This window comes from cyanobacterium endosymbiont of Rhopalodia gibberula (genome assembly GCF_003574135.1).
Lineage (GTDB): Bacteria > Cyanobacteriota > Cyanobacteriia > Cyanobacteriales > Microcystaceae > Rippkaea.
Window position 1 is genome coordinate 2,306,860 of record NZ_AP018341.1, and the last position, 57,671, is coordinate 2,364,530.

The following is a 57,671-nucleotide window of genomic DNA, read 5'->3' on the forward strand; positions in this document are numbered from 1 at the left end:
TACCTGTTTTCCATTGATATAGTAAGCACTTTTTTGTTGGGACGATAATAGAAAATTACCTTCAGCGTAGGCATGATCAACGAATAATTTTAAAAGATATTGACGCAATACAGATAAATCAGCTTTTTTGACACAAAAGGTATTGATAGAATTAGATTGCATAGCAAAAGCCTAAGGAAAAATTATCAACAATGATGTCTCTAGATTCCGAATGTTGCGACTTGAAAGATAAACACTTTAGTCTATAGCTTGAACTTTCGCTAAAATTAAGCAATGCTCTAGTCAAGATCTCTGACAATTGAAGTATGGGTTGATATTTTATCGAACCATACTTTTGATGAAGTCAAAGTCTTTGGACCGACCTTAAGTTTAATTTAGGGATTATCAAACAACCTCACAACAAGTCTAGAGTATAAAACAATTACGGGATGTTTCTTCTATTAACTGAATCTTATCAGGCGTTAAAGAATATAATCGAGAATTAACAATTACAAAACCTTTGAAACTGTGTACTGGGATACTTCGAGGTGGAAAATTTCAGACTCAGGAACTTCAGCGCTGAATCCAGCCAATACTGTCAATAATTCGGTACAATATACCTTTTCCTATCTGTTCTATGAATCAACTATACTTTATGCTCAAATTAACATCATAATGCAACTAATCCCGATCACTTCTCAGAAACCTAGAAGGGTTTAAGTCCAGGGTGCAGGAGTTGAACCTGCCTTGGGCAAATTATGAGTTTGCTGCCTCAACCGCTCGGCCAACCCTGGCAGTCCCTAATCCATAAGAAGTCGACTGCTTTGGTTGACTTGCTTATCGTTAGAGTATACTCTTATTATAGCTAATATAGCTCGCACAAGAGTCCTTAGTCAGCCTTGTTTGAAGTTTTTCTTTCGCCTTTTTGATATATTGACTTGATTATTAATTATGACAATCTCAATTGGTTCTACCATTAAATGGACTATACCACTTTTGTTGGTTATGTCTGGAGTTAGTACAGCCAGCGCTTATATTGCCTATAAAGCTGGATATAAAGCCTTACAAGGGGTTGATCAACCGACTGCTAATCCAGCTAAAAAGTTAACAAAAGTAAAAAAATCATCCACTCGACCCACTGAATTTGAACCGGTTGACGAGAAAATGATCTTGATTAAGGTCTATGACCATATTCATGCTCAAGAAAAGAAATCTGGTTCTAAGTTATCATCAAAAAAAACTAAGAAAAAAAAATCCGAGAAAACATCACAAAATAAACTAGATTCCTCTCAGTCTAAAAATGTATTAATAGGCAATTTCCTTACTGAGATTCAGGATGGCGGGGTGAGTTTAGAAATTACTGATTCTAATAATCAAAATGCAATATCTTATTAAGAGTTAAAAAGTTTATTCGATGAATAACCTTCCAATAATGCAGGCTTTAAAAATTTCTAGTTCTCTAATGAATGATATGAAAGGTTTATTGATTAATATGACAGATTGTGATGACAAGAAAATAAACCTAAAACTGGCTAAAATCCCTGTTGTTAGATAACACCTTCTAATCTTTCTTAGAGATAATTTGTGAAGTAAGTTTTAAAAGTAATGAAAGTCTTGTTTAAATTGAGGTTTAGTTTTTTTGAAAAAATAGAAATTTTTGACATCCTACTCATCTTTATAAATTTTACCAAATCCATGATATGGCATTGTTAAAAATCAAAAATAGGAGCAAAAAAACCGATAAAATTAACATTTACTTAAATCTAGAATTCTTAGTCTTAAAATTGAATCATAAGCAGTTCTATGAATGATACATGGCCAATAATAACATTGCAATGGAACGCTGTTCAACAGGGGAAATAATTATCATGTCCCCTGTTGGTAACAAGAGTAGAGCAAAAGAAAGCGAATTATGTTGCCGACTTAAATATCTAGAATCGTCAAATACAACTAGGTGAAGTCTTTAAGTTCTTCAAACGTTTTAAAGTTACCGAGTGGAAACTATCACTCTCCTAATGCAGCCTGGGTAAAGCTAGATAATCACAAAGTCAAGACACAGAATAAAAAATTTTCTCCTGTGTCTTGACTTTGTGATTTGACGCCATTCTAAAAACAATAATTTGAAGTTTCTATAAATAGATATATAAGAATACCTTTCCAGTATTCTTAAGATAGAATTGCTGATCAATTCTTACGGTCAAAAGACTGAGATCTCCTAAACAAATCGGGACCTAGATATTATGGGTCTCTTTGCTTTTCTTTCAGATAAAAATCTACTACTAGGACAAAACTTGACAGTCGAATAACATAAGTTAAGTAAAAATGATTGGTTTTTAGAATTCTCTAAGAGTGTCAAAGTTGTTGTTTCCTTCGATACCAAGCTCTGACTAACTTAATCTCACTGTAGCTGTAATCATCTCCTAAATATTCTTTGATAGGAGTTAGGGTGCTGTCCCCAATTTTCTTGATGGCTTGAACAATAATATTTTGTCTAACTGGAAGAACCAATTTATCGATATCTACTGGTTGTCTTACTTCAATCAATTCCGAGAGGTGAGAGTAAATGGTACTTTCTTTCAACCCTCGCCTCTTAGCGATTTCCGCCGTATCCAATCCCTGTTGGTATAGCTGTAAAGTAACCATATTACTTTGGGTCGGTAGAGAATTTATAGAAGTTTGTCCTCGAAAAAACAACCTAATTTCTAACAAAAATTTCTCTCCATATTGATTGACTTTAAAGTCAGTTACTCCAGAAATTTTGGAGAATTCTTGTATATTTTTAGGTTTTAATTGTGCCATTAGCTTTAAACTTAAATCGGAAAAAATAACATAGGGAGCTATATTATTACTGTCTGCTAACTGCTTCCTTAAAAGTCTTAATCGATCAAAGAGTAATTCAATCTCAGTTGCCACGTATTCATTATCTGTTAAGACTTTTAAGGCTGATTTTTGATTAACTGAAATCTTTACTTTTCTCTGTTTTCTTAAAATTTCCCAACTTTGTTTATTGAGTTTTAATACTGAAAATCCATCGCTAGTTTCATCTAATAGGTCCTGATGAATTAGAGACCGCCCAAGCATTTTCCATTCAGCTAAACTTTTATCTTTTCCAATACTATAAGTTGACAAAAGATGATGTCCATATTGTTCAATTTTACGCTTTTTTGATCCTCGTAAGACATCAATAATATGAGTCATGCCAAATTTTTCATTACAACGGACAACACAAGAGAGAAATTTTTGTGCTTCAATTGTCCAGTCTTCTGTCGGTTTTGGGTTAAGACAATTATCACAGTTACCACACTTTCCTAAAAATCTTTCCCCAAAATACCGTAATACAATGGTGCGACGACAGTCAACACCTTCAGCATAGTCTACTACTTGACGTAACTGCTGACGGGATACTTTCCTTTCTTGAGAGGAGGTTTTTTGATTAATTATATATTCAATTCTTTTGAGGTCAGATAAACTAAAAAACAAAGTACACTTTGCTGGTTCTCCATCCCTTCCTGCCCGTCCTGACTCTTGATAATAACCTTCTAAATTACGGGGTAAATCATAATGAATAACGAAGCGAACATCAGGTTTATCAATGCCCATTCCGAAGGCAATAGTTGCTACTATCACTTGCACATCATCTCGGATAAAACGGTTTTGATTTAATCGTCTTGTCTGATCATTCATTCCTGCATGATAGGGCAAAGCCTCAATTCCATCTTTTTGTAAATAAAGGGCAATTTTATCTACTGAACGACGACTCAGACAATAGATAATTCCTGTCCCTTTCTGTCCACGAATATAGGTCAGTAATGTATTATAACTGTGGCGTTCTTTAGGTTTTACATCGTAGTAAAGGTTAGGACGATTAAAACTAGCAATATGAATTCTTGGCTGTCTCAATCCTAACTGTTTGATGATATCTTCTTGCACCCGCTTGGTAGCTGTTGCAGTTAAAGCAAACATAGGAACTTGAGGATAGCATTGACGAAGTTGCTTTAATTGTCGGTATTCAGGGCGGAAATCATGCCCCCATTCAGACACACAATGAGCTTCATCAATTGCGAAAGCAGAAATACCTATTTTTTGAAAAATAAAACCTAAAAAAGGGGCAAATTTTTCATTTAATAATCTTTCCGGGGCAATATATAGCAATTTTATTTTGCCATGAACAATTGCTTGTTCACGAGACCGTATTTCTTGAGAACTGAGACTACTATTAAGAAAAGTTGCCCCAATGCCATTATCTAACAGAGTGTCTACTTGATCTTGCATGAGGGCGATTAAGGGAGAGATTACTACACTTAAACCAGGTTTTAGCAAGGCAGGCAGTTGAAAACAAAGGGATTTCCCCCCCCCCGTCGGCATGATTACTAATAAGTCACGATTTTGTAAGGCTTCTTCGACGATTTTTGCTTGTCCAGGACGAAAACTATCATAACCAAAAAAATGTTTTAAGAACTGTTCGAGAGAATTAGATTGAGACATTATCATAGAAAGAGTCAGAAGGAGTTACTATTGTTTCTCCCAACACCCCAAGTCAACAAGTTAATTTATTTAAAATGAGCTTTTTTAGCTCTATGTTCTATCCATTATCTTTAATTTTACCATCGTTAACTAACAAAGCTAATCTGATATATCAGATTAGCTTTGTTAGTTAACGGTTTACCTTGAAAAATAATCTAGTAGCGGTAAGAATAGCACCAAACAAAAGAACAATTAACGCCCAAACTTGATTTTTTAAGTTTTTTATACTTTTTCTAGTCACTTATCTATTCCCTCGACGAAAAAAGTTGAGGTTATTACTCCCAGCTTTGAATCTATCATAATTTTTTTAGAAAAATTTCAACTTATGATTAACTTACCTTGAGTTTCTATTTAACTTAATCTCAAATACACTCAAGAATTTCTTTGCTTGAATAGACAACAGTAGTTAGTTTATCCATGATTTACACTTCTAATTAAATTCTTTTTTATACAAATCTATACAATAAAAATAAGATAGTGAGTTTTATGAAAAAGGAGTTGATAGATAAACTGATAAAATTTAGTAGTAGCTATTTTATTTTACAAATTAAATTCTTGATCACATCATTTAAATAAAACTGCTAAATTTAAATAAAAACCAACAATTAAATAATAATTGATATCTAGAAGGCTAATTAACTCTAATTTTGTTATTATCAAATAATAAAATACAATGGTTTATGATATCACTATAATAATTTTTTTACTCAATAGACTTGTGAAGTTAGTGATGTTATGTTACCTATTCTCTTTCTAGAGAGGTAACTAATTTAAAATTAGTAATTTTCATAGTAAAAGACTAAAATAAACAGGATTAATAATCAAACTTTAGTAGGAATAGATTATGTTCCTGCAAATGCTTTAAATAAACAGAACAACAATCCTAAGTAAATAAAAATTTACCGTACTGTAAAAATATATAAAATGGTAAAATTAAGGAAATTACTTTAACCGTGCAAGGGTAAAAAGTAAGTAATTTTAATAGTCAAACTAATATCTACTATTGCTAATAATTATTTTCAAAAATAGTTGTTAACTTTAATACAATAATTTCCATTATAATGACGATAATATAGTCTCCTTTTAAGGAAAACTACTTTAGGTAGAAGTAAAGGTAATAGCCGATAACACAAAAATATTTAAAATCGTGCTGACAATAAATAATATGGGTACGATAAGGATTTCAAAGATTCTAAAATCGATAAAAATAGTCTCGCAAAAAAATTTGGATAATTGAGGTAAATAGACAGCATAGATGACCTAAATTTTTAACAAATAGACTAGACCAAAAACATAGCAATTTTTATAAAAAAGCTAATCATGACTTATTGATTATAAAAAACTCAAAATAACCTCTTATCAAAACCTTGAAGGATTTTTAGTAAAAAATACTACTGAGTAATAATCTTTTAAGAATTTTTTGTCTCCGTTAAAAAAATCGACCTAAAATTAAAACAAGCACAAAGTTTAATTGATTATTTTAAATTTTACTTTGTATTTATATTCTTTAATAAGATCGTTATATTTCGATTGTTATTTAACAGTACTGCCACGATTGTTGATAAGACAATTATTGTCTGATTAATAAATCATATCACTAGGTTTTTATATAAAAAATTACTAGTAATTAGTAGTTAAAAAAGAAATTATAAGTTAAACTCAGCTAGCTTGACTTATAATTTAGACGTAATTATTATCCTAATTACTAGTTTAGTCACTATCAGCTTAACTTTGGTAAAATAGATGAGTATTGGCTCAGGTAATTTAGACAAAAAATTAACTTAACTCTAGGAGTACTTATTCTATCTTTAACTGTTAATAAGTTTAATTAAAATTGTTTTTAGTGTATTTTTTATTTTTTTTAAATTTAGAATAGCTCTTTAAATAAAATTTAAAAGCTTAATTATTTTGACTGTTATGTTAAAAATTATTCTGTTGAAAATAAATTATATAAAAACTTATAGACATAAAACTAAATATTGACTTTAACGAAATCTTTTGTAATCTAGGTCACTACTATCAAAAATAAAAACAGCACTATTATCTTGTTTATCAACTGACAGTATTTTTTAAAGAAAAAAGTGCCATTTTTTTAAAAATAGATAAAACGATAAGCAATGTAACTGCTTGTAATTGGTCAGAATATCAAAATTTTAAAGATTAATACTTTACGATTTTTTCTAATTTAAATAAATATTTATTGATAAAGTTATATATTTTTTTATAAAAATTATCTCTGATACATGGATACCAATACTCTAGTTTTTACTGACTTATAAATAATAAATAATAGGAATTGATTTTATAAAACTTACTCTGATAAAAATCAGTCATCATTATTGTAATTAAATATACTGAGTTTTTAAAAACTTAATTGCATTAGTTCAATAGTTAGTATGAAATCATGTGAAATAGCATCATAAATTTAAACTACATTGGATTATAAACGACTGCGGTAAGTTATTGGCTTTAAAGTTAACTCCAGGTAACATAGATGGACATAAATGTATTCCTGAGTTAACGTAGTGTTTAATTTAAAAATTATTTAGAAATCGAAAATATATTGTTCAAGAAGTCTTTGAAAAACCTCTATTGATTAAAAACTTTAATTAATTATTTGTTGCAAATAAAAACTAAAATGAGAGTTAACAAAATTTATTAATAAATATTATTTTTATGGAATTTATATAAGCTTAAGTTTTTTAGTTTTAAACGGCTAATTTGTGTAAATTGACAAGATTATTTAATCTATACTAATTTTTAAAAAAATCCTAGTAGCGTTAGCTATTAAAATCTGATTTTTAAAAAATTTTCCTTACTATGATGACAATAGATATTAGTTACGCTAATATCTAACGTTGAACTTTATTTATCAACTGTAATTGATTCACCCCGAATTTTTAGAAACCTTGCAATAACTAAAAAAAAACTGGTATAAGCAAGGAGAAAAAAAGAGTAAAGTTAGGTCAATAAACAAAATTAACCATTGAAAGGATGTTTGAGGAGATCTCTTATGAAATTATCGATTGTTATTCCTGTTTACAATGAAATTCATACTATAGAAAGTTCTTTAACCAAAGTAGTTCAATCCCTTCCAGGGATTTCTAAAGAAATTGTTCTAGTTGATGATGGATCGACTGATGGAACCAGAGAATGGTTATTACAAACCTTTGGACAAGCAAATAGCCAGAGGATGAAAATTGAACTTGATAGTAATCAGCGATTAATAGTTATCGAATGCGAAACTCATCATCCTCAATCAGAAGTAGCGCCTTCTGGCTCCTTATCTGTCGGTGTTCAAGTGATCTTCCATAAACGTAATCAAGGTAAAGGGGCTGCCTTACAAACAGGGTTTAAAGCCTCTATAGGAGAAGTTATCCTGATTCAAGATGCCGACTTAGAATATGATCCCCAAGACTGGAAACGGATGTGGCGATTAATTGAGGAAGGGTGGGCTGATGTGGTTTATGGATCTCGTTTTTATGGTGAACCCCATCGGGTTTTATATTTTCATCACCTCTTAGGTAATAAAGTTATTTCTAACTTTATTAATTTACTTTGCAACACAACTTTAACAGATATTGAAGTGTGTACAAAAATGTTCCGAAGGGAAGTGTTAGATGATATAGAATTGACTTGTAATGACTTCGGTTTTGAAGTGGAGTTCACCGTTAAGGTAGCTAAGTCTCGTCGTCGTTGGCGTTTATATGAAGCAGGAATTTCCTATTATGGGCGATCTTATGCTGAGGGTAAAAAAATTAATTGGACGGATGGGGTGAAAGCCCTTTGGTATGCTATCAGATTTTGGGCAACAAATTAAAGGAAATATAAATTTAGAAATGAGTCAATTGACACAGCTAAAATAGTGCATATGGTGCATAAAAATCTAGGTTGGTAACAAGCTTTTGGTTTGGGTCTACTAACAGAGCCAAGACCTTGCTACCAACTAAATACTTTGTGTATGTTAAACTAGCAAGAGAGTTAGAAAGATTATATCAATGGGACAGAAACTAAGATGATTAAAGTCATGGTAGTTGGTTTATATCAAAAAAATCTTACTAGAGCAATTTATTGATTTTAATTATTCGTTTAATTACGTAAGAAGATACCATAAATAAAAGTTGTATGTTTTTTAAAATAGAAATCGTTCGTTAAAATAACAGACTTTATAAAGAATAGGGATAGTTGCGTCATTGTCTACCCAGTACTATTAAATCTATCCAAAAGGGAGATGGCTTACAATTAAAGAAAGAAAACGAATCTATACTTAAGAAAGTTATTAAGTGAAAATAATTAGAATCTTCTGAATCATTTGCCCAACGAATAGTTAAAAATTTATTCAATGAAGATTGATATCCTATTAGTTAAGTTTGATGAGAATCTAATTTGAATATGTTCTTAATAAAACTTGACAGGATCGGAAATTAGGACCGTCCTCTTCCCTACCGCTCATCATACTACCGATTAAAATAAGAGTACTAGGATAAGTTGAAACCGTATTGTCGTCAACTTTTGCCTTACCCGCAGGGAATTAAGCCAATAATGCAGCCAACTGATTCAAGTAAGTTTACAGAACAAGCCTGGGACGCAATCGTCAAATCACAAGACGTAGCCCGGCGTTTTAGACATCAAACCTTAGAAGTGGAACACGTTGTTTTAGCCCTGTTAGAACAGGAAAAAGGTTTAGCTATTCGCATTTTAGAAAAAGCTAACCTAGATGTCCTTCGATTACAACAACAGTTAGAAGTTTTTAGCAACCGTCAATCTAAAGTAATTACCGTCGATCAACTTTACTTAGGACAAGGCTTAGACTTGATGTTAGATCGTGCGGAAGCTTCTCGTGAAAGTTGGCAAGATAAATATATTTCCGTTGAACATCTGTTGATGGGATTTGCTGAAGATGAAAGGATTGGACGACGTTGCTTGAAGAGTTTTCAATTTGATCCACAAGATTTAGAAAAAGAGATAAGGGCGCTTAGAGGGTCACAAAAAGTCACCGAACCTAACCAAGAAAAGAATTATGAAGCCCTTGTGAAATATGGGCGAGATCTTACTGAACAAGCAAAAAAAGGAAAACTTGACCCTGTAATTGGCCGAGATGAAGAAATTCGTCGTGTGATTCAGGTTCTTTCCCGTCGATCAAAAAATAATCCCGTCTTAATTGGAGAACCAGGAGTCGGAAAAACTGCAATCGCCGAAGGGTTGGCTCAACGTATCATTAACGGGGACGTTCCTGAGTCTCTCAAAAATCGTAAATTAATTTCCCTAGATATGGGGAGTCTCATCGCGGGAGCAAAATATCGAGGGGAATTTGAGGAACGTCTACGAACTGTAATGCGAGAAGTTACCCAATCTGGGGGAGAAATTATTCTCTTTATAGATGAACTTCATACCGTTGTTGGGGCAGGTTCTCGTGAAGGAGGAGGCATGGATGCAGGCAACCTCTTAAAACCAATGTTAGCCCGCGGAGAATTGCGCTGCATCGGTGCAACAACTCTTGATGAGTACCGGAAGCATATTGAACAGGATCCTGCGCTGGAACGGCGTTTTCAGCAAGTGTATGTCAAACAACCGAGTGTGGAAGATACAATTTCTATTCTACGGGGACTCAAAGAACGCTATGAAGTCCATCATGGGGTCAAAATTACTGACTCAGCATTAGTGGCTGCAGCAACTCTTTCCCATCGTTACATTACTGATCGCTTTTTACCCGACAAAGCTATTGACCTTGTAGATGAAGCTGCAGCTAAGTTAAAAATGGAGATCACCTCTAAACCCGTTGAATTAGAAGATGTTGATCGTCGTTTAATGCAGTTACAAATGGAAAAACTTTCCTTAGAGGGAGAAGAACAAAGAGGAATGTTAATCATCGATCGCGCTTCCAAAGAACGCTTAGAAGGAATTCAAAAAGAAATAAAAAATTTAGAATCTACTCACGAACAACTCGCGTCCCAATGGCAGTCAGAAAAGCAGATACTTAATGATATTAATACTCTCAAAGAAGAGGAAGAACAGTTACGTCTACAAGTTGAACAAGCAGAAAGGGCTTACGAACTGAACAAAGCTGCCCAATTGAAATACGGTAAACTAGAGGTGGTTCAACGGCAACGCGAAGCAAAAGAAACCCAACTTCTTGATATTCAAGCGCAGGGCAAAACCTTACTCCGAGAACAAGTCTCTGACTCTGATATTGCTGAAATTGTAGCTGGATGGACAGGTATTCCTACCAATCGTTTGTTAGCGACCGAACGTCAAAAACTTCTTAAACTTGAAGGACATTTACACGAAAAGGTTATTGGACAACAAGAAGCTGTAGCCGCTGTTGCTGCTGCTATTCGCCGTGCTAGGGCTGGAATGAAAGATCCCTCCCGTCCTATTGGTTCATTCTTGTTTATGGGTCCTACGGGGGTGGGAAAAACTGAGTTAGCTAGAGCATTAGCCGCTTTTCTCTTCGACTCAGAAGAGGCAATGGTTCGCATCGATATGTCTGAGTATATGGAAAAACAGGCTGTCTCTCGATTGGTAGGTGCGCCCCCTGGATACGTGGGGTATGAGAAAGGGGGACAATTATCTGAAGCAGTCCGTCGCCGTCCCTATTGTGTCGTGTTGTTCGATGAAGTGGAAAAAGCCCATTTAGATGTCTTTAATGTTCTTTTGCAAGTCCTCGATGATGGACGTATTACTGATTCTCAAGGACGAGTGATAGATTTCCGTAACGCTATTATTGTAATGACTAGTAACATAGGAAGTAGCCACATCCTCAACCTTACACAAGATGACACAGATTATGAGGAAATGCGTAAAAAAGTTTTGCAATCATTACGTAAACATTTCCGTCCCGAATTTCTAAACCGTATCGATGATCTGATTATTTTTCATACCCTTAAAAAAACAGAGTTACGGCAAATTGTGCGTCTGCAAATCAAACGAATTGAAAAATTACTTAAAGAACAAAAAATTAGGATAAAGTTAACAGACTCAGCCCTAGACTACATTGTTAATTCTGGCTATGATCCGGTCTATGGAGCTCGTCCTTTAAAACGGGCTATTCAACGAGAATTGGAAAATCCTATGGCGACAAAAATACTAGAAAATAGATTTGTTTGTGGTGATCAAGTCATTGTTGACTGTCATAATAATAACTTAGAATTTTGTAAAAAACAATCAGAAGAAGATATTGTTACAGTGAAACCTGAAGTAATTTTTCCCTAAGGTTCTTAAACACTTCTGTAGAAGTAGTTTTTTTATAAAAAAGTGGGGACATAACTTATCAAATTCTTAAGCTACACTAAGTAATATAGCAACTTAGCGGTTGCTTAATATATTCTGAACCATTGTTTCAAGGCAATAGTAGACAGAAAAATATCCTAACTGTTTTGGCGATTACTCTGATGATAGGAAAAATTTAGATAACTTCGATTTTACTTTAGCAAAAAAAACTAGGTTTAGGGTTGGTACGGATAGTCAGTAAGTAGACTAGTTAGTCTAATTTTTTAGCTCACAATTTATTATCTTTTTTTTGAAAATCATTAAAAAACTATTCCTCTTTTTTATAATTTTTTATTTATGTCAAAATCTTTATTAAATTAAACGTCTTAAAAAAAGATAATAAATTGTCTAAACTCTTTAATTATGTTGGATCATAAGAGCAGAGGCATAATTACTGAAGTCCCGATTATGAAAACATGAGGGACTTCAGTCCTAAAAGGCTTGCTATAAACTTTAAATTAATTTAATAACAAACTTTGCTTAAAGTTCTTTGACTTACCTTCAAGGGAAGAGTTATTCTCACTTATAACTCACAAATGGTCACGTATTTGTCACAGAAATTTTTCCCTCCAATCAACTAATTGTCGAACTTAAAGAACAAGCACCATAACGCTATGAACACTCAAGTCTATGTCACTTTCGATAAAAATAAAGCGATTGCTAGAGTTACTTATCACGTTAATGAAGTGATTTCTATTTATCCCATTACATCTTCGTCACCTAGAGGAAAATGGGCGGATGCTTGGGCTTCTTAATTATAACCAAACCTCCGGGTGAGTGTACCTTTTTTCGTCGGAACGCAAAGCGAGGAATGGGTAATAGAAGTTATTAATGAAGCATTGTAAACGAGAGTATCAACAACCGATTTACCGCTTACCAGACCTTATATATTGATAATTTATAATCTCTACAAAATAGCAGAAAAAACCACGTCAATTGGTACTCTATGTCGCAGCGCGATCTCTGGCTGCCTAAGCATTGTCTATTTTCGGCGATCATAGTGATATGATAGCTATTCGTAGGACCGGGTTTGTGTTGTTAAGTTCTGCATCTGTGCAAGATTTAGCTGTAATAGCAACAGCAGTTAGTTTTGAAGCACAGGTTTTTATAAAATTTTTGATGGGTTTGGAACTTTCTATTAAGTGCAGAAAGTGGAGTCATTAGAGGGTAGTGTCTTGCGATCACTGACTAAAGATAAATAGATGATTGCCCACTGTGAACAAGCGTCAACTCTTGATTATCTGATTAGTCGAGAAACTGCTACAAAAAGCAATAGATAAGTTTGCTTAACTAACGAGACGAAAATATCATTTGTTTGAAGATTATAGTAATCCTGAAGCAAAAAAAGTTATTATTTTGATAGGTTTTGGTTGTAAACTCCCTCACGGAGGGGTGGATTATTTATTAAACTAAGGAAAAAAGTTGGAGTCATCAAAATTATATTAGATTATCTATTTGAAGTAACAAAATTTATTAAAGTTTTACTAAAAATAGTAAAATAAATAGCGATATTAGACCGAATTAAAGAACCTAAATCGGTTGTAAGTCTTTTGTGTCTAGATGTTGTCTCTGCTGGTTTAAAAAATGATTTGGAGCAGATACTAATCTCAAATTTGAAATCCAAAATATGAAAATAGTTGTTGGGAAACACTATTGATTTTCTTCTAAAACACTTTTTAAGTATTAAACAAATTTGTAATAGTTTGGTGTCAAATAATTTTTAAAAATTACTTTGTTTTTATAATTAAAGATAGTTTCTATTTTACCGTCTAAATTATAATTATAATTTTTTTACAGAATCTAATAATGTTATTATAGCTATAATCTATGATTTGTACCTAAATTTGATTTTTTTTAAAAAATTAAATCTATCGGAGAATAAACTAATAATTACGTTCAATGATGCTTTGCATATGGCTCTAAAATATCTACTTTTGTAACAGTTATCTGTTCGTATTTTAAAATTTACTTGGCTCAATTAATTAACCTAGTTAATAACGCTCACTTGGTATTTACCATTTATGAATTTTTTTCAAAAAATTCATTGTTTAAAATAATTAACTAACAACTTATTATTTATTAATAAATAGTCTTTATATATTGAAAAATATAGTGTTATTTTTTTAGCTCTTTCTAAGAAAAAATTATTGATAATTAGCTGCAAGTTTATGCTATTAACACTCCTAATAAAGCAAATCTGTATTTCTGCTTGATTAGGAGTGTCACTTCGATAAAAAACTATCGAGCAAATTTAAAAACATAGTCGTAAGACTTACGGTAAAAAGGGCGAACAAATTGTACAAATGAATATGAAAGCGGTTGACTTAGCGTTAGATTATCTTCATTAAGTAACTGTTCTGACAACGATAGATGACGACGCAGCCAACATTGAACATCTGCTCTCCGATACCATATTTGCATTTATCTGTGAGGAATAAAAAAATTATGGCAAAATGGAAAACTTGCAACGTTATTCAATAAATACTTGTATGATACCTCAATGTCCGTGTTCAATATAATAGTAAGTGTGTCTTAGTGTATTCTTATGTAGTCATTCGGTCTAAAGTATATGAGAAATAAGTATTGACCAATGTACTCAAATGTACCAAAAATATTCAAAACTACTTATACAAAGGATTTAAACTGGGAAAAACTTGATTAAAATTCACTATCTAAGTCACTGCGGAGGACTATATCTGGTGTTGGGTTTGCCTAGATGTTTGTACTGAAAAAAATAAACCTTAATCCGAGTTAAAAGCAATAAATATGACTTTTCAATTACCAATACAGGAGCAAAATACCTTACAATTCAATAAAATTAGCTATCAACAGATGTAAGAACCATTGTTTAATTTTTTTGTGCTTGTGCAGAATGCAGGCAAACCCCTTATATAAAATTAGCCACCCAATAATGGACGATAGTATGGCAGTCACATTTGCGACTGCCATACTATCGTCCATGGAGATAATTTGCCAACTACTCCTTTAATTCATAACGAGAAAGGACGCGGACCTATATGGTCTAATTTTTATTTGAAGATAATGCCGAGTTTGGCTTAGGCTTTTGTGTTTCCATTGATAGAAAAAAAAATTTGCCTCTGAGCTAGTTGAAAGTCTTACAGATAAGATAGGGAAAAGTTTAGCAATCGACATCTTAATAATTCACAACAGACTTACGAAGCAGATATCGTTAAACAACAGGAACTGATTTTTATATTGAAGCAACGGTTGACCTAGAATAACTTAGATAAGATAGTGCAGCAAGAAATGTTTAGATTGTCGACAGTGATGGTTGGGCTTATGATATTGGTTGCGGTGAATCGGACCGCCTGTTAGCCAGTGGTCAGAATGTTAATATTCTGGTCTTGGACATGGAGGTTTATTCCAATACAGTGAGACACAGACATTTTCAATATAAGTCCAAAAGATATGTTAATAATAACGTATCATCAGGACAGTAAATTAAACAAAAAAAATTGCAAGGTTGATATTTATTGTTCTTGAAAAGATGCTAACTTTTTAGATAGCCTAATAAACATAAGTTATGGTTCAACTTTACCTCAATTTATTTCAAATTCAATAGAAGTATTGTGCTCTTAGCTAGTATTAATCAATTTTCCAACGATTTGCGATAGGCATTTTCCAGCCTGTTCCAAATGCTCTATCAGTTATTCTTAATCCAGGGCAAGCCTGTTTTCGTTTAAATTCAGCACTGGTAACTAATCTTGTTACTTTATCGATAGTGGCTAAATTAAATCCTGCTTCATTAATTTGACTAACTGATTGATGGCGATGAATTAATCGCTCTAAAATCTCATCAAGTACCTCATAAGAGGGTAAAGAGTCTTGATCGGTTTGATTAGGTTTTAATTCCGCACTAGGGGATTTGGTTAAAATACTATGAGGTATTATTTCTCTGTCACAATTTAGCCAGCGACAAAGAGAAAATACACGGGTTTTAGGTACATCTGAAATAACAGCCAACCCTCCATTCATATCACCATATAAAGTGCAATAACCCACTGCCATTTCTGATTTATTCCCAGTAGATAGTAGAAGATGACCAAATTTATTAGCAATAGCCATCAATAAATTACCCCGAATGCGAGATTGAATATTCTCTTCAGCAATCCCAAATTCTGTTCCCCTAAATAAGGGGTCTAATAGAATCTTATAAGATTTCATAACATCTCCAATAGGCAACTTATAACTGTCAATACCTAAATTTTTAACTAAAGCTTCAGCATCAATAATAGAATGGTGAGAACTATAAGGAGATGGCATAAGTAATGCTAATACATTTTCTTTTCCTAACGCTTCTGCAGCAATCGCAGCAACTAACGCAGAGTCAATTCCCCCACTTAACCCCAAAACCACCTTAGAAAAACCACATTTTCTTACATAGTCTTTAACCCCTAAAACTAAAGCTAGCCAAATTTCTTCTTCCTCTATTTTTATTTCATCATTTATTTTTGATAAAGAAATATCTTTATCTTTGATATTTAAATTGACGAAATCAATATTTTCCTCGAATGCTTTTAATCGTAAAACTATTTCACTCTTTTTGTTTATAGCAAAACTATTTCCATCAAAAATTAAGTCGTCATTACCACCGATTTGATTGACATAAATAATAGGAATTTGATAGTATTTACTACTATATTTTACCATTTTTTCTCGTATCTTTTGCTTACCGATATTATAGGGAGAAGCAGATAAATTTATAATAAAATCAACCCCAACTTTAAGCAAATCTTCTAGGGGATTATGCTCATAATATTTCTTTCCCCAAAATTTTTCATCATTCCATAAATCTTCACATATTGTGATACCAATTTTCAAAGGAGTAGATGACTGGGAATCGGGGAATAATTCGAAATAATTACTTTGTCGTCCTGGTTCAAAATAGCGATCTTCATCAAAGACATCATATGTCGGTAAAAGTCTTTTATGAAATATCTTTTTTATCCGACTATTTTCTAACCAAGCAATACTATTAAAAAGAGGCTTTTCTCCTTTCATATAAGCACCATGATTAGGAGTAACTGTTCCTACTAAAATAGCTAATTGAGAGGGGGACTTCTGAGCTAAACTTTGTAATTCAATAGAAAGGGATTTAATAAAACTAGGATCAAGGAGTAAATCGCGGGGAGGATAGCCACATAAAGATAATTCAGGAGTTAGTAAAAGCCTAGCATTTTGATGAGCAGCAAATTGAGCTGCTTCTACAATTTTTTTTGCGTTATTTTCTAGATCTCCAATGATTGGATTAAGTTGAGCAATGGCAATTTTCATGATTAATATTATTGAATTTAAATGAATATAAAAGGTTTATCTTTAAAGGTAGCAAATGCTTCAGCGTCAAAGCGATACAAACTGGCAGGTCTTCCTGTACCTCTAGAGACTTTTCTTTCAGTATCTATCAGAAAACCTAATTTTAATAACCGAGATTTAAAATTAGAATAATCAGCAAATTCTTTTTCTAAAAAAGTTGTATAAACTTTATCAAAATCATTTAAAGTAAATAAGTATGGTAAAATCTCAAAAGCAATAAGAATATATTCAAGTTTATTACTTAATCGTTGATAACCATAATTTAAAGTTTGATTATGATCAAAAAATAATTGAGGAATCTTTTGAATTATGTACCAAGTAGTTCTATCATCATTGTCAATACTTAATAGTTCTGTTTCTTCAAAACGAACTAAAGAAAAATAGCTAACAGAAATATAGCGAACACTACAACTCTCAAGAGATACTCTTGGATCTAGATTTAGTATTTCAAAGGTATGTAACTGCTTTAGATATAAATTATTACCTCTGATTTTTTCAAAAAATATACTTTGGGAAGCCTCTTGCAGAGGTTTCCTATTTCTTACCAAAGTTTCAGGTAAACTCCATTGATTATCAAAAAATTTTTCTTCCTGTTTAACCAATAAAACTAAGAGTTGATGATGGTGAGAATCGATGGAGAAAATTACATTGTTTACTTCAACCTTAAAAGCTGCTAAAGTGAGTTTGTTTTTCTCTAAATTCATCGGTATAACTGCTCTTGAGAAATATATTCTTGAATAGGTTGAATCAATACATTTTGATTTTGGTTTTCTCGATAAGCAGTTGAAGAAACGGCAGGAGCATTAAGAGCAGCGATCTGATAGTTTCCTCCTAATTTTTTTAAAGCTATTAAATCTTTTTGAATAAGATCGTATCCAGAGCGAGGAACAATTAAAAGATTGACTTGATCTAGTAAATCTTCAATATGATACCAACGACGAATTTGACTAACTAAATCAGACCCGATTACCAAACTATAATCAGGGTTGTTTCCCCAAATTTCCTTAGCTTTAGCTAAACTAATCAAACTACATCGATGACTTAGCTTCTCACTAAGATAAATATTGTTTCTGGGGAGATTGATATCATCAATTAATAACTTTAACATTGCCATACGATGGGACCAAGAAGTTTGATGAGTTTTAAAGGGATTATCCGAAGTCCAAACCCCAACCCAATCATAGTGAGTAGATAACCAACGGAGAATTGATTGATGTCCGGCGGTAGGAGGATCAGCACTGGTTCCAAACAGAGCAATTTTTGTCATGTGATTAATAATTAATGCTCAACTATTCACTATCAACTAACCTAAAGATTGACACAACGATTCGAGCTCATTGGAAATTTTAACCTCAATTGAAGTGAGTTGACTAAGATGACGAGTTGCAGAGGGAAGACTCTCAACTGACCTTTGAGTTCGTTGACGAATAGTCTCTAAAGATTCAGGTTGAAACAAAGATTTTCCTTCTTTCATCACCAACTGTAAAAGTGGAGTTTCCGCTCTCTCAATCGAGACAGTGGCTAATCCTAAACGATCACCTTTAATTATGCCCTCATTGTAGGTCCTAAAAACCTGTTTTCGCCCTGGATAAGTGGCTTTCTGGCTAGATTGTTTCATGGTAGTAATTCCATCAATTTCCACTAATTTATAGACTCCGTTAAGAGGTTTGCCGGTGACAAGGTTGGTTCCGAGTCCATAACCATCAATAGAGGCACTTGCTTTCTTGAGACGGGCAATTCCCCATTCATCAAGATCGCCACTGGTAAAGATTTTAATATTGGGTAACAGCGACGCACTTTTTGGGATAATGCAGCTAAATCTCCCGAATTTAAGCGAACTCTTGTTACATTTAGGGTTCCTTTATTAACTTTCTCCGCTAATCTTTCTGCTGCAGCTACTGTATCATAGGTATCAAGTAGTAAAGTAGCTCCTGGAAAATAACGACTAAAAGCATAAAAAGCTTCATCTTCATTCCCTGATACAGCTTTGATAGCCATAATTAAAGAGTGGGCCATGGTTCCACTAAGTTTACACCCTAATTTCAGAGCCGCTAACACATTGTGGCATCCAACCCTCCTGCTAAAGCTGCCCTGGACGCCCATACTGAGCCCTGGGGACTGAACGCACGTCGGGTCCAAAATTCTAGTAATAAGGCGTTTTTACCAGCTACATAACGTATTCTAACAGCTTTAGTAGCAATTAAACTTTGATAGTTGAGGGTGTTTAAAAGGTAGGTTTCTACAAGTTGAGCTTGCCACAAAGGGGCTTCTATCCGCAATAGGGGTTGATGGGCAAACACCGCCGTTCCTTCAGGCACTGCCTAAACTTCTCCCTTAAAGTCTTCTTAAGCTAGAATTAACCAAAATTTAGTGTAAATAGTCAAAAATTCTAGTTTTTTAAAATTTTCTAGTTGCTCTTGACTAAAGTACATATTTTCTAAATAATTCAAACCCTGAGTGAGTTCTATGGCAATTAAATAACCAAAAAATTCTGGGAGATGATGTATAAATAGTTCAAAACTCGCTCGACGATGGGTAAGTTTCTCTCCGGTGTAACAACAACCATGGTTAGCTCGTACAAATCTATGAGCAAACTATAATCATTAGAGGATAAAGTCAATCCTTGGTCTTGGGAAAACATAGGCAATCGAGTTTACTAAATCAGATACAATCATCCTGAGTCCTTTCGTTTAATTAAAGGAAATTCTACAAAAACTAACTGGATTTAAAAGTTTAAATCTAGGTGCATAACAACCATAGATGGTATCCTAATAGATTGAATATGTACTTTTCTTTCGTTGATTAGATTTTACTTTGGGAGTCTTGCTATTATGTCAATATAATTTACAATATCCATCTTAGTTAAAACTTTAGTCTCTAAAAATTCTCAGCAATTGTGAGATTAGCTTTTATTTAGGACAGGAATGATAGGATTAAAGGAATATCGTAGTACGATTCAATAAATCCAACGCACCACTACATCTATAAACTGTCTTACAATGCCTAAATTGTCAGAGTAGATCTATTAATGATTAAACTTGTTCGTTTTATATAAGGGTTGTCATTGAAATTCCTTAATATTTAAGTCTTTTTTAAGAAAAAAGCTCAGTTGACACTCTAATGTTTCTTCTCGATACGGATGAATTAAATCAACTGATTTAGTAGAGACAATAGTTTTTTAGGGGTTTTTCAACAAAAAAACTACTATTATAGTTAGACTAAATTATTTATAAATCAATACTAGCTAACATTTTACTTTATAAAAGTAAACAAAAATACAAAGTATATTCTTGTAATTTCAATATTTATTACAAACTTGTTCCAAGGTTAAAATTTTCTTAGATAATCAGGAACAGAGGAGATTTAAAGAAAGATCTTCTAACCCAAAAAATATAAAAACTTAGCAAGTTAAGTTTTTAATGAAGTTCATGGAAGTTACGAGGCAGATGTTATGAGTTTTAATAAAATGTTGCGAAGCTTAGTTCAATATATTGCCGAAGGCTTTTATAGCATTTTTAGTCCAACTAAAGATGAATGTCCCGATATTGGAGTCCAACCGTTTGATTCTGCAATCTATCAGGAGACATCTGATAGAGTATAGAGTTTAAAGAAGCAAATGATCTAACAGAGTATTACTAGATTTTAGACTAGTAAGCCGTTGTTCTTCAAACTGGGATTACTGAAGATAAATATGCAGGATATTCTTTAGTCCATACATACTTCACTAAAACGTGTGTAACGTGTGTTAGGTGTGTTTTAGTTTAGATCTTCTCTGTTTAAGAGGCGTGTACTCTTCCTTGATGTTTTGTATTTGAATTATCTAAATTGAACTAGTTTATTCGTTAGAAAAATCTTAGAATAGATACTGCTGAGGGGGTTTTTTTGAGTCTAGATTATCGCTTAGTTAAACATACTAGATGTTTCAAGCGACCTGAAGTAAATAATCTCTACTGTCCATCGTCGTTCTAGTAAGTCTTAGTTGTCTTTCAATAAAAGTTAAGTAGGGAAAGCAATAAAAACTCTATAACGATGACATTTAGTTGCTTGTTGAAATATTCTCTAAAACTCGAATCATCTCCCGTTCAAGTTCTAGCGAATAAGCGTAACTGTAAAACTTTATTCTAATCCTAAACCAATCTCTTGCTAAAAAAAATTTTCCAGGACTTGTTATTTAACACTATTAGAATAATAATGTATTTAAAGCATTATTATTCTAATAGTGTTAGAACTTCTAATTTAGAATTAGAATAATTTGTTAACGATTATAGTTTTTTTAAAATTATATGATAGAGTAGGGCTTATTTTTAGCATCTTAAGTTCGGTAGAAATAAAAAGATATGATTGTCTGAGTTAGAAACTTAGATCTTTTTAAGAAAAAGGTTAGGTTTGTTGTAGCTTCTTTTAAAAATATGGTGAAAAAATTTAATAGTTAAAGCATAAGAATCAGTTTCTATTAAAAAATATTTAAATAGAAATTGATTTTTATCTCAAGTTTGAGAAAGAAAAGAATTAAGAACTGAAAGAAGTGATTATGAGTCATGTTTCTTAATACATTCTCTTCTTTCCCAAACTTTGTCCTTGTGTACTCTTCCCCCTGATCCCCTTAAGGTATTACACTAGAAGACTGCAAAAGACGTTGAAATTAATGTTTAGAGATAGCTGTGGGAAAAATTATTATTGCGGGTAATTGGAAAATGCACAAAACTCAGGGGGAAGCTCTGGAGTTTTTGCAAAAATTTAAATCAAATCTCAAAGAAGTGAACGGAACAAGGGAAGTAGTTTTGTGCGCTCCCTTTACAGCTTTGGGTGTTATGTCAAAAAATCTATGTGGTGGGTTGATTCATTTGGCGGCGCAAAACATCCACTGGGAAGACAAAGGAGCTTATACGGGGGAGATCTCTGGTACAATGCTGACAGAGCTTGGGGTAGATTATGTGGTGGTTGGCCATAGTGAACGTCGTCAATATTTCGGTGAAACTAATGAAACAGTCAATCTACGAGGTATAGCCGCCCAACGCTACGGATTAACCCCCATTCTCTGTGTGGGAGAAAGTAAGTCACAACGGGATGCAGGAGAAACAGAAATTGTTATTATTAACCAAGTAAAACAGAGTTTAGTTAATTTGGATCAAAGTCATTTAGTCATTGCTTATGAACCTGTTTGGGCGATTGGGACTGGAGAGACTTGTGAAGCGACTGAAGCTAACCGCGTTATTAGTATCATTCGCTCTCAGTTGTCAAATAAAGAAGTTACTATCCAATATGGAGGATCAGTTAAACCTTCTAATGTTGATGAGATTATGGCACAACCTGAAATTGATGGAGTGTTAGTGGGAGGAGCTAGTTTAGATCCGGTAGGATTTGCACGCATTGTTAATTATCAATAAATAACTGAGTCTATCGGAAATAAGGGAGCGCAACGATCGCCCCTTATTTCTTATGCAGTAGTATGCTGAAAGTATCTGAATCTATTATGGCTGATCTAAAACTAAGACAACATTCCTTTTATTGGGGAAAAAGAACCTATATCATGGGGATTCTTAACATAACCCCTGACAGTTTTAGTGATGGTGGTCAGTTTAATACTTTAGAAACCGCTTTAATTCAAGCTAGAACTCTCATTAATTCAGGAGCAGATATTATCGATATTGGGGGACAATCAACACGGCCCGGATCTCAACAAATTCTTTTTGGAGAAGAATTAAATCGTGTTATTCCTTTAATAAAATTACTGCGTCAGGAAACGTCTATTCCTATTTCGATTGACACCACTAGAGCATCAGTTGCCAATGCTGCAATCGAAGCAGGCGCAGACTTAGTAAATGATATTTCTGGAGGAACCTTTGATTCCCAGATGTTCACAGTGGTGGCTAAGTTAAAAGTCCCTATTATCCTAATGCATATTAGAGGGAATCCTCAAACTATGCAACAATTGACGGGTTATACTGATCTAATAGGAGAAGTTAGTCAATGGTTAGATAATCAACTGAATTTAGCTATACAAGCTGGAATTAAGCGATCACACCTCATCATTGATCCTGGTATTGGTTTTGCCAAAACTTACTCACAAAATTTAGAATTATTGCGGCGTTTGTCAGAGTTTAGGAGTTTAGGCCAGCCTATACTGGTAGGGGTTTCTCGTAAGCGTTTTATTGGTCATATTTTGCAAGAGAATAACCCAAGACAACGACTCTGGGGAACTGCCGCAGCCTGTTGTGGAGCGATATCCCAATCAGCAGATATTTTAAGGGTTCATGACGTAGCACAAATAGTAGATGTAGCGCTAGTAGCTGATGCTATTTGGCGAAGTTAATGCTTTTCGATAACTCAGTGAATTTAACCTCAGATTAATTTTTATGAAAAAATCAGAAATTTCTTCGAGATGGACGATTGAAAATAGTAGCAACTTGTATCAAATTGATGATTGGGGAGATCCTTATTTTTCTATTAATGCTGAGGGTCATGTGGTAGTGTCTCCTCGAGGGAATAAGGATGATTCTCTAGACCTATTTGATTTAGTTGAATCTTTACAAGAGAAAAATATTAGTTTACCTTTATTGATTAGATTTCCTGAAATTTTAGCTGATCGCCTAGCTCGATTAAATAATTGTTTTAAAAATGCAATTAATCATTACAATTATTCTAATCACTATCAAGGAGTTTATCCTATTAAGTGTCATCAAAATCGTCAAATTATTGAATCGATTGTTCGTTATGGAAAACCATATCAGTTTGGATTAGAATCAGGTTCTAAACCAGAATTAATGATCGCTTTAGCCACCCTAGATCCTAATGCAAGTGTATCCGGTAATTCTTCAATCATTGTTTGTAATGGTTATAAAGATGCAATTTATATTAAAACCGCTTTGTTAGCTGTTCGTCTAGGATACAAACTGGTTATTGTCATTGAACAGTTAGAAGAACTTTATCTGACAGTACAAATAAGTGAACAATTAGCGATTGAAGCAAGCTTAGGGATACGAGTAAAATTAAGCACCAAAGGGTCAGGACGTTGGGGAAATTCTACAGGTGATCGCGCTAAATTTGGCTTAGATATTCCTCAAATTTTAACTGCAATTCAGTATCTGAAACAAAAGAATATTCTGTTCTATTTACAATTTCTTCATTTTCATATTGGCTCACAAATTTCTTCTATCAGTGTTATCAAAGATGCCATGCGTGAAGCGAGTCAAATTTATGTGCAGTTGGCAAAAATTAATCCAAACATGAAATATCTTGATGTGGGAGGAGGTTTGGGCGTGGATTATGAAGGTTCAAAGACCAACTCTTATGCATCAAAAAACTATAACATGCAAAATTATGCCAATGACATTGTTGCCGAAATTAAAGAAGCTTGTGAAGAAGCTGGTGTTGCAGCACCTATTTTAATTAGTGAAAGTGGGAGGGCAATTACTGCTCATCATTCCGTTGTGGTTTTTAATATACTTCACACTAATAGTGTTTCTAGCATAGTTCCTCCTCCTCGAGAAGAAGAAGAAAATTTGATTATTTGTAATCTTTGGGAAACTTATAAATCAATTAATCCGAGAAATTACCAAGAAATGTATCATGATGCCATTCAATTTAAAGAAGAGGCTATCAGTCTATTTAATTTTGGTTATTTGAATTTAATAGAAAGAGCAAAGGCAGAGCAGTTGTACTGGGTTTGTTGTCAAAAAATTTATGACACGATTCGACATCAAGATTATATCCCCGATGATCTTGAAGACTTAGAGAAAACTATGGCTTCAATTTATTATGCTAATTTATCAGTTTTCCGTTCTACTCCCGATGCTTGGGCGATTAATCAACTGTTTCCTATTATGCCCGTTCACCGTTTAAACGAAGAACCTACTCAACGAGGAACTTTAGCCGACTTGACCTGTGATAGTGATGGTAGGATAGATCAATTTATTGATTTACGGAATAGCAAACCTGTTTTAGAATTACATCCGCTTCGGCAATCAAAAGTGAACAAAGATAATAATTTACTTCCCCTAAAGTTTTCTGATTCTGAATATTCCATGAAAGAACCTTACTATTTGGGAATATTTTTAGTAGGAGCATATCAAGAAATTATGGGTAATTTTCACAATCTCTTTGGTAATCTAAATCAAGTTCATATTGTCACCAATTCAAAGGGATATAAGATTGATAATTTTGTTCAAGGGGATACAATTGCCCATGTATTGAACTATGTTCAATACGACACGAATAAACTAAGCCAACAAATTCGTCAACGTACTGAGCAAGCTGTACAAGAGGGTCGGATTACACAAAAAGAATCTGAGATTTTATGGCGTAATTACAAAGAAAATCTTGATCTTTATACTTATTTAGGCTAATTAAGCATATGCGTGTAAATTTATTTTGAGAGATTTTTATCCTAAAAATTGCCCTAGAATGCTTTTTTTTAAAAAAAAAGAAAAAAGTTACCTGATTGAGAATATTATGTTAAGATGAAGGGCAGTGAGTTAGCTAAACTACACTAAGTGAAGTACATCTTGGGGGCGTGGCGGAATGGTAGACGCTACGGACTTAACAAAGTTGAGCCTTGTTAGAGAAATCTATCAAGTGACCGCTCTCAAACTCAGGGAAACCTAAGTCTGAGATACAGATAAGGCAATCCTGAGCCAAGCCTCGGACTTTTCGAGGAAGGTGCAGAGACTCGACGGGAGCTACCCTAACAGGTAAGGCTGAGGGTAAAGAGAGAGTCCAATTCTCAAAGCCTGTTTTGGCAGTAGCGAAAGCTATAAGAGAATGAAAATCCGTTGACCGCAAGGTCGTGAGAGTTCAAGTCTCTCCGCCCCCATTAAGTTTGAATAAGAAAACGACTGATTCCATATCAGTCTGGCTCTATCCGGTTAGTCAGCCCAGGCGACGAATCGCCTCTAACAACCCTCTGGCTTTGTTGATAGTTTCCTCGTACTCTGTTTCTGGGTCAGAATCAGCTACTAATCCTGCTCCTGCCTGGACAGAGACAATATGCTGATCCTCACCCATAGGGCGGACGACCATTGTCCTAATCGCGATTGCAGTATTTAACTGTCCTTCAAAATCGTAGTAGCCATAGACTCCCGAATACGGTCCCCTTCGTTCTGGTTCCAACTCATGGATAATTTCCATCGCTCGGATTTTTGGCGCACCGCTCACCGTTCCTGCGGGAAAACAAGCTTTAAGCAAGTCCCAAGCAGTCTTATCGGGAGCCAGCTCTCCTGTTGCGTTGCTCACAATGTGCATGACATGGGAATAGCGTTCAATCACCATCAATTCATCAATAGTGACACTCCCTTTAACGCAAACCCGGCCTAAATCGTTACGTCCCAAGTCGACTAACATAACATGTTCGGCTATTTCTTTTGGATCTTCTAATAATTCTTCAGCCAAGGCCCGATCCTCGATGGAAGTTTTTCCTCGTCGTCGAGTTCCAGCAATAGGTCGTAAGACAGCTTTGATCTTATTTTCAATGCGTTCAGCTTTAACCATCACCTCTGGACTTGAGCCAATAATTTGCCAGTCTCCAAAATTGTAATAAGCCATATAAGGGGAGGGATTAATCAACCGAAGAGAACGATATAGATTGAAAGGATCATTATCATAAGTCGCGCTAAGGCGTTGGGAAACTACAACCTGAAAGATGTCCCCTGCACGGATGTATTCCTTCGCTCTGAGGACATTTTTACAAAAACGTGACCGCCCCACGTTACTATCATATTCTGAAAGATCTGACTCGGCTAGTTTAGGATCTAATTCTAGAGCTTTAGCTTCCACGGGAAGAGGAAGTTTTAATTTTAGGACTAACCCAGTAACACGATCACAAGCTTTTTGGTAGGTCTCTTCTAAGTTAATGTTTTCTTGCCGTAAATCAGCATAGGCAATCGCCCAAATTTTCCGCTTTACCTGATCAAAAATCATCAGGTTATCCACTTGCATCCATACCCCATCGGGTAAGTCGTCTTCCATTAAAGGATAAATAGGAACACGAGGTTCAATCCAATTAATCAACTCATAGCCCCAAAATCCAAACAATCCTCCGATGCCGGATGGCAGTTGAGGTAAGGTAACCGGACGAATAGAAACTAAACATTGGGTTAGTATGTCAAATGGATTTCCTTCAAAGATCTTAACTGAATTATCTCGATGAATTTGAGTAGTTCTATTAGCCTTAGCTTCTAAAACCCAAACCGGATCACATCCCAAAAAACTATAGCGTCCGAGGTTTTCTCCCCCTTCTACTGACTCCAATAAAAAACTGTAGGGTTGACCGCCACAAACCTTATACCAAGCTGATACAGGAGTTTCGAGATCTGCCCCCCACTCCTGATAGACTGGTACAAAATTGCCTTGTTGCGCTAAGGCGCAAAATTCTTCAAAACCGGGGAGGATCATGAGCTAGTCAGAAGTAAGAAATTATCCACGGATATTATATTGTAACCTAGGCACTGAAAACAACCGTCTATGAGTAGACATAATACAAAAGGTTTAGATATGGTTACCTGTTATCTATTTATTGATCACTTGCACTAAATAATAATGTTGAAGTGTTAGATCTAAAAGCAATTTCTTTTGGTAGATAATGACCACTAGTTCAACTTAACCTTATTATGATTTTGGTTTTGGAAAAACTGATTATTGGGAAGATATAAAACTTCGTAAGGAGCTTTTTCTGAAAACTTCAGGGTTGCTGGTTCAAAGTGATCATTAATTTTTATGCCTTCTCTAATTGTTAAATTGCCGGACTTAATCGACTTTTTGTGGAAATAAACCATCAGCGGGCTGGAGATATTTTGCTTCTTTACTGAGATATATAAAGTATATTTTACAGTCTCTATTTTCTGGTTTAAACTTAGTTTTTAACTAAGTCTTAAAAGAGAAATAATGTTCTTTTTAAGCCAAAAATATAATGTATATTTATTTTTTAATATAGCCCTGTTGTCAGTAAGTATTTCAAAAACTTGCTCTTTTTTACGAATCTAAATAATCGCATATTTTTCTGTTAATTTTGTTTTTAAGACAAACCCGTCTGTGCTACCATCTTATTTAGGACGTTGTACTTCAAGTTCTTATACCATGGCAATTTTGTGTACCTAAATAAGGTGTTATATGGCATCCTATCGCTGAGTTTTGCTTTGTCACTTAGGTCTATCAAGAACAGTAAAATCTTTGGGGGTAATTATGAAGTTCAATCGTTACAATTACTTATTGAATATGGGAAATCATCCCTTCAAAGATAATGCTTTTGAGGTCAGTATTTACTCCCAAATATCCCCTATTTTTGGACTAATAAACGATTCTAGACAGATGAATTAAAGATTTACTCAAAACGACAACACCGAATACCAGAGATAGTCTCGACTTATGAGATTTTTCCACCAAAGCAACTCTAACACTTGACTGTGGTGTAGCACTGGTAACTTTAATATACTGTTTAGCTTAAGCTCACAATAAAGTCCTACTGCAAAGTCTTACACGTGTGACAACTACTCTACTAACTTTTAAAGTTTTCTAAAATTGCCGCCGAAGGTATTGTCTATGATTAATCTATTTTCTTTGTCTAATAAATCCCTGATGTTTGATTCTAAATCCCCGAAAAAATAAACTTTACGATCTTTAAAAATTTTCTTTAATTTCTATTCGGTGAAAATGAAAAGAATAGAGGAGAGAATCTGAAAATGTTTAGGTCCACGTCAAAATTCTTTTTTCTGGAATAATTTACTAATGGCTGCTCTCAAGGATAATCATACATGGTATAAGAATGACTAAAGCAAATATGACACAATATAAAGTTCGATTGTAGACTTCGTGCCGACTCCTAATCAGTGACTTTCTTAAAAAAGAGGAGATGAATAACACACCACATAAAGAGTCAACTCATCTTAATAATAAATAATGCGTTTGCAACTTAATTTTTCTGAAAAATTTAACTCCCTAACCAAAAAGGTTCTTCTGGAAAATGGGGAATTGAATTAATTAACTTTCGAGTATAGTCCTTGGCAGGACTATTAACAATAGTGTCAGCCGATGCCAGTTCTTCTATTTTTCCTTGATTCATTACCATGATACGATCACTCATAAACCTTACCACACTTAGATCATGAGAAATAAAAATATAAGTTAATTGCAATTCGTGTTGCAAGTCTTTTAACAGATTTAATACTTGCGCTTGTACCGATACATCCAAAGCCGATACAGACTCATCACATATTATAAACTCAGGATTAAGTGCTAATGCTCTGGCAATACAAACCCGTTGTCTTTGTCCCCCTGAAAATTCATGGGGATAGCGGTTACGCCAATTAGCGTTTAAACCTACTTTATTCAAAAGATAAGCCACGCGTTCTTTTCTCTGGTTAGCATTTCCTCCAGTTTTATGAATAACCATCGGTTCGCCTATAGCCTGACCAATAGTCAAACGAGGGTTAAGAGAATTATAGGGATTTTGGAAGACAATTTGCATTTCTCGACGTAAATGACGTAACACTTTGCTACTGCTAGCATATTTATGAATGGGATGTTTTTTAAAGTGAATTTGTCCTTTTGTCATAGGAATTAACCGTAAAATTGTCCTTGCTACAGTGGATTTTCCACAACCAGACTCCCCCACTAGTCCTAATGTTTCTCCTGGATAAACCTCAAAGCTAATGTCATTTACTGCTTTAAAACTATCTTTTTTTTGTCCAAAAAATCTATATTTACTGAACTCAACTGTTAGGTTATCAACTCTTAATAATGGTTCATTTTCTTGTAATAAGCCTACTAAACGTTGCTGTTTTTCTTCTGGAGAAATTATTCTATACTTTATTCTTTCGGGTTGATTATCTCCTTGAGAATCAGTCCTATAAGGTCTTAGAAAATCTCCGACAGTCGGTAATCGATCTAATTGAGGTTCTAAACGGGGACGACAAGCTAATAACCCTTTTGTATATTCGTGTCGAGGATGATAGAAAATTTGATCTTTATAGCCTTGTTCAACAATTTTTCCTTGGTACATTACTATGACTTTGTCAGCAATTTTATTTATAACACCTAAGTCGTGGGATATAAAAATCATTGACATATCTTGATGTTCTTCACTTTTGCATAAATCTTTCAGTAATTTTAAAATTTCTGCTTGAACGGTAACATCAAGAGCTGTAGTCGGTTCATCGGCAATGAGAAGAGTTGGATTACAGGAAATTGCCATTGCAATCATCACCCGTTGTAGTTGTCCGCCTGATAATTCGTGGGGATAACGTTTTAGAAAAGCCTCTTTTTCCTGAGTAATATAATTACTTATTTGTTTGTTAACTGAGCCAAATATATCTTTTTTTTTAGGAAAAATATTAGTTAAATATTTCTGCTCTAATCGTTCATCACTAGGGAAAACTTGAACTTTTTGCAAAAGGGCAATCGCCTGATTCTTTGCTTGTTGATTGGTAATCTTTTCTTGATGAAGTCGAATGGCTTCTATCAATTGATAACCAATAGTATAAACCGGATTAAAAGAGCTCATAGGTTCTTGAAAAATCATAGCAATTTTTCCGCCCCGATAATCTTGCCATTTTTTAGCATCCCGTTTAAGTTCGCTAAGTTTTTCCGGAGTTTTAGCCGGATAAAAGTTAATTTCCCCCTTGATAATTTGACCAGGAGTAGGGATTAATCCCATAATTGCTAGAGAAGTGATAGATTTTCCCGAACCTGACTCCCCAACAATTCCTAAAATATCCCCCCGTTGTAGTTGAAAACTAATTCCATCTACAGCAACAACAGGGCCAGATTTTCCCTCTTGAGGAAACTCAACACGAAGGTTACAAACGTTGAGGATAGTATTACTCATAATTCCTAGTCCATTAGGTTTAAAATTTATTGTAATGGATTCTTTCTTAAATGAGGTTTAATAATTAAGTTAGCTTTCATTAGGATTTAATTTAAAATTGAGCTTTTTAACTATAATTAAATGCTTTTTCGATAAAAATACTAGCAAGATTAAAGAACTGGGGCATTATTAGTCACTTTGATAAAAATTAAGCTAACCGCTTTAAGCCTAAAAATCAGTAATTTTGTCGTTAGATAGCTAGCAGGATTAACTTACCGTTCATTGAACTTACTGTAAAATTCATTTTTCTATCAAAATAGATTATACTTAATATTATAATCGCAGAATTATATGAATATGGCTCACAACTATAAAAAGATAATCATTTAAATTGAACAAACAAATAAATTAGCTAATCATCAAGTTTCGCTGAAATATATTTTAGGTGAATAAAAAACTAAAGCAGTCGAAAATAACATCGATGCCTTACCTGTATGGCTTTTAAGCTACAAAACAGAGTTTAAATATAATTTATTTTATATAGCACGACACAAAAACGTTAGAATTTTTCTTGAAAGTAACTTTCAAATCTAGGGACTACACTTTAAGACCAATCTTTAAAATAAGCCTTTATTGCACGTCGCTAACAATTAGAGGTACAAAAATTATCCCTTTTTAATAAAGAACTAATCTAACGATCTCTTTCTTTATTAGAATCCTAGGGCACAGCATCTCTGTCCTCCAGGACTGTAATCATATCATAGACAATTTTATTGATCGTCAAATTTTGCTTCGTCTAGATACCTCTGTCTATTTTTAGAAATTTTTTAGCAATTTATTCTAGTTTTTTTTGATATTGCTATGATTTATGTGTTATTAACATTTGCAAGTTTTTTAGTCATTGCTTCTTTTTGGATCATCATTTTTATTTCTTGTTTTTATAAAATTAATTCCAGAGTGTGTTCTTTGAGAGAAGATTTAGTACTAGATGATCTTCTGTCTAGTTTATTACTCAATATGCTCTAAAACTTTTCTAGTGCAGCTTAAGCTTTCTAGTAAAAAGCCAGCGCTGGTAAAGTACAGTTATTTTGATGTTCTTTTCTGTGAATTTACTTTAAATTATTAAGCTAACCTCTACCCTAGAACAAACAATATACACGACTTCATAATATGAATTTATTCTCTTATTTACTAGCAATAATAATTATTTTTTTAACTATCTATTTAATAGATAAAATTACATTATTTATATGAATTTATTTGCAAGATTCGGCTTTAGTAAAAACTAAATAATTTCACTAAAAGTACGTAAGCAAATAGTATATGAGGGCATAGAGTTTGATAAACTTTCTATTTAATTTAACTTAACGAAAATACTAATGTAAATATGGTAGTTGTCCTAGAAAAACAATAATTACCATTATAACAAAAGCCAATTTATCTTGTTTTTTATAAATAGGAGGAGTTGTCTTCGAAGATGAACCTTGATATCCCCTAGCTAGCATTGCTTGATAGATCAGATTTCCTCGTTCATAGGTTCTAATAAATAAAGAACCTATGATATTCCCCGTAATTAGACGAGTTGTTGTTACATTAACCATTAAATTACGAGAAAGAGCTGCTTGTCTCATGGTAGCAAATTCTCGCGCCAAAACGCCAATATAACGATACATTGAAGCCATAATGGCTACCAATAAGGGTGAGGTTCCCAAGGACAATAATCCCTCGAAAAGGTCGGGAATAGCTATTGTAAGGACAAGCAAATTAAGCGTCAATAATGACAATAAAATCTTAAGGGTGACACTCCCTAATACTAGAACGCCTGTGGTGGTAATTTAAAATACTCTCCAAGACCAAATAACTTGGCCATCGTTTCGAAATAAAGTCCCCACTAAAACGATACCAACAAAAGCAAATTCCGTGGTCACTCGTGATAATAGCCGAAACAAAGAAACCTGACTCAGTAAAATAACAATCAAGACACTGCTCCCATAAACTCCTCAGATTATCCATTGTCCGTTAGGGGTTAAGGCAATGGCAAAGATCAGAATCAATGCCGATAATAAGCAGGTTTGTGCGTTCAGGGAATGCCATGGAGTACAGGATTGATGTCCTTGATCTTTGACAAAATAATAAATGTGCAAAAGCATAATTGCATAATTATTGCTTAATTTATGTAAGTGTTCGAATTCCAGATTCAGGAATTAGAATTATTATTTATTGATTGTCTCGGAAGTATGTGTTTCCACTACCATAGTTAGAATCCCTCTTTGCGATTAATTAATATTTTCCCTGCCCCCCAAGCAATACCGAAGGTTGCCAGAGTCCCAATTAAACCCGGTAGAGGAGTTGCTACAGTTTTGGGAAACCCACGTAGAGCATATTTTTCAAAAATGCTATGGAAAGGAAGCTTTTCAGCTAGTATATTCTCTGAAGCCTTATTGTTAAATTCTAAGTCTTGGGAGACTCTATCTAGTCCATCAGGGTCAGAACTATCAAAAGGAGAGACAAAAATGATAATCATTAGTGCTACTCCTAATCCTATACGTTCAATTGAAGAATTATTAATCATGGAAATGGGGAAATTGATAGACAACTTTAACTTAGAATAACTATCAGAGATCTTGACGATAAGGACGGGGGGGATCGTAAAGTAGATCAGGACGTGATCGCCAAATAAAGCCAATGGTAAGCACAGTGATGATGGCCTCACCGAGCCCAATAAAAACATGCCAAAACACTAAAGCCCCCAGTCCTAGAGTCAACAAAACCGTTCCTGATAAGGATAATTCAATGGCTGTAATGATAGCAGCGTTCACCAAGCAGCAACGGCGGTAGCAGTGTCCATCGCTGACCAACGTTGATGACCCAATATTAAACGAATCGCTTTGTAGAGATAATAACCGCCATAAGTTCCGAACAGTCCCATATTCAAAATATTTGCGCCTAAAACTGTTATCCCATCATCTTGAAATAACACAGCTTGTACAATAAAAACGACAGTCACTACTAAAGTTCCTCCCCACGGACCCAGGAGAATTCCAGCCAGGGTTCCACCAACAAGATGTCCTGATGTTCCTCCAGGGATAGGAAAGTTAATCATCTGGGCAGCAAAAATAAAGGCGGCACATACCCCCATTAAAGGGACTGCCTGTTCTTCAAGTTCGGCCTTTACTCGTCTAAGGGCAACAAATAACAAGATTAAAGTAATAATCCAGGTAAATAGACTCACAGGTAGGCTTAAAAAACCGTCGGGAATGTGTAGTGCCAGATATGAAGGTGACATGAGCAGTTGAACAAGTAATGACATGTGAGATTATTTTGGAGTCTTCATAGTTTTTATTGCTGTCACATCTTTGTAAACTTTTTTATTCTATTATGGGTATATCTTCATAATATTTTTAGATTGTCTGGATACTCTTAACTTATAGGACAAATATCGAACACTCCTATTCACAGTAAAAAAAAGATTAAATAAAAGTTTTTTATCTATAAAATAGACTATCTATTATTAATTACAATGGCTATTCTAAACTGAAGTATACTAACTTAGTATTTAAAAATCCCTCAAACTTTTATTTCGTAAAAATTTTAAAGCGGGATTTTTTTTTCTTGTTATTTTATTACAGCCGTAGTACTATCTAAAGGTCATAGAAAAGTTTTGTAATCAGAGAGAAGTAATTTAATAGTTAAGTTGGCATTATTAATTGTACTAGTATCTCCATTGTTAATGTTTACGCGAAAAACAATTTAAAATTAAGTATAGTACTTTCACATTTATTGTTTAAAACAATAAAATAGGAGATCGCATAGCAGTAACTTACAAATCAAAAAAAACATAATAAAGTCTAATATAGACAAAAATTAATTTTTTTACCAAGCGATTTAATGAATAAAACTCGAACAAAGATTGCTAAATTATGGGAAAATAAATCACTCAATAGAATGCTGAATTATAAGTATTAAAAATACTAAGTAATTATAAAAAAAATACGTATATATAAAATTTAAGCTCAAATGAAAATTATTTATAAATAATATAAAAAATATCTATATAGTTCTAGTTCTAGAATAGAAATATGATTTATTTTAAAGTAAAAAACTGCTTATATTTTTTGAAAAAAGAGAGAATAGTTATTACTCATTTAACTATTAAAAAGGAGTGTAATAGAGATCAATATAAAGTTTATTTATCTCAAATTTTAATCTTCAATAGAGACAAGTGAATATTATTTTTTCTGAAAATGTTACCTTGCATAAGGAAGAATATTTTAGGTAAATTTTAGAAAAATCTGAGTGTAAATTACGATTTTTTTAGATAAATCTTCCAACTAATAATTTAATTTTGTTCCTCTCTATAAGAGTAGATACACTAGTAAAAATTGATATTTATATAACGTGTTTGTAGGATGCTTTCTGGATATTAACTAAAGTAAAAATAGCTTTATTTATCTTTAAAATATTAGATTTAGTATCTTAGACTAAGTTTGGTAAATTGGAATCTAAATCCGATGATTTGTAAAACAAAAAAATCAGCTTTTATTTACTATTCTTTATTATAATTATACTGAAATAGTTGATTTTATTTTGTAAAGTAGCAAAGAATCTACGATGCATAATCAATTAAGATAGCTTTAGTATTTGTCTATCATAAGTTTATGAAAACAGTAATTATTTGAGTATATTACTTCAATGATAGATAATTCAAAAATTAAGTTATACTTAAACTTAAGTCATTTAAGTTATTGTCTAATCAATGGACATTCCTCGTCTTCATCCTGACACCCTTGAAAAGGTAAAACAAATGGTTGACATTTATGATGTCATCTCAGATTATGTAGTTCTTAAAAAGAGAGGTAAAGACTATGTTGGGTTATGCCCTTTTCACGATGAAAAAACTCCTAGTTTTAGTGTTAGTATCCATAAACAACTTTATTATTGTTTTGGTTGTGGTGAAGGGGGGAATGCCATTAAATTCCTTATGGAAGTAGGGAAAGAATCTTTTAGTGATGTGGTTTTTGAGCTAGCAAAACGCTATCAAGTCCCCATCAAAACTCTTGAACCTGAACAACGTAAAGAATTACAACGTCAGCTATCTTTAAGAGAACAACTCTATGAGATTCTCGCCCTAACGACTAGTTTTTATGAGCACGCACTTCATCAACCTCAAGGAGAAACTGCTCTTAATTATCTTGAACGTGAACGTCGATTAAATAAAGGAACGATACAGCAATTTAAGTTAGGATATGCCCCTGAAGGATGGGAAACTCTTTATTATTACCTAATCGAACAAAAACGTTATCCAATCGCTTTAGTTGAGGAAGCAGGGTTAATTTCTTTACGTAAAAGCGGAAGCGGTTATTATGATCGATTCCGTAATCGCCTGATTATTCCTATTACTGATCTTCAAGGAAGAGTAATTGGGTTTGGAAGTCGAACTTTAGGAGATGAACAGCCAAAATATCTTAATTCCCCTGAAACCACTTTATTTAAAAAAAATAATACTTTATTTGCCCTAGATAAAGCTAAAAACACCATTCGTTCTTTAGATAAGGTGGTGGTAGTAGAAGGGTATTTTGATGCAATTACCCTCCATACCGTGGGAATTACCAATACGGTAGCGTCCCTAGGAACTGCTTTAAGTAAAGCGCAATTAAAACAATTACTTAGATTTACTGATTCTAAACAGATTATCTTGAATTTTGATTCAGATTCAGCTGGAGAAAAGGCAACACAACGGACAATTACTGATATTGAGTCATTAATTTATTCTGGACAAGTACAATTACGGGTTTTGAACTTTAGAGATGCTAAAGATGCTGATGAATTTTTAAAATCTAATCCAAATTCAGTTGAAACTTTCCATAAATTAATTGATAATGCGCCCCTTTGGTTTGACTGGCAACTTCAACAATTATTAGTGAATAAAGATCTCAAAAAAGCAGAACATTTTGAACAAATTGCGCAAGAAATGGTTAAGTTATTGAGCCGCATTGAGAATAGTAATAAACAGACTTATTATATCCGTTACTGCGCTGAAATTTTGAGTCAAGGAGATACTCTATCGTTGCCGCTTTACATTAAAAATCTACAAAGACAAGTCAAAAAACCTAATTTGCCTTCCACGATCAAAAATTTCTCATCTTCAGTAATTAAAAAATTTCCTTATATTGAAGATACCTCCCTCCAGCAAGCTGAAGCATTATTGTTAAGAATTTATTGTCACTGTCCTGAACACCGTCAAGGAATTTTCAATTTACTTAAAGAAAAGGAGCTAGTTTTTAGCGTATCTGAATATCGGTTTTTATGGGAGAAAATCTTGGAAATTGAAGGAGAGATAAACGATACATCTAATAATCTTATTTCCTTATTGCAAGAAAAAATTTTACAGGCTTCTCACTCGACAAACCAATTTAATCATATTTTTTATCTAAGTCAGAATCATCAAGAAAATATTCACCGTAGTCTTTTACAAATTCACTGTGCCTTAATTTCTATGGAAAAAGCTAAACTAGAAAAGTATAGGAATTATTCCTATGAAGAATATAAAAAAATTGACCCTAATATTGATTCAGAAGCACATCAATATTATATTAATGAATACTATATCAGTTTAATTAAAATCAAACGACTTGAATCCTCTCTGAGTTTTTCTAAACTAGAAATTTATGAGCAATATTAACTTAATTAAATAATTATATAAGCAAACTTTTTTTATAAAAAAAGTTATTTTAGATTTTTAAATTGCATTTATTACTAGAAACTTAATTAATTAAATTAAATATACAGGTTAATATTAATTAAGTTATAGAAAATGAATAATTTTAAAACTATTTTGTATGCAGATAAACTGTAGATTTATACTAAGGAATTTGAAAATCTCTTATAATAAGAAGTTCAAATACAACTTGAAATCAATATAAATATTACACTATTTTTAAATCTAGATAAATAATATTTAGACTGTTATATTGAGTTTTATACTTAGTTTTTATTTTTTGTTATCTAGGTTTAAATTTTATAAAAAGTAATATATGAGTCTGTTCATTCTTAACTTATTAAAATATATGACAGTTTTCTAATTTTTTGCTCCATTGCTGATAACCTATTTTAGTAACTGTTTGGGCTTTACTCAACTTAAATAAAGTCCTTTTTTACTCTGTTTTTATAAGTCTTCTAAAACGAAGAAATGAAATTAATTCGTTAGAGTCTTTATGCTTAGCTCTATTAAAACATTTTGTAGTCTATTTTTAAAGATAATGACAATAATATTTAAAATCATGACATACACTAACATGGTTCTACTTAATTTATGTGCAACTACTTGGAGTTGCTGCCGATTTAGGCTAATTTATTTGATTTTAGTCAAAATAAATTATTTATCAGAGATATTTTATCATTTGTTTGATGACCAAAAAATAGGTTTTATATTAGGAATAGTTAAAAATAGATAAATCTCAATTTAAAAATGAGAGTATCAGTTGTTTAAATCATTAAAAATAAAAGAAAAATTGAAACAACAGTATATTTAAAATACTTTGAAAAAATCAAGATTATAAATAATATTTATGATCAATAATGTCTAATTGTACTCTGCTAATATAATTAAAATTTAAACAAAGCTAGTAAGAGCTTATTTTTCTAATCAAAATATATCATTAATTTATTAACTATTACTACTAGCTACTGCTGTAGTAATTATATGAAATTAACAAATTAACATTTAGAAAATATAAAGCGGTTGTAAGTGACTTTTTTAGTACTTTACAAATTTTTATATAGTTAGAGTTAATCGGAGCTAAAGAGTTAATTAAAAATCAATTATAAGATTAAATGAAATTGTTTTTTTTACTATAAGTTGCTAGAAATCAAAGCGTTTAAAATTGTTAAATTTACTTTTTTTTTCGAATGATTACTTATCCCTATTTACCTGAAAAATCTTATCTATATTTTGAATTTTTAAAAAATAAGCAAGTTTTACCTCCTACTATTTTTGATAGAAATTATAGTTTTTTTTGTTGATAAAGACTTGGAAGTTTGCTCCAGCGCCGATTAAATTGTTTGTTTAATGAAGTTTTAAACAAGTTGCGTATGTACTCAACTTAAGAAGTTTTTATTTATATGAGTGAATGTGAATTTAATTACAATGAAGTCCACTGTAATCGGTAAAAGTAGTTTAACTTTTCTAAATGTCACTAATCAATTTTTACTATCAATTACCAATTGATCTAAATGCTGTTGCATCTGTGATCGAACTAACTCATAACAGGCATCAACGTAAAAGCGATCACTAGCTGCCTCTCTGCCATAGCGTTTAAAAATAATGGGAGGACAGACACGAGTATGAATAGCGACAGGAAGGGGAAAATTAGGAAGGGGTCCAATGCCAATGCCCCATGGCAACCCTAAATAGAGGGGAAACACTTCAGGATCAACATTAAATAACCAAGGTAATATTCCCCATTCGTTCATTTGCTTCGCTTGTTGATAACAATCCCCCAATATTATCAAAGTTTCATGTGCTCCTACAGAAATTACAGGGATAATAGGAGACTTTTCACGTAATGCTAATTTAAGGAAGCCTTTCCGTCCAGCTAACTCAATTTTATGGCGATTTGTATAGGGACGAAACACATCTTGCGCCCCCCCTGGATAGACTAAAACACTAGCCCCTCGTTTTAAAGCAGCAATTCCCATTCTAGAATGAGCGCGAACTGCTCCTACTTGCACGGCAAAATTGGCTGCTGATGGATTAATGGTCCAGATAGACTGGTGCATTAACCCGTAGGCAGGACGTTCAATGCCAAAACGGGAGAACCAATCATACATCATCATAGATGTATCAGGAGAAGCTAGCCCTCCATTATGGGATCCTACTAATAATAAAGGACCCTTTTCGGGTATATGATGCCAACCGTCAGTCTTTACTCGAAAATAGTATTTATAAAACCATTTCCAATAGGGCATTAGTGAAGCTATAAACTTTGGGTCACGCTCATCAAGTGACCAACCTTGTCTATATTGGGATTGGGTATTGTGTTTTGTATTCATCTAGGAAAAATTTATTCAAATGCCGCCCATTCTAGTCTAATGAGTTGCCGGACTTTCAACGTAATATTCCTAATTCATCAATGAGGTTAAAATAAATCTTCAAACTAATATTTTCAGATCGACTTAAAATCTACTTGCTATAATCAGCTTTTGAACTAACCTCAACAATTAGGTAAAAAAAATAGGTAAATACTATGACGGACTGGCAGGTAATTAGTGGCGGAATTACCGCCCCCAAAGGCTTTAAAGCAGCAGGAATTGCGGCAGGGTTAAAACCATCGGGTACTCCCGATTTAGCTCTCATTGTCTCAGACACTGAGGCAATCGCAGCTGGTGTATTTACTACTTCCCAAGTTCACGCCGCTTGTGTGGACTACTGTCGTCAATGTCTCCAAGCCGAAGCCAGTAGTCGTGCCATTATGTGCAATGCTGGACAAGCCAATGCTGCCACGGGGGAACAAGGGTGGCAAGATGTTCTAGAAAGTGCCAATCTCTTAGGAGATGCTCTCAATATTTCTCCTAACAAGATTCTCTTAGCTTCCACAGGAGTGATTGGTCAGAATATTCGCATGGATCAAATGCGTCAAGGCATTCCAACTTTAGTTGGTGCTCTGTCCGACACTGGAGGAGATGCCGCCGCTGAAGCAATTATTACCACTGACTTAGTCCCTAAATCTATCGCCTTAGAAACCACTATTGATGGTCGTCCAGTCCGTATTGGTGGTATGGCTAAGGGCTCAGGAATGATTCATCCTAACATGGCGACTATGCTGTCGTTCATTACCTGTGACGGGTTAGTAGCCACCCCCCTCTGGCAAAAAATGATAACTCAGGTCGCTAACGAAAGTTTTAATCAGATTACAGTAGATGGAGATACTAGTACAAATGATTGTTTTATTGCCCTAGCCAATGGTCAATCCCGCACTCCTACCATTACGGCAATGAGTAAAGATGCCGAGAAACTACAAGCCATGTTAAAGGCAGTCTGTCAGCATTTAGCTAAGGCGATAGCTAGAGATGGAGAAGGAGCAACTTGTTTGATTGAGGTGCAAGTTTCAGGCGCATCAGATGATGAAGGGGCGCGGCGTGTTGCCAAAACCATTGCCGGGTCATCATTAGTCAAATCAGCGATTTTTGGACGTGATCCGAACTGGGGACGTATCGTAGCGGCGGCAGGAAAAGCCGGGGTTGCCTTCCGTCAAAAAGATCTGCAAGTAAAATTAGGAAATTTCTTGATGCTCGAGGGCGGTCAGCCTCTAGAATTTAACCGACAGGAGGCAAGCAATTACTTGAGACAAGCGGCCGCCGGAGCCTATCTTAAAGAAGACACGGTCTCGATCTCAGTGTGCATTGGGAATGGCTCTGGCAAGGGGACTGCCTGGGGTTGTGATTTAAGTTACGAGTACGTCAGAATCAACTCAGAGTATACAACGTGACTCCCCCCTGTTGAAAGTATACAAAGGACACACAATGCGGGCTTTAACTTAGGTTAATCAAAATATAATATCGCTGTTCTAGCAGTCCCTATACATGGATGTACGAAGTACTTCTTATCCATTTACCCTGCACTTACCCTGTACCTACCCCGTTGGTGCCTGGTAAGACACGGAGATCTTCCGCGAAAGGCTAGACCAAACCACATTTTCAATTGTCAAATAGTTACTACTTGGCCTTTTCGGTGGCAAAGGCTCGATTATTCCAGTGATTTTCCGTCGTACTATTCAAGGTCTGTACAGTACCCACGAACAACCGCACCCAGACGAAAAAGGTCGCTACAACAATCAACAGCTTTAGGGACTTGTGAGTCATGGTCATAGTCATCCTCTACTTCTGTTACGAAACCTACTTTACCTCATTTAATCAGACATAAGTCTTAATCAACCTCCCCTCAATAGATGAAGTTAATTTCATCCATTTGGAGGATGATTAATATGCAAAAATGGAAACTTTGGAATCTGTATAAAAATATGGAGAAAGAAATTTCTATTTCTTAGAGTTTTGACAAAACTTAAAAAATTTGTTGTAATTCTTAACATTTAAGTCAACACACTACAAGGTTAACGGCTAGATACAAACAGTGACCTTCAACAATCAAAACAACAACAATTGCAAAATCCTAGCCTATAAATTAGGGTTGGTTTATTTTTTAAATCTGAATTTAGAAAAAGTTTTTTAGATAAATAAGTGTAAGCAACTAATTAAGTAAAAAGGTAAACAAAACAGTTATAAATACTGTAACTTCTCAAATGTTAAATTTGAGAGATATTTTAAAGTTGATCGTTAATCGTTTTAATCAAGAAAATTTTATAAAGTGAAATTATATTCAATAGTTTGTCATAATGTGTAACGTTTACCTAAAACTATTTTTAATTTTTTTTGAAGTTAAATTATCTTTTTTCTAAGATTTAATTGTCATAAATTTAATTTAAAAATTCAATTACTTATTTATATTACTTAGATTATGAGCAATTTTTTAAGGTTTTTTATCGTATCTTGTAAGATGATAGTAGGCTTAAGTCTATTAATTTTTGATAAATTTCAGCTTAGTTATACTCTACCAATTAGATACGATTAACTAGTAAAATACCAGGTCAAAAAATTAAAAATTAAAAAAATCTTAAAACTAGAAGATACCCTCTCAATACTACTATAATTTACCATTAATATTTTCTAATGTTTATTAAATCGTTTCTACATTAAATTAAAAAGTAATTTATTTTTTAATTATTTAAAACTAAATAACTAATTTTAAATAGTTGTAATTTTCGATTACATTTCTTTCTTTCAAAACTATTCTGTGAATATATTTACACATTAATTATACTTAACTTGACGACAATTTATTTTTAAATAGGTTGAATAAAATAAAATATAAGTTACTGTTAAATCTATTTTTTTTTTAAAAATCACTGCTATATAATCTAAAATATGACAATAGGTAATGGTTAGTTATTTCATATTCATAATCTTATTTATTAGACTAAGTTGAGTGTTTTATTCTAAAGATCAGTAGAGATAAAACAGCATATTAAAATAGTTATCTCTATAATAGGGATAACTATTGATTTAGTAGAATATTTAAAATTAATTACACAGCTTTCAAGAAAATTTATAGTAACTTTAATTTACCTTTTAGCTTCGTTGCTTTTAAAATAAATACCTCACTACTTCTTAGTCTTTCCGATCAATAATTAACTCTGATGTTTCTAGATAAAAGTTTTTTCTGCATGAAATCTATTTTTTTCTTATTCTATTTCTGGACTTAGAAGATAAACCTAGAAAAACTAGACTCTCTTATGTTGTGGATAACTATCTAAGTCAATAATGACTTAGACTTCATAAATTTTAATATAAATTATTTTTAATTCTGGTAATATAAATCTATTAATAATTTTCTCTTTTTTAATCTATTTTACTAGTAAGTAGTTAAAAAAATTAGAAAATATATAGTTTTTATAGTTTATTTTTTTATTTAAACTAATCTGAAATAACCTATTATCATAGTATATATTCCATATAATTTAAATAACATTTTTGTTTAATTTTTTTATAAAAGTTTTAATATTGTACTGGAACAGGATCAAGACTGCGCCATAAATACCAAGTTGCCATCGTCCTATAAGGTCTCCATTGTTCAGATAAGTCCATAATATTAGCTTTTGATAAAGATGATTTTTGGGCATAATAATAGTTAATTGCATTAATCAATGCTAAATCAGCAATGGGAAAAATATCAGGTCGATTTAAATAAAAAATTAGAAACATTTCAGTTGTCCACTGTCCAATTCCCTTGATAGAGATGAGCTGTTTATAAACCTCTTTATCACTCATATGTAACCCTAAATTAGGGGTGATAGTACCATCTTTAAAAGAGTTAGAAATATTAGTAATATAGTTAATTTTTTGACGAGATAATTCCTATTTTTTAAATTGAGTTTTGTCTATTTCTAAAATTATTTATGGAGAAAAAATTGGTATATTTAATTCTAGTCTTCGCCAAATATAGTCAGCTGCTTTAACAGATATTTGCTGTCCAATAATTGCACGTACTAAAGTATGAAAAGGATTATGATAACTAGTTACACTTTCATTGCGGTAAGTGGTAATTAATTGCGCCATAATCTTATCTTTATCAGACAAATAGATGATTGCATTTTTCCAGTAGGGAGGAGGATTCATAAACTTTTGTTTAAAAAATTAAAAATTGGTAATTTTTGGACAAATTAGAGTCTTTTTATAGAAGCTCTCTTATAAAGAGTCAAACTAAGTTTTTTGAAATAGATCAATTATATAGTAATTAAAAAATACTTTTATCAGTACAATTTTGATACTCAGTAGTGAATATGCCAAAGTTTTACCTTATTGGAAGTTAATATAAGTATTATACTAAGTAGTCTTTTTCAAACTACTATATATGCATATTTTGGGTTTTATAACTTGAAAGTTGAACAATCTTTCGTCTTATCTAGCTTATTTGCATTATCCAGAATAGTATTTGGATCGAAGCTAATGAAGTATTTGTCACTCTTAATTGTAACCGTTGATAAAATTTAGTATTTGCACTACGAATAAACCTTAAAATTTTCCATTAACTTGTTTTTTATAAAAACTAAAATATTCGATTCTATTCGAGTACTAGAAATAGCAGTTGTTATCTGAATTTTATTGTTTTTTAACATTACCATAAATATGAAATCCTGATTGTCTTTGAAAAAGAAATAGATTAGCTAAAATCAATATAACAATATTTATCAAACATTTTTATATTAGTACTCTTAACAGTTTTTCCTTCTATTTGTTTCTACTAGGGATATATTTAGTTAGTACTCTTAACTCACAGTCTGTTTATCTTCACTATTTTGAGGATCAACTAGTCGCGAGTAGTTTTTACTTTTTTAAAAATTTCAAGTCCATGGAGTGATTGGTGTAGTTATAGCTTAAATATAGTATATTTATACTATATTTAAGCTATCTATTTTTTTCTAGTATGTCAATTCATTATATGTTTATTACGTACTTGTCTGACAACCCTCACAAGTAAAGAAACTAAAAAAAATAACAGCTTAAGTTAGACATTAGGAATTATCATTTGTTTAACCATTTTAGCCAACTGTTGAGCACTGTCAAAAACTGCTAAAGTTCCTGCTTTATCTGCCATCTTTTGAAGTTGTTCGTAATTCCTTAATAATTTTAATACTGAGTTTTCTAATATCTCAGGCGTTAATTCTTCTTGACGATAAACCAACGCTGCACCTGCTTTCCCAACAATCTGAGCATTATAGGCTTGGTGATCTTCAGCCGCAAAAGGATAAGGAATTAAAATGGCTGGAGTTTGGGTTATAGCCAATTCCGTTAGCGTTCCCGCACCAGCTCTACTCACCGCTAAATTTGCCCTTTGTAATAACCCCGCCATGTTATCATAAAAATGTACAGGAAAATAGTGTGGGTGCTGTACATTTGAACTATCAGGATCATGTGTTCCTGTTAAATGAACGATGTATGCTCCTTCAGATAGCCAAGAGTGAGCGCACTGACGAACTAAGTTGTTAATGAAGACAGCTCCTTGAGATCCCCCTACCACTACAATTAAGAGGACATTGTCAGGAATTGGTAAGTCTAAGGGTTGGGGACTGTAAAATTGTGATCTAACAGGAGTGCTGACCCATACTGTCTTGTTCCTGGGTAAATACTGCGCCGTTTCTTCAAACCCCAAAGCTACGCCATCGCAAACTCGACTTAATAGACGAGTGACTTTTCCTGGAATGAAATTAGATTCATGGAGAATTGCCTTAATACCTGACAAACGAGCGGCTAAAATAGCAGGGGCAGCAATATATCCACCCGTCGTAAACACCATATTAATTTGATGTTCTTTAATCAATTTTTTTACCTGAAACACTGCCATCACCAGTCCAAATAAGACCTTTAAAGTTTTAATGGGATTACGACTTTGAAACCCTTCTACATCAATAGTATAGAGAGGATAGTGAGTACCGACCAGAGTTTGTTCTAATCGATCACGAACTCCTAACCATTCAATGTGACAATCGGGTAAGTATTCAGCCAAGGCCAATGCAGGAAATAGGTGACCTCCGGTTCCACTTGCAGCAATTAATAGACGAACCATATTGGTGATGAGTTAGAGTTGGACAGAGAAACTACTATAAGTATAGATACGTTAGAATAAGACTGGCTCCTGTATTTTTCACAATAGGATGCCTGAAGGTAATGTAGACAGATGATTCAATTGCGTTGGTTCCTCTCTTTAATACTCGGCGTGGGATTAAGTTTAGGCAGTATCTATGTACCTCGTGCAGAAAGTGCCGATTCAGTCCCTAATGCTTTGAAAAGTTTAATTGAAAAAATAAACACGGCGGCTAACAGTCGTGATAATCAAAAGTTGATGGCTTTATACGGCGATCAGTTTGCCACAACTGATGGGTTAACAGCCGAGTCTTTTTCCAAAGCACTAATATCTTTGTGGGAAAACTATCCTGATTTACAATACACTACCAAACTTCAGTCTTGGGATAAAACAGAAAAAGGATGGACAGCCAAAACCCTAACTATTATTGAAGGAAGTAGTGAAACATCGGGCCGAGTAATTCAACTTAAAGCTACTATTAAAGCACGTCAAACATTTCAAAATGGAAAATTATTGCACCAAGAAATTTTGACGGAACGGACAGAACTCAATTCTGGATCGAATCCTCCTAAAGTGAATATCAAACTACCCGATATAGTACAGGTAGGAGAAAAGTTTTATTTTGATGTCATTGTCCAAGAACCGCTTAATGAAGATCTCTTAGCCGGAACGGCTATTAGTGAAAGGGTAGATAGCAATCGTTATTTAGACCCCGGAGTAATGGAGTTGGAATTGTTGCAAGCTGGGGGATTATTTAAACAAATTAAAGCCTCAGAAAAACCGGAAAGCAGATGGCTTTCTGCCTTACTAGTACGCAAAGATGGTATAACTTTAGTGACTCAACGAGTTCGTTTTCAATAATAGAAAACACAGGAGGAAAAGACATTACAATGTCTTTTCCCTCTACAAATCTCTTAGAGATACTTTTCGATAGTGTTGGCTAAAGTCGTTTTGGGAACTGCTCCAACCACCATATCTACTCGTTGGCCATCCTTGAAAATCATTAGAGTGGGGATGCTACGAATGCCATACTGACTTGCAATTTGAGGGTTGTCGTCGGTATTGAGTTTGACGACTTTGACTTGACCCTCATACTGTTCAGCGATTTCTTCTACTACTGGAGCAACCATACGACAAGGCCCACACCAAGGAGCCCAAAAATCCACTAGAACCGGAATATCGCTGTCTAAAACGTCGTCTTTAAACTTCTCATCTGTAACTTCGGCTGGCTTTGACATAATAAAGAATTCCTTTAATTGCTTGCGCCTCTCTAGAATACTCTAGAATTCTACCATAACAGAAACTATCTTGATTTATTTCAAACAAAGAGCCTTTTTAATTTTATAAATAATTTATTTCTTTGTGATTGAAAACTTAATATTTTTTGAAATGAAAGAACATCTCTCTGGCACCTTAGGCAAATAAGAAACCGCCCGAACAATGCTCGGGCGGAGTGTGGTGTGAGGAGTGAACGGAAACATTTGTCTCCGCTGCTTCTATTGTAGATGACAATTTGCATTTTGATACAGCTTTTCTGGCATAGTTAAGGAATTTTTTAAGAATTAAAATATTACAATGGTACGGCTAAGAGTTGTGCATTGACAAATTACATTATATATGCACTATTTTGAATAGATAAATTGATTGCTGTAACATTGGACTAACTCAAAATCACTTAGATAATAAACAAATATCTTAAGAAATAAGGGAACTAAATTTTAATTTCAATGTATTTACATATAAATACTCACAAAATAAAATTATGACTAATTTCAAGAGATAATTTTTTCTGGATTTAATGCTAATTGGCAATGAACTTTTTTCCCTTTATCAGCTCTAACTTAAACATAATAAAAATTTACAAAAACTTAAAAAAGTCAATCAAAATGAACTCATATTTTTTAAGTCTAAATTTATAGATTCTACAGAACTGCTTTAGGAATCAATATTAAAAATTAATAACCTAATAAGTTATTTTCAAGTCAATCATTATACTTTTACTAACTTAAACTAAGTCATAGTTTTTTTCTAGAAAATCTAGAATACTAAAAAGCGTCATGTTTATATAAACAATTATTAAACTTTTATCTGTTTTTAGACCTTTAACCGACAGGTATTCTTATTTTTTATTTAAATCTTCTAATGTTTAACTATTCTTAGCATAAGAATTTTGACAAGATTAGTTAACATTAATCATTATTTAGATATATTTTTTTTATAAAATTAGTTTTTAACCAAGAAAAATTTGAATATAATAAAATAATCTGATTAGTTTATCTAAAAATTTCATACTTATTATCTTATCCAAGATAATCAATAGATTACTTTGATTAGTTTTGCTATTAATTTTTAAAAAAAAAATGACTGTATTATCAATACTTGAGATTTCATTTACAAAGTTAATATATTATTGAATATAATTCAACAGTTTTATAATTTGATTATAACCAGAAACGGTTCACGATTTATGGAGGTATAAATTACACTTAACTATCGATTTCCTTGTAAAAGTTTTAATAGATATCTATTTTTTTGAACATCTTCCCTATTTTATTCAGATAGCTTATATTTACGTTCATCTGTCAATACGAAACTCCTAAACAGGTAATTTCACATTAATTCAGAAATGATAATTGCTATTGTTTGATTTTAATAGAGTCTCTCAACTAAGATCTTTAATATATACATCTCCTTAAATGTAACTCCATGACTGTTAATAATGACTTTCTTGCTCAACTTAATACCTCACAACGTCTAGCTGTTGAACACTTTTGCGGACCTTTATTGGTGGCAGCTGGTGCTGGTTCAGGCAAAACTAGAGCCCTCACTTGTAGAATTGCTCATCTGATTAGTCATCATCATGTTGAACCAGACTCTATTCTAGCTGTTACCTTTACGAATAAAGCAGCTAGAGCAATGAAAGAACGAATTGAGAGATTATTTGCCCAGGAAATGGCTATTAAAAATCATAGACAACGGTTTGATCTTCTCTCTGAATATGAACAAAAAAAACTTGTGTCACGAGTTTACAAAACAACTACTAAAAGGCTTTGGATTGGAACTTTTCATAGTTTATGTGCAAAAATTTTACGTTTTGACATCAATAAATATAAAGATGAACGGGGACGACAATGGCAGCGAAATTTTTCAATTTTTGATGAATCAGATGTACAAAGTTTAATCAAAAATATTGTAACTAAGCAATTAAATTTGGATGATAAAAAATTTGATCCTCGCTCAGTTCGCTATCAGATTAGTAACCTGAAAAATTTAGGATTATCTCCTGAAAAATATCTTAAACAAGACTCTTCCTATAAAAATCGTGTTATTGCTGAAGTTTATAATGAGTATCAATTACAATTAGCAACGAATAACGCCTTGGACTTTGATGATTTAATCCTAGTTCCCGTTAGACTATTTCAACAAAATGAGTCTATTCTTGGCTATTGGCATAACCAATTTAAACATATTTTAGTTGATGAATATCAAGATACTAATCAAATTCAATATGAATTAATTAGTTTATTAACAACTAATGGAGAAACTAGAAAAAGTGAATGGAATTGGCAAAATCGCTCTATTTTTGTTGTAGGTGATGCTGATCAATCTATTTATAGTTTTCGCATGGCAGACTTTACCATTCTGTTAAATTTTCAATCAGATTTTGGAGATGGTTTGCCCGATGAAGATACCCGTACTATGGTTAAATTAGAAGAAAATTATCGTTCAAGAGAAAATATCTTACAAGCAGCTAATTATTTAATTGAAAATAATACTCAACGCATTGATAAAATTTTGAAGGCTACACGGGGACTAGGAGAATATATTTATTGCTACAAGGCGGATAATGAACAAATAGAATCAAAAATAGTAATTGATAAAATACAAAACTTAGTAAAAGAAACCCCTGAATTAAATTGGGGAGATTTTGCGATTCTTTATCGAATTAATGCTCAATCTCGTCCTTTTGAAGATTGCTTAATTTATAATAATATTCCTTATAAAATTGTAGGAGGATTTAAATTTTATGATCGCCAAGAAATCAAAGATGCTTTGGCTTATTTACGCCTAATTGCTAATCCTGCAGATACCGTTAGTTTACTAAGGATTATTAATACACCCCGTCGAGGAATTGGCAAAACTTCTATAGAGTCTTTAGTTAAAGCAGCCCAAGAATTAGAAATCCCTCTTTGGGAAATTATTTCTGATACGACTTCTGTTAATACTCTAGCAGGAAGAGCAGCAAGATCAATTAACAATTTTTCTAAAATGATTAAATATTTTCAAGAAAAAATAACTAGCCTATCAGGGGCAGAAATTTTAAATCAAATAATGGAAGTTTCTGGCTATATTGATAATTTAAAAGAAAAAGGGACTGAAGAAGCTGATAATCGCTTAGAAAATATTTCTGAGTTATATAATGCTATTTTACAGTTTCAAGAAGATGCAGAAGACATTAATTTACAGGGATTTTTATCTAATGTTTCCCTCTCGTCTGATTTTGATGATTTAAAAGAAGAAGAAAAAAAGGTGTCTTTAATGACTCTTCATTCAGCTAAAGGATTGGAATTTCCTGTAGTATTTTTAGTTGGTTTAGAACAAGGATTATTACCTCATATTCGTAGTTTGAACGATCCTCTATCTTTAGAAGAAGAACGTCGTTTGTGTTATGTTGGATTGACTCGCGCTCAGGAACAATTATTTTTAACCTATGCTAGAGAACGGTTTGTTTGGGGATCAAAAGAAACTAAAATTCCATCGCAATTTTTAAAAGAGCTACCTTCAGATTTAATCAAAAATGATCTTCCAAAAACTTTAAAATCTTATCATCAATCCAACATATCTCAATCTAAAACTTTTCAGATATATAATCAACAATGGTCAGTGGGAGATCGTCTAATTCATCCCAATTTTGGAATCGGAGAAGTTACTCATATTTTAGGATCAAGAAAAAAAATGAACTTAGCCGTTAAATTTTCAGGATTTGGACAAAAAATCATTAATCCTAGAGTGACGTTGATAGAAAAGATTGATTAAACTAGTAATAAGCAAACACGATAATATTATTGATAACTTTAGTCCATAATTGGAGTTAGTTTAACTTGTCTTCCCAATCTCAACCCCAACTACCTCCCAACGCAGCGATCGCTCCTGAAAAAATCCTGCAAGCAACTACTGAGCAGTGGTTTGAGTATGCTGTACGGGTCCAACCTCATCATACCGACTATTCAGGAACAGTTTGGCATGGAACTTACTTAACTTGGATAGAAGAAGCTAGAGTTGAATATTTGCGCTCTATGGGCATTGATTTTGCAGAATTAGTAAAATTAGGTTTTTATCTTCCTGTAATTGAATTATCTCTTTGTTATCATCATTCTATACAGTTAGGACAGGAAGCAATCATTAAAACTCGGATAAACCAAATTACTGGAGTACAGATGAATTTTGATTGTAGGATGGAATCTCCAAATACACAGGAATGTTATGTCACTGGAGCGGTAACTTTAGTGGCGGTTGATCGTGAAAAAGGAAAAATAATGCGTCATCTTCCTCCTACAGTTAGAGATGCTTTAATTAATCTAATTTAGTGATTTTTGTTGCAGTTAACTTGAGTTACTGGTCAGTTAATGTAATGACTATCACTTCTAGAAAACAATATGGTCTTTCAAGAAAGTAGATTCTTAATCTTCGATTGATATAGAGTTAATTTTTTTGTTTGATGCCATCCTTGAGCCTATTGTTAATACTTGACTACTCTGAAACAGGTCCTAATAAAAAGAACTCAGATATATAAACATTTGAGAGTATATTGATGGACAATACTAGATGAGAAGTATACGATAGCAATTGGCTCATGATGGGTTCTGGATTGGATTCATGTGACCAGAAACCAGTAAGTTCCATGATCGGTAAGTTGTCACCTAACGGGGATCAATGTTATTCCAAACGGCTATAATACCAATACTGGTTAATGCTTTAGTCAGCAAAGATTTAGCCTGATGATGACAATAATTATGACTGTCTAACACCGCATGAATTCCCATACAGTTTTTAAGATATTCAAAATTGTTAGTCAGTTCATCTATAGTATTAGGTTGATCGGTAATATAGTCTCCAGTCAGTAGTGTTATATCAGGGTTATTGTGACTACTCAATGTGCTTATCTCAGTTAATAAGTCTTCATATAAACGCAATTAGTCGTAGTGTAAGTCTGAAAACTAGGTCATCTGATTTTAGTTCTCACTAAGGATACGGGTAAATCAGTAATCGCAATATTTAAACGTTCTACTGTTAGGGGTTCAAGCAAAATTGACTGTAACATTGTGTCAAAAATACCATAGAGAAGAAAAACATCGTCTATGAGATAACTGAAACATTTCCCAAAAACTAAAAATTTTTAGTTATGTGTGAACAATAGACAAACAATAGTCAATAATTTTGCTTGTAGAAATCTTTAAATTTACGGCAATTACAGTCAATTTTAGTTAATTTTTTAATTTCTTTTTATATTAAAAAGATAACTAAACTGCTATGTAATCAAACTATCGATATAATTAATTTGTTTTGATTTTTCTTCTTATCCAAAGACCTAAAATTCCAAGAAAAAACAATCCCATTACTCCGGCAATAGGATTATTATCAATTCCTGTGATCCAAGGAGATACTTTCTCTGTATATTCTAAAAGTTGACCCACATTTAGGATATAATACCCCCACACTAATCCTCCATGTAAACCAATACAAATTCCTAAACGATTTCCATTACTACGTTTGGACCAAACTAAGATTAATCCTAACAACAATAAGGCAGGAAATTGTGGAAAAGTTCTAACAACTTCTGTCAACGGTTTAACGAAATGTAATCCAGCAAAAAGTAGAGAATCAATCCACAACACAGTTAACGAAGTATAATTTCGGTTTAACTCTTCTAATAACCATCCCCGAAATAATAACTCCTCAGCAAATGCAATTCCTAAAGCACTTAATAATCCTTCAAAAATTACTTTAACAATTTTTAGAGAAGGGGTAGAAAAACTGACCCACCCTAAAATTGATTCAACAATAAATAAACCAAAAGTAAATCCTAAGCCAAGACTTAATCCTTGGAAAAATTCGAATCCATTTTTTCTGCTTAAAACTAACCCATATTGTTTCCACCAATAAAAATTACGATAAATGTTTCTATTCCAGATAAATAACAGTCCAACAAACTCTAAATATAGTAATCCCATACTGATAATTGTTGTCAAGTTTGGGTCAGACCTAAGTGCCAAATAGATCGGAATTGCCACTGGAATCCACAGTGACAATAATATGACAACAAAAACTCCCAGCCTAATTGGTGCTGGGTAATGACTAATACGAGTAAGATCGGACTTCAAGGGTTAAAATTTGCAATTACAAAGACAATTAATCATCTGGTTCGATAGTGCTAGTTAACCCGTGATTTTTAAGAGTTTCACAATAAAACTCAGCGTGTTCTAAGGCACAGGTGATAACTAAAGCTATCCCATTATTGTGAGCTTCCATCATGATACCAACTGCTTGTGCTTGAGTCATCCCTGCCACCGTTTGCGTTAAAATCTGAACGACGTACTCCATAGAGTTAAAGTCATCATTATGGAGTAAAACGCGATAGCGAGGGGCTGGTTTTCGAATACTTGTACTAAATGGTGATCGCCTTTCAATTACTTCAGTAGACACAGAGCTCCTCCTTTCTTTGAACTACCCTTTGAAAGCTCCCAATCATACAGGGCATCAGTCAATTTCACTATCTAGGAATATCAAGTATTAAGAACGAATTTAGATTCTAGTATACCTCACCCATCGAACAAATGCTATTGATAAATCAAAACGAGTCAGTTTCCTTACCTTTTGTAAGATATTAATGATAATTTGATGCCATTAAAAATAGTAGTAAACTGATGATGTATCTATGCATAAGTCCAAAATTACAGAGCGTGAGGTAAAGTTTAAAGAAGTTAGATAATCTCAAATATTTGGCTCTAATTATACTCAAACTGATTCTAATTTAATTCTTTAATAAGATTAAAATGTAAAATTATCTTCTAAGCGATATAGACTGTACCCTAAGATGTTCAAAAAAAAATAAGTTAATTCTCAAATTCAAGTTATACGTTAGAATAAGTTTGGAGAGCATTTTATAATTCTTGATGAAATCTGAACATCAATTTAAGGTTGATACCCTTTCAGTTTATATTTCTAAAACTGAAAAAGACTTGGCTAAAAAATCGGCAGAGATCACTCAAAAACACTTATTGAAAGTATTAGAAGAAAAGGAGGAAGCGAGAGTAATATTGGCAACAGGGAACTCACAGTTACAATTTCTTGATGCCTTGATTGCTACTCAGAAAATAGATTGGAATCGTATAACCCTATTTCATCTAGATGAATATTTAGGCATTAACAAAAAACATCAGGCTAGTTTTTGCCACTATCTCCAAAATCGAGTAGAAAAACGAGTTTATCCGAAACAATTTCATTACATTCAAGGAAATACTCTAGAACCTGTTGAAGAATGTGATCGTTATACTGAACTATTACAAGAAAAACCAATTGATTTATGTTGTTTAGGAATTGGAATCAATGGACATTTAGCTTTTAATGAACCTGCTGTTGCTAGATTTGATGATTCTTATTGGGTTAAATTAGTTCGCTTAGAAGAGGAAACCCGTCAAGTACAAGTTAATCAAGGACATTTTTCTCACCTAAATGAAGTTCCCAAATATGCTATCACTCTAACTATTCCTATGATTTTATTATCTCGCAAAATTATCTGTCTTGCACTTGGAAGAAATAAAGCAAAAATTGTTAAAACAATGCTTAAAAAGCATATAAATACCCATTGTCCTGCTTCAATTTTACGAAAACACTCGGATGCAGATTTATTTTTGGAGCGAAACTCGGCTCATTTACTTTAAGAATAAATGATTCTAATTCTTCAAATAGTTCAGGTAATCAAAACTACAATTCAAAGTTTTCGTTAAACCAATGACGAGTGATTGGTTGTTCGATTTCTATCCCTTCTCCCCCTAAAACTTCTAAAGGTTGCCCGTCTATTGTTAACCAAACTTTGGTGTTAGGATCAAGACTGGTGGATGTGTAGAGGATTTGAGCCAAACGGCCCGTCATGGATGCACTACCACCTCCCGTAATAAATTCTTGGGATAGATCAATTTTTACTCCTTCTTCATCTACAGTAAGATTTAATAGCTCGGTTCCTTGAGGAATTGTAGTAATTTGTTTAGGCTTTTTAGAACCTGCTAATAAATTTTCTAAGGCAGTTTTTAATACCTCTTGATTGTCACTTGATTTCTTGACAATCACTGGATTTGCTGACAATTCAAAACGGTTACCTTTATCATTTAACCAATAAACTTGTCCCCGCTCTATCTTAATATTTTCTTTAGTTATTGAGCTTTCAGTAGAAATTTTGGTTGAGTCGTTGAATGTTTTTAAAGTGTTTATGGACCACCATGTTACTATGCTCCCAGTCGCTAAAATAGCAACTATGATTCCACCAATAAACCCAATAGATAAACGATTTTTTTCATGATTTTTATGGCGATTATCCATAGTTATCTCCTGTTATGATCTTTAATCAAAGTTTGCGATGTTTGGTAATCAGGTTACCATTCTTTAGATTCTCCCTTTTATTTTAAGGGTTCTAAGCGAATAAACGAGACAAGAGCGAGACTTTCCTCATCTACTTTTAATTTAAGGAGTCTAGTAACAATGCCTTGTCCTTCTAGAAAGGCTAAATCAAATTGCTGAAAGCGACTTAAAAATTTTTTTGATAGAGTTTTGTTATTTAATTCACCCCTTGGATCAAGGACTTGGATTGATCGTCCATCTTTGACTTTAAATCCTGCCTCCAAATTCAGTGCTATAATCTCAGGGAAATTTTCTTCATTAAAATTTTTTAATTGCTGTAATTTTACTTTAATTCCTAAGCGATCTTTGGGTTTGAATTCAACACAAAGGGTTAATATCCTAAATTTAGGAACTTGTTCAGGAACTATACTATTAATGGTTTTTTGTAATGTTTCTCTAATTTTATCTGATTTTAGAGCTCGATTAATATCTCCTTCTTTAAGAATTAAACTTAATCCCCCTTGTAATGGTTTTCGTAAAGACTGTCTAATTCCTTGAATATTTTGGGTTTGTAAATTGTTTATATTAATATCAATGGAATCGGTTTCTAGTTCAAGAACTTCTATTCTAAAATCTTCAATTGGTTCTATGCCGCGACTGGCAATACGAACCCGATCAATTCTTCCTTGAGTTGATTGATAACTAGGAGTATTATCAATCCTAACTGCCAATTCTTCAACATCATTGACTTGAGAACGAATAGCATCAGCAACAACTGTATCAAGTACTAGACCAACAGGAGAAAAAACCATTAATAAGCTTGAAAAAAACACTGTAAAAAATTCCATATTTTTTTATGATTGATTTTTTATAGATAAACGATTGACTTTTAAAATTTAAAGTTATAATCGTATTGCTACGAGTTGTTGACATTAACATTATGACGTATTTCCTTTCGGAAATAGAAAGGTAGTGCTTGCTTTCTAAACTAAGTTTACAGTCAAGATTTCCAGGAAGGACAGGTCTTTTTGTAAAAAAATACAGGACATTAGCCATAACCTCATTATAATCTTAAGCAGTCATAAACTTGGAGAATTATAACTCTTCTAGACTAGCTGTGATTTAATCATAATCAATAAACACTACAGGTCTTGTTTCGCAAAACTTCAACAACTCTACAAGCTTAATTTTCATAGTTATTGAATGCAGTTACAACAAAGGTTTTGGAAGTTATTTGTTACTTACTTACCGTACTTTATCTGAGTAGTGGAAAAGAAAAAAATAGTATTATGTTAGTCAGTGAATGTTACATATTTAAAAGTAATCGCTATAAATAAACGCCAAGATATACTAACATAATTTTCCACAAAAACTCTAATAAACTTATTTTTTAACTAAAATTATTTTCTTGTTTTAGGGTGTTTTTAAAATCAAAGAGGAAAGGGGCTTTATTTCGAATGAAATAAAGCTTCTAAAATAACAAAGAATAAAGCTAGTAAAATTCGATTTTTAATAAAAGAGTAAGAGTAGAACGTAGAAAAAATTGCCATACATTTAAAATAGGCTTCCTTGACAGGTTTAAAAATAATTTATAAATGAAACAAATTTAAATCAATTAGATTTAATGCTCTAGTTACTTGTTAATTATGGTTTGCCTATTACCCAGAATTGAGAACAAATCGCAAAATATCAAAGAGGATGAACATGTTTATATGGCAGTAATATAAACAATATAATTATGTCTAGAGATAGATGAGTAATAGAGACAGTTTTTATTCTGGTTTAGAAAATAAAAGAGATTAATCTACCAAAACTGAAAACATAAATTTAAATCTAATTAAATTAGACTAAAAATTAGTTTAGATTTAACACTGATTAATACCTCTGTTAATTTTATTTTTTATGTATTTTTCTGAAAGTTCTCCATATAATGAGAATGTTTTTATTTGTGTCTAAATA

The 57,671-nt window shown here is 33.0% G+C and carries 36 protein-coding genes, 1 tRNA gene and 5 pseudogenes (1 of these 42 running past the window's edge); 17 read left to right on the top strand and 25 right to left on the bottom strand.

Going from position 1 to position 57,671, the window contains the following annotated elements; all coding sequences use genetic code 11:
• Positions 1-162, bottom strand: the 5' portion of a protein-coding gene (gene pyrE / locus RGRSB_RS07395; protein ID WP_119260489.1) for an orotate phosphoribosyltransferase. The gene continues 444 nt to the left of window position 1, outside the view; 162 of the gene's 606 nt are visible here — the first part of the coding sequence; the start codon lies at positions 160-162; its stop codon lies beyond the left edge, outside the window.
• A 538-nt stretch (positions 163-700) separates the two neighbouring features.
• Positions 701-773 (bottom strand) — tRNA-Ile (locus RGRSB_RS07400).
• Positions 774-930: 157 nt separating this feature from the next.
• Between RGRSB_RS07400 and RGRSB_RS07405 the strand changes: the two genes are divergently transcribed.
• Positions 931-1,374: a hypothetical protein gene (locus RGRSB_RS07405; RefSeq protein WP_232014495.1), complete on the top strand. Its 444-nt coding sequence runs from the start codon at positions 931-933 to the stop codon at positions 1,372-1,374.
• Positions 1,375-2,331: 957 nt separating this feature from the next.
• On the opposite strand, the gene recQ is transcribed toward RGRSB_RS07405, so the two are convergent.
• Positions 2,332-4,464: a DNA helicase RecQ gene (gene recQ, locus RGRSB_RS07410; RefSeq protein ID WP_119260490.1), complete on the bottom strand. Its 2,133-nt coding sequence runs from the start codon at positions 4,462-4,464 to the stop codon at positions 2,332-2,334.
• A 2,472-nt stretch (positions 4,465-6,936) separates the two neighbouring features.
• Here recQ and RGRSB_RS11160 point away from each other — a divergent pair.
• The 5 genes and pseudogenes from RGRSB_RS11160 to RGRSB_RS11165 all read left to right on the top strand — a co-directional run.
• Positions 6,937-7,029 (top strand): annotated as a pseudogene (locus RGRSB_RS11160) (IS982 family transposase); the annotation flags it as partial.
• 487 nt (positions 7,030-7,516) lie between these two features.
• The gene (locus tag RGRSB_RS07420; protein WP_119260491.1) at positions 7,517-8,323 is read left to right on the top strand and encodes a glycosyltransferase family 2 protein; all 807 of its coding nucleotides are present in this window, start codon (positions 7,517-7,519) and stop codon (positions 8,321-8,323) included.
• A gap of 722 nt (positions 8,324-9,045) precedes the next feature.
• Positions 9,046-11,715: an ATP-dependent chaperone ClpB gene (gene clpB, locus RGRSB_RS07425; protein WP_119260492.1), complete on the top strand. Its 2,670-nt coding sequence runs from the start codon at positions 9,046-9,048 to the stop codon at positions 11,713-11,715.
• Between the two features lie 671 nt (positions 11,716-12,386).
• Positions 12,387-12,527, top strand: coding sequence for a hypothetical protein (locus tag RGRSB_RS10190; protein WP_172582070.1), 141 nt, complete (start codon positions 12,387-12,389; stop codon positions 12,525-12,527).
• Positions 12,528-12,750: 223 nt separating this feature from the next.
• On the top strand, positions 12,751-12,936 hold the full coding sequence (locus RGRSB_RS11165) for a hypothetical protein (protein ID WP_172582071.1): 186 nt from the start codon (positions 12,751-12,753) through the stop codon (positions 12,934-12,936).
• A 1,074-nt stretch (positions 12,937-14,010) separates the two neighbouring features.
• On the opposite strand, the gene RGRSB_RS11265 is transcribed toward RGRSB_RS11165, so the two are convergent.
• From RGRSB_RS11265 to RGRSB_RS07450, 5 genes and pseudogenes are all read right to left on the bottom strand, one after another.
• Entirely contained in the window at positions 14,011-14,193 is a 183-nt protein-coding gene (locus tag RGRSB_RS11265; RefSeq protein ID WP_145961892.1) for a hypothetical protein, read from the bottom strand.
• A gap of 1,185 nt (positions 14,194-15,378) precedes the next feature.
• Positions 15,379-17,067 carry an NAD+ synthase gene (locus RGRSB_RS07435; protein WP_119260494.1) on the bottom strand — a complete coding sequence of 563 codons (1,689 nt, stop codon included), beginning with the start codon at positions 17,065-17,067 and terminating at the stop codon, positions 15,379-15,381.
• Positions 17,068-17,084: 17 nt separating this feature from the next.
• A complete protein-coding gene (locus RGRSB_RS07440; RefSeq protein ID WP_119260495.1) occupies positions 17,085-17,810 on the bottom strand; it encodes an NUDIX hydrolase in 726 nt (241 codons plus the stop codon).
• Positions 17,807-18,373 (bottom strand): nicotinate-nucleotide adenylyltransferase, encoded by a 567-nt coding sequence (locus tag RGRSB_RS07445; protein ID WP_119260496.1) that lies wholly within the window; start codon positions 18,371-18,373, stop codon positions 17,807-17,809. Before RGRSB_RS07445 ends, RGRSB_RS07440 begins: the two co-directional genes overlap by 4 nt.
• 36 nt (positions 18,374-18,409) lie before the next feature.
• A pseudogene (locus RGRSB_RS07450) lies at positions 18,410-19,747 on the bottom strand (nicotinate phosphoribosyltransferase).
• Positions 19,748-20,557: 810 nt separating this feature from the next.
• Between RGRSB_RS07450 and RGRSB_RS07455 the strand changes: the two are divergent.
• The 4 genes from RGRSB_RS07455 to speA all read left to right on the top strand — a co-directional run bounded on the left by RGRSB_RS07455 (position 20,558) and on the right by speA (position 25,451).
• Positions 20,558-20,707 carry an isochorismate synthase gene (locus RGRSB_RS07455; RefSeq protein WP_119260497.1) on the top strand — a complete coding sequence of 50 codons (150 nt, stop codon included), beginning with the start codon at positions 20,558-20,560 and terminating at the stop codon, positions 20,705-20,707.
• 1,060 nt (positions 20,708-21,767) lie between these two features.
• Complete coding sequence (gene tpiA / locus RGRSB_RS07460; RefSeq protein ID WP_172582072.1) at positions 21,768-22,493, top strand: triose-phosphate isomerase; 726 nt, start codon at positions 21,768-21,770, stop codon at positions 22,491-22,493.
• A gap of 86 nt (positions 22,494-22,579) precedes the next feature.
• Positions 22,580-23,419, top strand: a complete 840-nt coding sequence (gene folP / locus RGRSB_RS07465) for a dihydropteroate synthase (RefSeq protein WP_119261010.1) — start codon at positions 22,580-22,582, stop codon at positions 23,417-23,419.
• A 43-nt stretch (positions 23,420-23,462) separates the two neighbouring features.
• Positions 23,463-25,451: a biosynthetic arginine decarboxylase gene (speA, locus tag RGRSB_RS07470; protein ID WP_119260499.1), complete on the top strand. Its 1,989-nt coding sequence runs from the start codon at positions 23,463-23,465 to the stop codon at positions 25,449-25,451.
• Positions 25,452-25,644: 193 nt separating this feature from the next.
• Here speA and RGRSB_RS07475 read toward each other — a convergent pair whose 3' ends face one another.
• The 3 genes and pseudogenes from RGRSB_RS07475 to psaD all read right to left on the bottom strand — a co-directional run.
• Positions 25,645-25,887, bottom strand: a complete 243-nt coding sequence (locus RGRSB_RS07475) for a hypothetical protein (RefSeq protein ID WP_119260500.1) — start codon at positions 25,885-25,887, stop codon at positions 25,645-25,647.
• 87 nt (positions 25,888-25,974) lie between these two features.
• Positions 25,975-27,495, bottom strand: a complete 1,521-nt coding sequence (trpE, locus tag RGRSB_RS07480; RefSeq protein WP_119260501.1) for an anthranilate synthase component I — start codon at positions 27,493-27,495, stop codon at positions 25,975-25,977.
• 351 nt (positions 27,496-27,846) lie between these two features.
• A pseudogene (gene psaD / locus RGRSB_RS11175) lies at positions 27,847-27,951 on the bottom strand (photosystem I reaction center subunit II); the annotation flags it as partial.
• Positions 27,952-28,281: 330 nt separating this feature from the next.
• On the opposite strand from psaD, the gene RGRSB_RS10775 reads away from it, so the two are divergent.
• Complete coding sequence (locus tag RGRSB_RS10775) at positions 28,282-28,416, top strand: hypothetical protein (protein WP_269460776.1); 135 nt, start codon at positions 28,282-28,284, stop codon at positions 28,414-28,416.
• Positions 28,417-29,026: 610 nt separating this feature from the next.
• On the opposite strand, the gene RGRSB_RS07490 is transcribed toward RGRSB_RS10775, so the two are convergent.
• The 4 genes and pseudogenes from RGRSB_RS07490 to RGRSB_RS07505 all read right to left on the bottom strand — a co-directional run bounded on the left by RGRSB_RS07490 (position 29,027) and on the right by RGRSB_RS07505 (position 34,211).
• The gene (locus RGRSB_RS07490; RefSeq protein ID WP_119260502.1) at positions 29,027-30,922 is read right to left on the bottom strand and encodes an ABC transporter ATP-binding protein; all 1,896 of its coding nucleotides are present in this window, start codon (positions 30,920-30,922) and stop codon (positions 29,027-29,029) included.
• Positions 30,923-32,277: 1,355 nt separating this feature from the next.
• Positions 32,278-33,051, bottom strand: a pseudogene (locus RGRSB_RS11180) (energy-coupling factor transporter transmembrane component T family protein).
• A 107-nt stretch (positions 33,052-33,158) separates the two neighbouring features.
• Entirely contained in the window at positions 33,159-33,473 is a 315-nt protein-coding gene (locus tag RGRSB_RS07500) for a PDGLE domain-containing protein (protein WP_119260503.1), read from the bottom strand.
• Between the two features lie 43 nt (positions 33,474-33,516).
• A pseudogene (locus tag RGRSB_RS07505) lies at positions 33,517-34,211 on the bottom strand (energy-coupling factor ABC transporter permease).
• A 1,446-nt stretch (positions 34,212-35,657) separates the two neighbouring features.
• On the opposite strand from RGRSB_RS07505, the gene dnaG reads away from it, so the two are divergent.
• On the top strand, positions 35,658-37,583 hold the full coding sequence (dnaG, locus tag RGRSB_RS07510) for a DNA primase (RefSeq protein ID WP_119260504.1): 1,926 nt from the start codon (positions 35,658-35,660) through the stop codon (positions 37,581-37,583).
• Between the two features lie 1,517 nt (positions 37,584-39,100).
• Here the strand turns inward: dnaG and RGRSB_RS07515 are convergent.
• Entirely contained in the window at positions 39,101-39,952 is an 852-nt protein-coding gene (locus tag RGRSB_RS07515; RefSeq protein WP_119260505.1) for a lysophospholipid acyltransferase family protein, read from the bottom strand.
• 194 nt (positions 39,953-40,146) lie between these two features.
• Here RGRSB_RS07515 and argJ point away from each other — a divergent pair, with 194 nt between their 5' ends.
• A complete protein-coding gene (gene argJ, locus RGRSB_RS07520; protein ID WP_119260506.1) occupies positions 40,147-41,388 on the top strand; it encodes a bifunctional ornithine acetyltransferase/N-acetylglutamate synthase in 1,242 nt (413 codons plus the stop codon).
• A 2,122-nt stretch (positions 41,389-43,510) separates the two neighbouring features.
• Here argJ and RGRSB_RS10960 read toward each other — a convergent pair.
• The 3 genes from RGRSB_RS10960 to murG all read right to left on the bottom strand — a co-directional run bounded on the left by RGRSB_RS10960 (position 43,511) and on the right by murG (position 46,079).
• The gene (locus tag RGRSB_RS10960; protein WP_338063329.1) at positions 43,511-43,783 is read right to left on the bottom strand and encodes a DNA-3-methyladenine glycosylase family protein; all 273 of its coding nucleotides are present in this window, start codon (positions 43,781-43,783) and stop codon (positions 43,511-43,513) included.
• A 126-nt stretch (positions 43,784-43,909) separates the two neighbouring features.
• Positions 43,910-44,131 (bottom strand): DNA glycosylase family protein, encoded by a 222-nt coding sequence (locus tag RGRSB_RS10965; protein ID WP_338063330.1) that lies wholly within the window; start codon positions 44,129-44,131, stop codon positions 43,910-43,912.
• An 889-nt stretch (positions 44,132-45,020) separates the two neighbouring features.
• On the bottom strand, positions 45,021-46,079 hold the full coding sequence (gene murG / locus RGRSB_RS07530) for an undecaprenyldiphospho-muramoylpentapeptide beta-N-acetylglucosaminyltransferase (RefSeq protein ID WP_119260507.1): 1,059 nt from the start codon (positions 46,077-46,079) through the stop codon (positions 45,021-45,023).
• Positions 46,080-46,190: 111 nt separating this feature from the next.
• Here murG and RGRSB_RS07535 point away from each other — a divergent pair, with 111 nt between their 5' ends.
• Positions 46,191-46,958 (top strand): nuclear transport factor 2 family protein, encoded by a 768-nt coding sequence (locus RGRSB_RS07535; RefSeq protein WP_119260508.1) that lies wholly within the window; start codon positions 46,191-46,193, stop codon positions 46,956-46,958.
• 53 nt (positions 46,959-47,011) lie between these two features.
• Here RGRSB_RS07535 and trxA read toward each other — a convergent pair whose 3' ends face one another.
• On the bottom strand, positions 47,012-47,335 hold the full coding sequence (gene trxA / locus RGRSB_RS07540) for a thioredoxin (protein WP_119260509.1): 324 nt from the start codon (positions 47,333-47,335) through the stop codon (positions 47,012-47,014).
• A 1,468-nt stretch (positions 47,336-48,803) separates the two neighbouring features.
• On the opposite strand from trxA, the gene pcrA reads away from it, so the two are divergent.
• Both pcrA and RGRSB_RS07550 read left to right on the top strand, forming a co-directional pair.
• On the top strand, positions 48,804-51,134 hold the full coding sequence (gene pcrA, locus RGRSB_RS07545; RefSeq protein WP_119260510.1) for a DNA helicase PcrA: 2,331 nt from the start codon (positions 48,804-48,806) through the stop codon (positions 51,132-51,134).
• A gap of 65 nt (positions 51,135-51,199) precedes the next feature.
• The gene (locus RGRSB_RS07550) at positions 51,200-51,685 is read left to right on the top strand and encodes an acyl-CoA thioesterase (protein WP_119260511.1); all 486 of its coding nucleotides are present in this window, start codon (positions 51,200-51,202) and stop codon (positions 51,683-51,685) included.
• A gap of 333 nt (positions 51,686-52,018) precedes the next feature.
• Here the strand turns inward: RGRSB_RS07550 and RGRSB_RS10600 are convergent, their stop codons facing one another.
• From RGRSB_RS10600 to clpS, 3 genes are all read right to left on the bottom strand, one after another.
• The gene (locus tag RGRSB_RS10600) at positions 52,019-52,252 is read right to left on the bottom strand and encodes a hypothetical protein (RefSeq protein WP_232014497.1); all 234 of its coding nucleotides are present in this window, start codon (positions 52,250-52,252) and stop codon (positions 52,019-52,021) included.
• A 399-nt stretch (positions 52,253-52,651) separates the two neighbouring features.
• Complete coding sequence (locus tag RGRSB_RS07560) at positions 52,652-53,479, bottom strand: CPBP family intramembrane glutamic endopeptidase (RefSeq protein WP_172582073.1); 828 nt, start codon at positions 53,477-53,479, stop codon at positions 52,652-52,654.
• A 28-nt stretch (positions 53,480-53,507) separates the two neighbouring features.
• The gene (gene clpS, locus RGRSB_RS07565) at positions 53,508-53,801 is read right to left on the bottom strand and encodes an ATP-dependent Clp protease adapter ClpS (RefSeq protein ID WP_119260512.1); all 294 of its coding nucleotides are present in this window, start codon (positions 53,799-53,801) and stop codon (positions 53,508-53,510) included.
• Positions 53,802-54,271: 470 nt separating this feature from the next.
• Between clpS and RGRSB_RS07570 the strand changes: the two genes are divergently transcribed.
• Positions 54,272-55,039: a glucosamine-6-phosphate deaminase gene (locus tag RGRSB_RS07570; protein WP_119260513.1), complete on the top strand. Its 768-nt coding sequence runs from the start codon at positions 54,272-54,274 to the stop codon at positions 55,037-55,039.
• 43 nt (positions 55,040-55,082) lie between these two features.
• On the opposite strand, the gene RGRSB_RS07575 is transcribed toward RGRSB_RS07570, so the two are convergent.
• Entirely contained in the window at positions 55,083-55,694 is a 612-nt protein-coding gene (locus RGRSB_RS07575) for a GerMN domain-containing protein (RefSeq protein ID WP_119260514.1), read from the bottom strand.
• A gap of 77 nt (positions 55,695-55,771) precedes the next feature.
• The gene (locus tag RGRSB_RS07580; protein ID WP_232014498.1) at positions 55,772-56,524 is read right to left on the bottom strand and encodes an LmeA family phospholipid-binding protein; all 753 of its coding nucleotides are present in this window, start codon (positions 56,522-56,524) and stop codon (positions 55,772-55,774) included.
• Between the last annotated feature and the right edge of the window lie 1,147 nt (positions 56,525-57,671).

Coding starts and splice junctions, on each gene's coding strand:
- RGRSB_RS07435 (WP_119260494.1), bottom strand. CDS start 17,067: ATGAAAATTGCCATTGCTCAACTTAATCCAATCATTGGAGATCTAGAA.
- RGRSB_RS11265 (WP_145961892.1), bottom strand. CDS start 14,193: ATGCAAATATGGTATCGGAGAGCAGATGTTCAATGTTGGCTGCGTCGT.
- trxA (WP_119260509.1), bottom strand. CDS start 47,335: ATGTCAAAGCCAGCCGAAGTTACAGATGAGAAGTTTAAAGACGACGTT.
- speA (WP_119260499.1), top strand. CDS start 23,463: ATGAAAAAATCAGAAATTTCTTCGAGATGGACGATTGAAAATAGTAGC.
- RGRSB_RS10190 (WP_172582070.1), top strand. CDS start 12,387: ATGAACACTCAAGTCTATGTCACTTTCGATAAAAATAAAGCGATTGCT.
- RGRSB_RS07515 (WP_119260505.1), bottom strand. CDS start 39,952: ATGAATACAAAACACAATACCCAATCCCAATATAGACAAGGTTGGTCA.
- RGRSB_RS07445 (WP_119260496.1), bottom strand. CDS start 18,373: ATGACAAAAATTGCTCTGTTTGGAACCAGTGCTGATCCTCCTACCGCC.
- murG (WP_119260507.1), bottom strand. CDS start 46,079: ATGGTTCGTCTATTAATTGCTGCAAGTGGAACCGGAGGTCACCTATTT.
- RGRSB_RS07580 (WP_232014498.1), bottom strand. CDS start 56,524: ATGGTTTTTTCTCCTGTTGGTCTAGTACTTGATACAGTTGTTGCTGAT.
- RGRSB_RS10960 (WP_338063329.1), bottom strand. CDS start 43,783: ATGAGTGATAAAGAGGTTTATAAACAGCTCATCTCTATCAAGGGAATT.
- pcrA (WP_119260510.1), top strand. CDS start 48,804: ATGACTGTTAATAATGACTTTCTTGCTCAACTTAATACCTCACAACGT.
- RGRSB_RS10775 (WP_269460776.1), top strand. CDS start 28,282: ATGAAGTTCAATCGTTACAATTACTTATTGAATATGGGAAATCATCCC.
- RGRSB_RS07575 (WP_119260514.1), bottom strand. CDS start 55,694: ATGGATAATCGCCATAAAAATCATGAAAAAAATCGTTTATCTATTGGG.
- RGRSB_RS07420 (WP_119260491.1), top strand. CDS start 7,517: ATGAAATTATCGATTGTTATTCCTGTTTACAATGAAATTCATACTATA.
- argJ (WP_119260506.1), top strand. CDS start 40,147: ATGACGGACTGGCAGGTAATTAGTGGCGGAATTACCGCCCCCAAAGGC.
- RGRSB_RS10965 (WP_338063330.1), bottom strand. CDS start 44,131: ATGAATCCTCCTCCCTACTGGAAAAATGCAATCATCTATTTGTCTGAT.
- trpE (WP_119260501.1), bottom strand. CDS start 27,495: ATGATCCTCCCCGGTTTTGAAGAATTTTGCGCCTTAGCGCAACAAGGC.
- RGRSB_RS07440 (WP_119260495.1), bottom strand. CDS start 17,810: ATGAATTTAGAGAAAAACAAACTCACTTTAGCAGCTTTTAAGGTTGAA.
- dnaG (WP_119260504.1), top strand. CDS start 35,658: ATGGACATTCCTCGTCTTCATCCTGACACCCTTGAAAAGGTAAAACAA.
- RGRSB_RS07535 (WP_119260508.1), top strand. CDS start 46,191: ATGATTCAATTGCGTTGGTTCCTCTCTTTAATACTCGGCGTGGGATTA.
- RGRSB_RS07500 (WP_119260503.1), bottom strand. CDS start 33,473: ATGATTAATAATTCTTCAATTGAACGTATAGGATTAGGAGTAGCACTA.
- RGRSB_RS07405 (WP_232014495.1), top strand. CDS start 931: ATGACAATCTCAATTGGTTCTACCATTAAATGGACTATACCACTTTTG.
- RGRSB_RS07570 (WP_119260513.1), top strand. CDS start 54,272: ATGAAATCTGAACATCAATTTAAGGTTGATACCCTTTCAGTTTATATT.
- clpB (WP_119260492.1), top strand. CDS start 9,046: ATGCAGCCAACTGATTCAAGTAAGTTTACAGAACAAGCCTGGGACGCA.
- RGRSB_RS07490 (WP_119260502.1), bottom strand. CDS start 30,922: ATGAGTAATACTATCCTCAACGTTTGTAACCTTCGTGTTGAGTTTCCT.
- folP (WP_119261010.1), top strand. CDS start 22,580: ATGGCTGATCTAAAACTAAGACAACATTCCTTTTATTGGGGAAAAAGA.
- recQ (WP_119260490.1), bottom strand. CDS start 4,464: ATGTCTCAATCTAATTCTCTCGAACAGTTCTTAAAACATTTTTTTGGT.
- RGRSB_RS07455 (WP_119260497.1), top strand. CDS start 20,558: ATGAGTTTTAATAAAATGTTGCGAAGCTTAGTTCAATATATTGCCGAA.